At 62.5% G+C, this 57671-nt stretch carries 56 protein-coding genes and 2 tRNA genes (1 of these 58 running past the window's edge); 42 read left to right on the top strand and 16 right to left on the bottom strand.

Annotated elements, in window-relative coordinates; translation table 11 throughout:
* Positions 1 to 442, top strand: partial view of an MFS transporter gene (locus V9F06_10105; protein MEI2617968.1) — the final stretch only. Its footprint begins 1211 nt before the window's first position; only the last 442 of its 1653 coding nucleotides appear in the window; the start codon falls outside the window, past its left edge; its stop codon occupies positions 440 to 442.
* Here V9F06_10105 and V9F06_10100 read toward each other — a convergent pair.
* Together V9F06_10100 and rpe are read right to left on the bottom strand one after the other, a co-directional pair.
* Positions 421 to 966: a nitroreductase family protein gene (locus V9F06_10100; GenBank protein ID MEI2617967.1), complete on the bottom strand. Its 546-nt coding sequence runs from the start codon at positions 964 to 966 to the stop codon at positions 421 to 423. The two genes, V9F06_10105 and V9F06_10100, sit on opposite strands and share 22 nt — an antisense overlap.
* 71 nt (positions 967 to 1037) lie before the next feature.
* Positions 1038 to 1724: a ribulose-phosphate 3-epimerase gene (gene rpe, locus V9F06_10095; GenBank protein ID MEI2617966.1), complete on the bottom strand. Its 687-nt coding sequence runs from the start codon at positions 1722 to 1724 to the stop codon at positions 1038 to 1040.
* A 146-nt stretch (positions 1725 to 1870) separates the two neighbouring features.
* On the opposite strand from rpe, the gene V9F06_10090 reads away from it, so the two are divergent.
* From V9F06_10090 to V9F06_10075, 4 genes are all read left to right on the top strand, one after another.
* A complete protein-coding gene (locus V9F06_10090; GenBank protein MEI2617965.1) occupies positions 1871 to 2725 on the top strand; it encodes a hypothetical protein in 855 nt (284 codons plus the stop codon).
* A 63-nt stretch (positions 2726 to 2788) separates the two neighbouring features.
* Complete coding sequence (locus tag V9F06_10085; GenBank protein MEI2617964.1) at positions 2789 to 3556, top strand: DUF3662 and FHA domain-containing protein; 768 nt, start codon at positions 2789 to 2791, stop codon at positions 3554 to 3556.
* 29 nt (positions 3557 to 3585) lie between these two features.
* Entirely contained in the window at positions 3586 to 4041 is a 456-nt protein-coding gene (locus tag V9F06_10080; GenBank protein MEI2617963.1) for an FHA domain-containing protein, read from the top strand.
* A gap of 122 nt (positions 4042 to 4163) precedes the next feature.
* Positions 4164 to 4982: a glycosyltransferase family 2 protein gene (locus V9F06_10075; GenBank protein MEI2617962.1), complete on the top strand. Its 819-nt coding sequence runs from the start codon at positions 4164 to 4166 to the stop codon at positions 4980 to 4982.
* A gap of 6 nt (positions 4983 to 4988) precedes the next feature.
* On the opposite strand, the gene V9F06_10070 is transcribed toward V9F06_10075, so the two are convergent.
* The 8 genes from V9F06_10070 to V9F06_10035 all read right to left on the bottom strand — a co-directional run bounded on the left by V9F06_10070 (position 4989) and on the right by V9F06_10035 (position 11801).
* A complete protein-coding gene (locus tag V9F06_10070; GenBank protein ID MEI2617961.1) occupies positions 4989 to 5300 on the bottom strand; it encodes a DUF167 domain-containing protein in 312 nt (103 codons plus the stop codon).
* A gap of 26 nt (positions 5301 to 5326) precedes the next feature.
* On the bottom strand, positions 5327 to 6763 hold the full coding sequence (locus V9F06_10065) for a DUF512 domain-containing protein (protein MEI2617960.1): 1437 nt from the start codon (positions 6761 to 6763) through the stop codon (positions 5327 to 5329).
* Positions 6764 to 6768: 5 nt separating this feature from the next.
* Positions 6769 to 7515 (bottom strand): RsmE family RNA methyltransferase, encoded by a 747-nt coding sequence (locus V9F06_10060; protein ID MEI2617959.1) that lies wholly within the window; start codon positions 7513 to 7515, stop codon positions 6769 to 6771.
* A gap of 6 nt (positions 7516 to 7521) precedes the next feature.
* Positions 7522 to 8445 carry a 50S ribosomal protein L11 methyltransferase gene (gene prmA, locus V9F06_10055; protein ID MEI2617958.1) on the bottom strand — a complete coding sequence of 308 codons (924 nt, stop codon included), beginning with the start codon at positions 8443 to 8445 and terminating at the stop codon, positions 7522 to 7524.
* Positions 8438 to 9442, bottom strand: coding sequence for a sugar phosphate nucleotidyltransferase (locus tag V9F06_10050; protein ID MEI2617957.1), 1005 nt, complete (start codon positions 9440 to 9442; stop codon positions 8438 to 8440). Before V9F06_10050 ends, prmA begins: the two co-directional genes overlap by 8 nt.
* Before the next feature lie 173 nt (positions 9443 to 9615).
* Positions 9616 to 9689 (bottom strand) — tRNA-Glu (locus V9F06_10045).
* A 50-nt stretch (positions 9690 to 9739) separates the two neighbouring features.
* On the bottom strand, positions 9740 to 11200 hold the full coding sequence (locus V9F06_10040; GenBank protein ID MEI2617956.1) for a ComEC/Rec2 family competence protein: 1461 nt from the start codon (positions 11198 to 11200) through the stop codon (positions 9740 to 9742).
* A 1-nt stretch (position 11201) separates the two neighbouring features.
* Positions 11202 to 11801 carry a ComEA family DNA-binding protein gene (locus tag V9F06_10035; protein ID MEI2617955.1) on the bottom strand — a complete coding sequence of 200 codons (600 nt, stop codon included), beginning with the start codon at positions 11799 to 11801 and terminating at the stop codon, positions 11202 to 11204.
* 146 nt (positions 11802 to 11947) lie between these two features.
* Here V9F06_10035 and mfd point away from each other — a divergent pair, with 146 nt between their 5' ends.
* Positions 11948 to 15478 (top strand): transcription-repair coupling factor, encoded by a 3531-nt coding sequence (gene mfd / locus V9F06_10030; GenBank protein ID MEI2617954.1) that lies wholly within the window; start codon positions 11948 to 11950, stop codon positions 15476 to 15478.
* On the opposite strand, the gene V9F06_10025 is transcribed toward mfd, so the two are convergent.
* Together V9F06_10025 and V9F06_10020 are read right to left on the bottom strand one after the other, a co-directional pair.
* Positions 15415 to 15666: a DUF2007 domain-containing protein gene (locus tag V9F06_10025; GenBank protein ID MEI2617953.1), complete on the bottom strand. Its 252-nt coding sequence runs from the start codon at positions 15664 to 15666 to the stop codon at positions 15415 to 15417. The two genes, mfd and V9F06_10025, sit on opposite strands and share 64 nt — an antisense overlap.
* On the bottom strand, positions 15663 to 18023 hold the full coding sequence (locus tag V9F06_10020) for an endonuclease MutS2 (GenBank protein MEI2617952.1): 2361 nt from the start codon (positions 18021 to 18023) through the stop codon (positions 15663 to 15665). Before V9F06_10020 ends, V9F06_10025 begins: the two co-directional genes overlap by 4 nt.
* A 228-nt stretch (positions 18024 to 18251) precedes the next feature.
* Between V9F06_10020 and lexA the strand changes: the two genes are divergently transcribed.
* From lexA to V9F06_09980, 8 genes are all read left to right on the top strand, one after another.
* Positions 18252 to 18893 (top strand): transcriptional repressor LexA, encoded by a 642-nt coding sequence (gene lexA / locus V9F06_10015; protein MEI2617951.1) that lies wholly within the window; start codon positions 18252 to 18254, stop codon positions 18891 to 18893.
* Positions 18894 to 18941: 48 nt separating this feature from the next.
* Positions 18942 to 20087, top strand: a complete 1146-nt coding sequence (locus tag V9F06_10010) for a glycosyltransferase (protein MEI2617950.1) — start codon at positions 18942 to 18944, stop codon at positions 20085 to 20087.
* A complete protein-coding gene (locus tag V9F06_10005; GenBank protein ID MEI2617949.1) occupies positions 20084 to 20479 on the top strand; it encodes a VanZ family protein in 396 nt (131 codons plus the stop codon). Before V9F06_10010 ends, V9F06_10005 begins: the two co-directional genes overlap by 4 nt.
* Entirely contained in the window at positions 20476 to 21912 is a 1437-nt protein-coding gene (locus V9F06_10000; GenBank protein ID MEI2617948.1) for a hypothetical protein, read from the top strand. Before V9F06_10005 ends, V9F06_10000 begins: the two co-directional genes overlap by 4 nt.
* A 34-nt stretch (positions 21913 to 21946) precedes the next feature.
* Entirely contained in the window at positions 21947 to 22507 is a 561-nt protein-coding gene (locus V9F06_09995) for a DUF4126 domain-containing protein (GenBank protein ID MEI2617947.1), read from the top strand.
* 90 nt (positions 22508 to 22597) lie between these two features.
* Complete coding sequence (locus V9F06_09990) at positions 22598 to 23632, top strand: DnaJ C-terminal domain-containing protein (GenBank protein ID MEI2617946.1); 1035 nt, start codon at positions 22598 to 22600, stop codon at positions 23630 to 23632.
* A gap of 79 nt (positions 23633 to 23711) precedes the next feature.
* Positions 23712 to 24809 carry an adenylosuccinate synthase gene (locus V9F06_09985; GenBank protein MEI2617945.1) on the top strand — a complete coding sequence of 366 codons (1098 nt, stop codon included), beginning with the start codon at positions 23712 to 23714 and terminating at the stop codon, positions 24807 to 24809.
* The gene (locus V9F06_09980) at positions 24806 to 24994 is read left to right on the top strand and encodes an adenylosuccinate synthetase (GenBank protein MEI2617944.1); all 189 of its coding nucleotides are present in this window, start codon (positions 24806 to 24808) and stop codon (positions 24992 to 24994) included. Before V9F06_09985 ends, V9F06_09980 begins: the two co-directional genes overlap by 4 nt.
* A gap of 12 nt (positions 24995 to 25006) precedes the next feature.
* Here V9F06_09980 and V9F06_09975 read toward each other — a convergent pair whose 3' ends face one another.
* Entirely contained in the window at positions 25007 to 26017 is a 1011-nt protein-coding gene (locus V9F06_09975; GenBank protein ID MEI2617943.1) for an NAD(P)H-dependent glycerol-3-phosphate dehydrogenase, read from the bottom strand.
* 66 nt (positions 26018 to 26083) lie between these two features.
* Between V9F06_09975 and fabZ the strand changes: the two genes are divergently transcribed.
* From fabZ to V9F06_09920, 11 genes are all read left to right on the top strand, one after another.
* Entirely contained in the window at positions 26084 to 26524 is a 441-nt protein-coding gene (gene fabZ / locus V9F06_09970; protein MEI2617942.1) for a 3-hydroxyacyl-ACP dehydratase FabZ, read from the top strand.
* On the top strand, positions 26521 to 27531 hold the full coding sequence (locus tag V9F06_09965) for a glycosyltransferase family 9 protein (protein ID MEI2617941.1): 1011 nt from the start codon (positions 26521 to 26523) through the stop codon (positions 27529 to 27531). The genes fabZ and V9F06_09965 overlap by 4 nt, the downstream gene beginning before the upstream one ends.
* Complete coding sequence (locus V9F06_09960) at positions 27528 to 28658, top strand: glycosyltransferase family 9 protein (GenBank protein ID MEI2617940.1); 1131 nt, start codon at positions 27528 to 27530, stop codon at positions 28656 to 28658. The genes V9F06_09965 and V9F06_09960 overlap by 4 nt, the downstream gene beginning before the upstream one ends.
* Complete coding sequence (locus tag V9F06_09955; GenBank protein MEI2617939.1) at positions 28645 to 29745, top strand: glycosyltransferase family 1 protein; 1101 nt, start codon at positions 28645 to 28647, stop codon at positions 29743 to 29745. Before V9F06_09960 ends, V9F06_09955 begins: the two co-directional genes overlap by 14 nt.
* The gene (locus V9F06_09950; protein ID MEI2617938.1) at positions 29732 to 30826 is read left to right on the top strand and encodes a glycosyltransferase family 9 protein; all 1095 of its coding nucleotides are present in this window, start codon (positions 29732 to 29734) and stop codon (positions 30824 to 30826) included. The genes V9F06_09955 and V9F06_09950 overlap by 14 nt, the downstream gene beginning before the upstream one ends.
* The gene (locus tag V9F06_09945; GenBank protein MEI2617937.1) at positions 30826 to 31356 is read left to right on the top strand and encodes a hypothetical protein; all 531 of its coding nucleotides are present in this window, start codon (positions 30826 to 30828) and stop codon (positions 31354 to 31356) included. The genes V9F06_09950 and V9F06_09945 overlap by 1 nt, the downstream gene beginning before the upstream one ends.
* A 30-nt stretch (positions 31357 to 31386) precedes the next feature.
* Positions 31387 to 32379 carry a DUF4178 domain-containing protein gene (locus V9F06_09940; protein ID MEI2617936.1) on the top strand — a complete coding sequence of 331 codons (993 nt, stop codon included), beginning with the start codon at positions 31387 to 31389 and terminating at the stop codon, positions 32377 to 32379.
* A gap of 48 nt (positions 32380 to 32427) precedes the next feature.
* The gene (locus tag V9F06_09935; GenBank protein MEI2617935.1) at positions 32428 to 33141 is read left to right on the top strand and encodes a PspA/IM30 family protein; all 714 of its coding nucleotides are present in this window, start codon (positions 32428 to 32430) and stop codon (positions 33139 to 33141) included.
* Between the two features lie 42 nt (positions 33142 to 33183).
* Positions 33184 to 34245, top strand: a complete 1062-nt coding sequence (locus V9F06_09930; protein MEI2617934.1) for an SPFH domain-containing protein — start codon at positions 33184 to 33186, stop codon at positions 34243 to 34245.
* A 187-nt stretch (positions 34246 to 34432) separates the two neighbouring features.
* Positions 34433 to 35566, top strand: a complete 1134-nt coding sequence (locus V9F06_09925) for an inositol-3-phosphate synthase (GenBank protein MEI2617933.1) — start codon at positions 34433 to 34435, stop codon at positions 35564 to 35566.
* 25 nt (positions 35567 to 35591) lie between these two features.
* On the top strand, positions 35592 to 36182 hold the full coding sequence (locus V9F06_09920) for a hypothetical protein (GenBank protein ID MEI2617932.1): 591 nt from the start codon (positions 35592 to 35594) through the stop codon (positions 36180 to 36182).
* Here the strand turns inward: V9F06_09920 and V9F06_09915 are convergent.
* Positions 36159 to 37730, bottom strand: coding sequence for a DEAD/DEAH box helicase family protein (locus V9F06_09915; GenBank protein MEI2617931.1), 1572 nt, complete (start codon positions 37728 to 37730; stop codon positions 36159 to 36161). The genes V9F06_09920 and V9F06_09915 overlap by 24 nt on opposite strands.
* A 94-nt stretch (positions 37731 to 37824) precedes the next feature.
* Between V9F06_09915 and gyrA the strand changes: the two genes are divergently transcribed.
* On the top strand, positions 37825 to 40359 hold the full coding sequence (gene gyrA, locus V9F06_09910; protein MEI2617930.1) for a DNA gyrase subunit A: 2535 nt from the start codon (positions 37825 to 37827) through the stop codon (positions 40357 to 40359).
* Here the strand turns inward: gyrA and V9F06_09905 are convergent.
* Positions 40356 to 41096, bottom strand: a complete 741-nt coding sequence (locus tag V9F06_09905; protein MEI2617929.1) for a hypothetical protein — start codon at positions 41094 to 41096, stop codon at positions 40356 to 40358. The two genes, gyrA and V9F06_09905, sit on opposite strands and share 4 nt — an antisense overlap.
* A gap of 185 nt (positions 41097 to 41281) precedes the next feature.
* Between V9F06_09905 and nadD the strand changes: the two genes are divergently transcribed.
* The 15 genes from nadD to dxr all read left to right on the top strand — a co-directional run bounded on the left by nadD (position 41282) and on the right by dxr (position 54439).
* The gene (gene nadD, locus V9F06_09900) at positions 41282 to 41926 is read left to right on the top strand and encodes a nicotinate-nucleotide adenylyltransferase (protein ID MEI2617928.1); all 645 of its coding nucleotides are present in this window, start codon (positions 41282 to 41284) and stop codon (positions 41924 to 41926) included.
* A gap of 126 nt (positions 41927 to 42052) precedes the next feature.
* Positions 42053 to 43501, top strand: a complete 1449-nt coding sequence (gene secD / locus V9F06_09895) for a protein translocase subunit SecD (GenBank protein ID MEI2617927.1) — start codon at positions 42053 to 42055, stop codon at positions 43499 to 43501.
* A gap of 31 nt (positions 43502 to 43532) precedes the next feature.
* Positions 43533 to 44468 carry a protein translocase subunit SecF gene (gene secF, locus V9F06_09890; protein MEI2617926.1) on the top strand — a complete coding sequence of 312 codons (936 nt, stop codon included), beginning with the start codon at positions 43533 to 43535 and terminating at the stop codon, positions 44466 to 44468.
* A 4-nt stretch (positions 44469 to 44472) separates the two neighbouring features.
* Positions 44473 to 45840 carry an NAD(P)/FAD-dependent oxidoreductase gene (locus tag V9F06_09885; protein ID MEI2617925.1) on the top strand — a complete coding sequence of 456 codons (1368 nt, stop codon included), beginning with the start codon at positions 44473 to 44475 and terminating at the stop codon, positions 45838 to 45840.
* Between the two features lie 59 nt (positions 45841 to 45899).
* A tRNA-Arg gene (locus tag V9F06_09880) sits at positions 45900 to 45975 on the top strand.
* Positions 45976 to 46388: 413 nt separating this feature from the next.
* A complete protein-coding gene (locus V9F06_09875) occupies positions 46389 to 46919 on the top strand; it encodes a polymer-forming cytoskeletal protein (protein MEI2617924.1) in 531 nt (176 codons plus the stop codon).
* A gap of 34 nt (positions 46920 to 46953) precedes the next feature.
* Positions 46954 to 47532, top strand: a complete 579-nt coding sequence (locus V9F06_09870; protein ID MEI2617923.1) for a polymer-forming cytoskeletal protein — start codon at positions 46954 to 46956, stop codon at positions 47530 to 47532.
* Positions 47533 to 47695: 163 nt separating this feature from the next.
* Positions 47696 to 48592 carry an SH3 domain-containing protein gene (locus V9F06_09865; GenBank protein ID MEI2617922.1) on the top strand — a complete coding sequence of 299 codons (897 nt, stop codon included), beginning with the start codon at positions 47696 to 47698 and terminating at the stop codon, positions 48590 to 48592.
* Positions 48593 to 48786: 194 nt separating this feature from the next.
* Positions 48787 to 49626 carry a 30S ribosomal protein S2 gene (gene rpsB, locus V9F06_09860; GenBank protein ID MEI2617921.1) on the top strand — a complete coding sequence of 280 codons (840 nt, stop codon included), beginning with the start codon at positions 48787 to 48789 and terminating at the stop codon, positions 49624 to 49626.
* A gap of 106 nt (positions 49627 to 49732) precedes the next feature.
* Positions 49733 to 50290 (top strand): translation elongation factor Ts, encoded by a 558-nt coding sequence (gene tsf, locus V9F06_09855; GenBank protein MEI2617920.1) that lies wholly within the window; start codon positions 49733 to 49735, stop codon positions 50288 to 50290.
* Positions 50290 to 51039, top strand: coding sequence for a UMP kinase (gene pyrH, locus V9F06_09850; protein ID MEI2617919.1), 750 nt, complete (start codon positions 50290 to 50292; stop codon positions 51037 to 51039). Before tsf ends, pyrH begins: the two co-directional genes overlap by 1 nt.
* A 44-nt stretch (positions 51040 to 51083) precedes the next feature.
* A complete protein-coding gene (gene frr, locus V9F06_09845; protein ID MEI2617918.1) occupies positions 51084 to 51641 on the top strand; it encodes a ribosome recycling factor in 558 nt (185 codons plus the stop codon).
* 21 nt (positions 51642 to 51662) lie between these two features.
* Positions 51663 to 52409: a polyprenyl diphosphate synthase gene (gene uppS, locus V9F06_09840; protein MEI2617917.1), complete on the top strand. Its 747-nt coding sequence runs from the start codon at positions 51663 to 51665 to the stop codon at positions 52407 to 52409.
* Between the two features lie 6 nt (positions 52410 to 52415).
* Positions 52416 to 53285, top strand: coding sequence for a CDP-archaeol synthase (locus tag V9F06_09835; protein MEI2617916.1), 870 nt, complete (start codon positions 52416 to 52418; stop codon positions 53283 to 53285).
* The gene (dxr, locus tag V9F06_09830) at positions 53282 to 54439 is read left to right on the top strand and encodes a 1-deoxy-D-xylulose-5-phosphate reductoisomerase (GenBank protein ID MEI2617915.1); all 1158 of its coding nucleotides are present in this window, start codon (positions 53282 to 53284) and stop codon (positions 54437 to 54439) included. The genes V9F06_09835 and dxr overlap by 4 nt, the downstream gene beginning before the upstream one ends.
* Before the next feature lie 83 nt (positions 54440 to 54522).
* Here the strand turns inward: dxr and V9F06_09825 are convergent, their stop codons facing one another.
* Positions 54523 to 54897, bottom strand: coding sequence for a phosphoribosyltransferase family protein (locus V9F06_09825; protein MEI2617914.1), 375 nt, complete (start codon positions 54895 to 54897; stop codon positions 54523 to 54525).
* Between the two features lie 523 nt (positions 54898 to 55420).
* On the opposite strand from V9F06_09825, the gene V9F06_09820 reads away from it, so the two are divergent.
* Entirely contained in the window at positions 55421 to 57634 is a 2214-nt protein-coding gene (locus V9F06_09820) for a DNA polymerase domain-containing protein (protein MEI2617913.1), read from the top strand.
* The last annotated feature ends 37 nt before the right edge of the window (positions 57635 to 57671 follow it).

Below are 57671 nucleotides of genomic sequence, written 5' to 3'. Positions count from 1 at the left end.
GATGGCCATGACAATGGCGACCGCTGGTGTTGGTCTGGGTATCGTCGTCGCCCCGATCGGTGAGGTTGCGATCCGCGCCGCTCGCCTCGAAGACTATGGCGCGGCGTCTGGGCTTGTCCTGCTTGCCCGTCTGCTGGGGATGACGCTGGGCCTGTCGGCGATCACCGCCTGGGGGCTCGCTCGACTCGATCGCCGGATCGTCGCGCTACCCCCCGTCAGCCCGAATCCGGGCGAGACGACCGCTGAGTATTTCACGCGTCAACAGCAACTACTGAACGAGCGGATTGTTCCGCTGACGCTTGCTGTGATCCGCGAGACATTCATCATCGCGGCCGTGGTCTGCGTTGTTGCGGTTGGCGCAGTGGCGTTGCTCCGGAACAAGAGTGCTGATGACCATTCGATTGAGCCGCTGAGCGAGGACTACCCTTCCATCCGGTTGTAGCTGGCGACCTCGTCGAGCGGTTTCCGCCCACCCTGGGCCGGGTTGGGACGCGGGTCTACTGTTGTCGTCGCGTGTCCGACCGCCACCAACGACCTTGCGGTCCGGCCTGTCGGGATGTTCAGGAGGCGTTTGGCCTCCGCCTGTTGATCATTGTCGCCAAACCAGGCGACGCCACTATGGAGACCCAGAATATGTGCGCCAATCATCAGACGCTCGATCACCCGACCCTCGTCATACGCTTCACTCAGTTCTGCGTCCCCGTCCAGGACGATGGAAACCCCCAGTGGCGCAGCGGACACCCAGTTGATCGCCGGCCGCAGTTGGCTGATTGCACGCAGGAGATCCCGGTCCGTGATGGCGATGAAGTGCCAGGGCTGGGTGTTGCGTGAGCTGCCGGTCCAGCGCGCGATTTCCAGTAGCTCGGTAATTGTGTCGTCGGACACAGCGCCACTCGTGTACTGGCGGGTCTGGCGCACGTTCCGGATTTCCTGGGTGATCTCCGCGGGGTTTGTCAGGCGTGGCATCGTGTGTTGCTCCTCAGCTACCGACTGTTGACTCGACCATCAGGTCGCGTGTCGATCTCAACCCCTGGCGCTCAGCCGCTATTCCTCGCCGTTGCCGCGCCTCGCAGGTCGTGGAGGGCGGCGACGACGCCGGCCTCCGCCCCGAAGATAGCGGTGCCCGCCACCAGCATTGTCGCCCCAGCCTCGACAGCCTTCGGCGCGGTTCGCGTGGTGATCCCGCCGTCCACCTCGAGGATTGTCGGGTAGCCGACCGCATCGATCGCCGCGCGAGCCTCGCCGAGACGCCGCAGCGATGTCGGGATGAAGCTCTGACCACCGAAGCCGGGGTTCACGCTCATGATGAGCACGAGATCGCAGAGTGGCAGGAGCTCGATTGCGTGGCTGATCGGGGTGCCGGGGTTGAGCGCCAGGCCGGCGCGCGCGCCTTGCTCGCGGATCGACTGCAATACGCGGTGCGGGTGCGCGGTCGCCTCGACCTGGATCGTGACGATATCCGCGCCGGCCGCGACAAACTGCTCGACGTACCGCTCGGGCTCGACGATCATCAGATGCACGTCCAACGGCAAGCTGGTCGCCTCTCGAACCGACGCGACAACTGGTATGCCGATCGAGATATTCGGCACGAACCGCCCGTCCATGACGTCGAGATGGACGTAGTCGGCCCCGGCTTGCTCCAGCAGCGCGAGCGAGTCGGCCAGCCGCGCCAGGTCGCTGTTCAGGATCGACGGCGACAGCATCACGCGCTCAGTCCGTGCCATTGTCACTCCGCCCTTCCCGCTCGTGCCCGATCCCGCCGACTCGTTTCCGGCGCAATCCGCACTATACTGGCAATATGACCGGCGCTGCACTTCCGCGGACACATGAACGCCCTGCTCTCAGCCATCGGGTCCGGGCGATCGCTGGCTTGCTGCTGGTCGGTGTCTGCTGGACTGTTTCCTGGACGCACGCCCGCCCGTACTCCGACTACACCTTCTTTCCGCTCTGGCTCGGCTACATCCTCACCGTTGACTCCATCGTGGAATGGCGAACCGGAACGTCTCCGATTGTGCGATCCGGATGGCGGGTGGCATGGCTATTTGTGCTGTCAGTGCCGCTCTGGTGGGTCTTCGAGCTGCTGAACCGGTTGGTTGGCAACTGGGTCTATCACCTGCCGCGCGACTACGGGCGAATGACGCGATTCCTGCTGTCCAGTGTCGCGTTTTCCACGGTGATGCCGGCCGTGCTGACGACTGCGGAGCTCGTGCGCTCGTTTCGCCTGGACTGGCTCAGGGCGCTGCCGGGGATGCCAATGTCCCGCGGCTGGCTGGCTGGCTATCACCTTGCCGGCTGGCTGATGGTGCTGGCCACCGCGCTCTGGCCCGGCTACGCCTTCCCGCTGGTCTGGCTGGCGCTGGTCTTCATCATCGACCCGGTCGGGACTGCGCTTGGCGCGGATTCCGTCGGCCAGCATCTGGCGCGGCGCGACTGGTCGATCGTACTCAACCTGGGCCTCGGCACGCTCATCTGCGGCTTCTTCTGGGAGATGTGGAACATCCGGGCGATGCCCAAGTGGACCTACGATATCCCTCACGTCGGCTGGCTGCACATCTTCGAGATGCCGATCCTGGGCTATGGCGGCTACCTGCCGTTCGGCCTGGAGGTCTACGCGTTCTACGCGCTTGGGCGGTGGGTTCTGACGCGGGCAGGCGCCGATCGTTTCCCGCTCGCTCAAGTTGCCGCCACCCCCGGGTTTGACCAGCCTGAAACGCGGCTCCTATAATCGGGGCGCGGCTCAGCCGCAGGGTCCTGGTATTTGCCTGACAGCATTCGGAGCCTCAAGCGCATGACTGCTCTCGACAAGTTCGAGAATTTCTTCGAGCACGTGGTCGAGGGCACGGTCGGGCGAATTTTCCGCCCAGCGATTCAGCCGGCCGAAATCGGCCGTCGGCTGGAGCGGGCGATGGAGAGTCGTAAGGTCGCCTCGGTCGACGGCATGATCGTGCCGAACGACTACCGCGTCAGCATGAACCCGCTTGACATGGTCATGTTCGCCGATTTCGTCCCTGCCCTCTGTCATCAGATGGAGGAGTGGCTCATCGACCAGGCAGATCGGCGCGATTACCGGTTTATCGACCTCGTCCGGGTTCAGATCTTCGGCGAAGACGCCGTTGTCCGTCGCCAGATCCGGGTGGATGCAAGCATCGCGGAACTTCCGGGCCTCGATCGCGTCGCTCAGGATGAGATCCAGCGAACCGAGGTCTATCGCGTGATTCGCGCGGCGGGAGATGTGCCGCCGAAGCTCCTTCGCTTCACGGGCGGTAACCACTCCGGAGAGACAGTGATCCTTCGTCGACCGTTGATCCAGATCGGCCGCGCGCTCGACAATGACGTCGTCATCGATGCCGCCGAGGTATCGCGCCACCACGCGCAGATCGAGGTGCGCGATGGTGTCTACGAGCTGCGGGACCTGGAGAGCACGAACGGGACACAGGTGAATGGCCGGCCGATCGCGACAGCCCGCCTCCGTGACGGCGATATGATTACCTTCGGGACCGTCGCGATGGAGCTTCTGCCCTATTCGACGCCGTCCAGCGGCATGAGCCGCGACTGAAGTTGCCGCGCCGGTGAGGTCATCAATCGTTGGTTTCTGAGCTGCCATTTGAATGGTTCGTCCTGCTGTTGCGGGTTGTGTTCATCTTCCTCCTGTATTTCTTCGTCTACCAGGTCATTCGCGTCGTGTCCCGCGAGCTGCGTGCCCTCGCAACCCGGGGAGAACCCGTTGCGGGCGTGCCCGCGCCGATCGGCGCGCTGATGGTTGCCGAACCCGGGGAGTCGAATCTGCGCCGCGGTGAAGTGTTTGACCTCGAGCCCGTATCTGTCATTGGCCGGCATCCGAGGGCAACGATCCACGTCGAAAGCTCGTTTATTTCTTCCGAGCATGCCCAGCTCAGCTGGGAGCAGGATCGTTGGTGGGTCACCGACCTGCGCTCGACGAATGGCACATTCGTCAACGGCACGCAGATTCGCGTTCCGACTGGCATTCGAACCGGGGACTTTGTCGAGATCGGCGGCATCCGGTTCCAGCTCGTCCCGTAGCCGCCATATCTGTCGCGACCGCCGAGCGTGGCGTCGTCCCGTATACTAGGCGCGGCCATCGGTAACCCCGCGGCACGCCAGGCGTGGACGCGGGGTTCGTGTGCAAGGGTCGCGGAGGGTGGATGCTCAATCGCAAACTGTCGCTCGTGCTGCCGGCCCACAATGAAGCGGAGAATATCGAGGCGGTTGTCCGGCGCGCGCTGGAGGTCCTTCCTCAGGTCGTCTCCGATTTTGAGATCATCGTTGTTGACGACGGTAGCCGCGACGAGACCGCCGAGATCGTCGATCGGTTGGCCACGGAGGAGCCGCGCGTTCGCGCCGTTCACCACGGGGTGAACCGTGGCTATGGGGCGGCGTTGACCTCCGGCTTTACCGCTGCCACTGGTGATGCGGTCATGTTTATGGATTCTGATCGCCAGTTTGACATCGCCGATATCCGCGCGCTGTTACCTTATGTCCCACACTACAACGTCGTCGCGGGCTATCGAATCAAGCGCCGGGACCCATTCTATCGGATCATCTTCGCGAAGATCTTCGGGCTATCCGTTTGGGTTCTCTTCGGTTTCCGGATGCGCGACATTGACTGCGCGTTCAAGGTTTTCCATGCGGAGTTCCTGAAGGGCATCGAGCTTACGACACCTGGCGCTCTGATCAACACCGAGCTTCTAATTCGCATGCGTCAGCGCGGCGCGACGATCGCGCAGGTCGGCGTCCAGCACTACCCGCGGCCGGCGGGCGAATCCTCGGGTGGCAGTCCAAAGGTCGTCTTTCGTGCGATGGGCGAGACAGTTCGGCTCTGGCTGCGGCTGCGCCGGGAGCCGAGGGACGCTGCTGCCGAACAGCCTGATGCGGCAAGCCCAACGCGCTCGTTCGGCGTCCTTGCCGTTATGTTCGTAGCGGTGATCGCCCTCCTGGCGTTTCGCCGGCACAGACGGGGATAGCCGGGCTCAGTCCGGCTCGACGTGCGTTGCGAGTGCGGCGCGGACGGACGCCGGGGCCATTCCGCTGACCCTGATTCGCTTGCGGCGATTGCTGTGTCCGCCGATGATCTCAACTCGATCCTTTGACAGATCCAGAAGATCGCAGAGCAATTTCGTCACTGCTGCGTTGGCCGCGCCATCAACGGGGGGCGCATTGACACGCAGGCGCAGAGCGCCGTCGTGAACGCCGAAGACGCCCGTCCTCGCCGCCCGTGGCTGGACGATGATCTCGATAATGGTGCTGTCGCCGGACAGCGCGAGCACGAGGCGCTCGACCAACCCGCGCTCCTTTCGCGATGGGGCGATCAGGCGGCGACGCGATTGCCCTTGCGGAGATCGGCCAGGACGTTCGACAAGTGCTCTGTCGGAACGACCCGACGCCCGAGCGCCGTTTGAACTTCTTCGAGTGTCATGTCGTCGATCATCGTTCCGGTCCGGCGCGACAGCATCGTCGATGAGATGTAGACCGGGGAATCACCGGGTCGATCTCGGAGCGTGCGGATGAGGTCCTGGCCCGATAGTAAGCCGGAGACATTGATCTCCGGGCCGAAAAACTGGTTCACGACGACGGCGACGTCCAGCCGGGCGCCGGTCGCGTCGTTCACGGCTGCAACCTCTCGCTCCATCGCCGGACCGATCAGCGTGGCGCAGGCGATGATCCCCGCCGCGCCGGCAACGCTCGCCTTCTCGCCGCGACGGATGATGCGCTTCGCGTCGTCAAGAAACAGTCGGGTGATGCCGATCCCATCCTCGACCTGCGGGAAGCCATCGTAGTGGCGCGTCGATGGGACCGGGCTGTCGCTCATCAGGTAGAACTCGTCACCGAGATGGAAGAACGTCTCGCCACGTGTTTTGCGGAAATGCTTCTGCCATCGCTCTGCCTGGGCAATCACCTCACGGGCTTCGAGGGGGCTGTAGCGGCGCATCTCCAGCATCGCGCCCGGAAGGGTGCGGTTGCATGGTCGCGACACGCGAACGCGGAGCTTCTGCCGCTCGAAGCCGAACTTCGTCAATCCGACTGGCACCCCCGCGATCGACTTCAGGTGTGACCCACAGTCCGACAGATCGCGGAGCGAACGCTCCAGCTCGTCCCCGTCGTTGATGCCTGGGCAGAGGACGAACTGGACGTGATAGTCGATGCCAGCTCGTTCGAGTCGCCCCAGATGCTCCATGATCAGCGCGCCCTTCGGGTTGCCGACCAGCAGGGCGCGAAGCTCGGGGTTCGTCGCATGGACAGACACGTGCATCGGCCCAAGCCGCTGTTCTTCAATCCGCTGCCAGTCCTCTTCGGTCAGATTGGTCAGCGTCACGAAGCTCCCGTGGAGCATTGACTGGCGATAGTCATCGTCCATGACGTACAGGCTGCGTCGCATCCCCTTCGGAATCTGCTTGATGAAGCAGAACGGGCAGGAGTTTTCGCAGACATGTATGCCATCCATCGTGGGGTCAGAGAACGTGATGCCCCAGACCTCTTCGACGTCGCGCTCGACCTCGCACTGGTGAATCTGGTCATCGCGTTCGATCTCGAGGATGACTTCTTCTTCAGCGGCGTAGTACTGGAAGTCCAGAATATCGCGAAGTGGGTGCCCATTGACCTTGAGGATACGATCGCCCGGCTCGATCCCGATTTCCTCGGCTAGCGACCCGGCCGCGACATGCTGAACCTCCCCAGGTCGGTCCGGCGCGAGCGCCGTGCGTCGACGACGGGCCGGCTGGGAAATGTCCTGAACACGTACAACCACGGGCGCTAGCCTTCTTCCTGATGCGTATTACGTGCCCAGGCGCGCTGCATGAGGGCGCCGGCTGTCACAATTGCCGCGGTCTCGGCGCGGAGGATCAGCGGTCCAAGCGAGACGGTCCGAGCGCCCAGGGCGATCGTCTGGAGCTCGCGTTTGCTCCAGCCACCTTCTGGACCGACGAGCACGGCAACATCTCGGTCGAACGAAACAGTCATCAACTGTTCCGCAGCTTCGCTTCGCTCAACGAGCGCCAGCGAGATGCCGCTATGCTTGGCGAGAAAGGCCTCGACACTGACCGGCCGAGCGATCTGCGGGATCGTCGATCGCTCGGATTGCTCTGCCGCTTCCATCGCGATGCGCTGCAACCGGGTCAGACGCCGATCCCACTCGCGATCAACAGCGTAGGATACCACGCAATGTTGTGCCGCCAGCGGCACAATACTACTCGCGCCGATCTCGACGAGCTTCTGAATTGCTACTTCGAATCGGTCCCCGCGAAGAAGCGCGAGACCAACAGTCAGGTTGATCGGCAACGCCGCCGACGCGACTAACTCCTCCACGATTGCGTTGGCGCTGTCGCGTTCGACGTGTCCCAGTCTCGCGACAGCGATGAGCCCCGAGCCATCCAGCAGCTCCACGGTATCCCCAGCCCGCAGACGAAGGACGTTCCTTGCCTGGCGCGCCTGCTCCGGCGCGAGCCAGACTGCCTGGCCAGTTGCCAATGGATCCTGGACGAAGAATCGATGGGCACGCACGCCGTGTCAGCTCCGGCGAAGAAGTAGCGTCACCCAGTCGCCTGCCTGTCTCCGGCCGGCGACCGTGAACCCGAGGGGTCCAAACGCGTCTAACACGATCTGCTCTCGCTCGTCGATGATGCCGCTCGCGATGACCGCCCCCCCCGGGGCGACGTGTCGAGCGATTTTGTCGGCGTTGTCTGCGAGAATGCGCGCGATGAGATTGGCGAACACAACCGGATAGGTTCGATCGGCCAGCGGCGCATCTTCGATCGCTGCCGTGATGACCTCGATCTGGGCATCCATCTCGTTCAACGACACGTTCTGCGTCAGCGCTCGCGATGCGACCGGATCGATCTCGACGGCAGTTGCACGGCGAGCGCCGGATCGGATCGCGCCGATCGCGAGAATGCCCGAGCCGGCCCCGATGTCGAGCACATCGCGTCCATTGAGATCCAGCTCTTCGGTGAACTGCATGCACATCTCGGTCGAGGGATGCAGGCCGGTGCCGAATGCCATGCCGGGGTCGAGATGGATGACTCGATCCCCCGGTCGCTCCTCGTATTCTCGCCAGGTGGGCCGAACGACGAACGACGCGCCGATCCGGAGGATCTGGAAGTGCTCCTTCCAGGCGTTCGCCCAATCCTCTTCTTCGCGCTCGGCGAAGGTCGGATCTCCGACACCACCGATCTGCTTGAGGTGCCAGAGTGCGTGCTCGAGTTGGCGGCGGCGAGCCGGTAGCTCGTCATCGACTGCCAGCCAGGTGCGGACAAGCACGGGCCTGGTCGGGTCTATCTCAAGATTGTCGCCGTCATCGTCCTGCTTGTAGGACTCCTCAACGACGACGCCCTGGTTGTATCCGTAGCTCGAAAGCAGCTCGCTGACCGACTCTACGGACTCCGCGTTGGCCGGCACGGCAACCTCGACCCATCGTCCCGGCGTATCAACCACGGCTGGCTCCGTTCTCTCGATCCGAACGCAGGTCGATGTCGGACGAATCGCCGACGTTCACCCGCAACGGCTCGCCCCGCACGATCGCGTCCCGACCGACAATCGAACGGGTGAGCATTGCCGACTCAATCGTCGCGCCTGCGTCCACGATCGAATCGCGGACAATCGCGTTTTCAACGACCACGTTGTCGCCAATGCTGACATCCGGCCCGATGACAGACCCCGATACCCGCGCTGAATCCGCAATGAAGACGGGTGGAATCACCACCGAATCCGTAGCGGATGGACAGGTTTCTGAGCGAGCGAGCAGAAACCGATTCGTCTGGAGTAACGCATCGGGCGTCCCGCAGTCCTCCCAGACAGTCGCTGGCAGTGTGGTGAATAGCGCGCCATCGTCGATCATCAACTGCACGGCATCGGCGAGATAGTACTCACCCTTCGTCTGAATCCCCTCGGCCATCTGGCGGTCGATCGCCTGGAAGAGCCACTGGACATCGCGGACGAAGTAGACACCCATGATTGCCAGGTTGTTCTCCGGCGCCTGGGGTTTCTCGATCAATCGGGTGGCGCGCCCGTTATCGAGCATTACGATCCCGAATCGACGCGGGTCGTCGACTTCCTTGACGAAGATCGCGCCATCGGCCTCGAGCGTGGTAAGACGATCGAGCGGCGCCTCGAAGACCATATCGGGGAACACGATCAGCGACGGCCCGGAGACCTGTTCGCGAGCCTGCAGGATGGCATGAGATTGCCCTAGCGGTTGATGCTGCTTCACGAACGCTGCGTCGAAGTGGTAGTTATCGCGGACGTATTCCTCGATCTGCTCGCCAAGGAAGCCCGTGATGAAGACGGCGCGATCGATCTCGACGGCGCTCAGCGTATCAAGCACGTGTCCGAGGACCGGCTTGCCGGCCACGCTCACCAGCGGCTTCGGCCGACTCCAGGTCTGTGGACGCAGCCGGGTGCCGAGCCCCCCGACGGGGATGATGATGTTCATCCGTCCTGAACCTCCCTCATCGTGGCGTCTTCGCCATAGCTGGCTGTCGCCACGCGCCGCCGAAACCGCGATGGCTCATCCATCGCAATCGACGCTAGAGTGTAACCGAGCGCAGACTGACTTGACTGTGGCGGATGCCGCAGTTCGGGTGTTGTAGATGTCATCGTCCGAGGTACCCCCAAGGGGATTCGAACCCCTGCTCTCCTCCTTGAAAGGGAGGCGTCCTAGGCCACTAGACTATGGGGGCCTGCAAGCCATCGGAAGAGTACCACAGACACCCGTCGGTTCTTGGCTCGTTCATGGCGCAGAGACGACGACGAGCGCCGCGATTCCTACGACGAGGCCGCCAGCCACGAATGCTGCAATACGCGAGTCTCGCTGCATCCAGCGATCGATCTGCCAGGCGATGAATCGTCCCTCCGGCAGCAGCAATGCCGCCGCCACGAGCATCACGAAAATCGCGCCACGAAGTGCCAATCCATCCTCCCGGCGAAACTGCAGCACGCCACCTGGGACGCTGGCGAACGTCTCTGCGATCCAGAGAATCAGGTGGGTCAAGTACCAGGTAACAGCAGCCACGAACACCTGGATGGCCGGCAGCCACGCGGTTGCTACGATCAGCGCGCCGCCGGCCGCCGCGAGTGGGACGAGAGGCCCAGCCAGAACATTGGCCGGAATGGACACGAGCGAGATCGTGCCCATGGTAACGGCGAATGCCGGCGCGGTCGCTAACGTGATGGCTGCTGTCGCGACCATCGGCGTCAATACCACCGCGCGCAGGCCGGACCAGCGCGCCGTGTAACGCAGGCTGGCGATCAGTGCCGCCGTGGCAAGAATGCTGAGATGGAACGACAGGCTCGACAGCGCGGACGGATCTGTCGCGATCATCAGCGCGGCGGCCAGAGCGATCAGTGATGGCCCGTGGGCGGGCCGGCCAAGCTGGCGCGCGGCGATCACGAAGCCGCCCATGATCGCCGCGCGGATGACCGGTGGATCAGCGCCAACCAGCCAGATGTAGCCCGCGAGGGCTCCGACTTCGATCGTGATCCATCCTGGACCACGTAATCCGAGCGCCAACAGGAGCGCTCCCACGCTCGCGACCACGAGCGTGACGTTCCAGCCGCTGACTGCTGTGATGTGAGAAAGCCCGGCGCGTCGCACTGCGTCGTCGGTGTGGCGTGTCATTGCCGAATCGTCGCCAATTAGCAGCCCGAGCGCCAACGCGCCCTCCGATCCGCCCACCGTCCCTCGAACCGTGCCGTCGAGCCAGTTGCGGAGTCGCGACCTCTGTTCTTCGAGTGTCGCCGCGTGACGCTCGACCACGAGCGACGAGACGATGAGGCTGTCCGCGTTGATGCCCTCGGCGCGCGTGGTGGCCAGGATCGTGTCCCCGCGATGAAATCGGGGCCAGGCTCCTGCCAGCATGAATGATGTTCGTTCGATGCCCTGCGCATCGGTCCACCGAACGCGAGCGTGATATCCGCGAGGGTTCTGCGCTGGGTCGGATATGACCGTCATGGTTGTGCGCTCGTGCCCGTTGCCGGCATATGGGGGTGTTGTGGGCTCTCGCAAGATGACAGCAGCAGCGCTGCCGGCGAGAAAGCCGATTAGCAAGGTCGCGCAGAGCACACGGACGTGATCGCGAGTGAGCGCAACGAGGATGAGCAATCCACCAAGAAGCGCAACCGCCAGTACCCACAGATCAGCGTTGGCCAGACGAGCGCCGGCGATGATTCCGAGCGCAGCGACCAGTCCCATCTCACGGTCGAATCGTGATGAGCGGGCGCAGGATTTCCACCATCCGCTCGGAGATCCCGCGGATTTCGGCTAACTGGTCGATCGAGGTGAATGGACCGTTGGTCTCGCGGAATTCGACGATCCGTGCCGCGAGCGTCGGCCCGATGCCCGGAAGCGCATCCAGCTCGGTGGCAACTGCGTGATTGAGGTCGATCGGGCCGGCCTCACGTGTCGTGCCCGGGGCGGGCGTGCCGCGGGATTCCGCCGCTTTTGGCGTCGGCCTGATCTCCGGCACGACAACCTGGTCGCCATCCTGGACGACTGCGGCCATCGGCAGCGACGATGTGTCTCCGCCCTTCGCTTCACCGCCTGCCGCCTGAATAGCCTCGGCGATTCGGCTGCCGCGATCGAGCGTGTAGATCCCGGGCGCGACGACCTTGCCTCCGACATAAACGCGGATCGTTGATGGGTCCGGCGCTTCGACGACATTCAGCACGACCGTCGGGGTAGATCGCGCGCGCAACACCGTGGTCATCAATGCGACGACCACTGCCCCGAGCGCGACGCCGATCATCATCGCGCGGACCCAGGTCCACGATGATGAGTGCTGTGGTTGTTCCACGGCCTCGGTCTCCGAACTGCTCAATCTGATCAAGGGGGATGATAGCGCAGGTCGCATATACTGTCCTGTGCGGGAAGGCCACGCGGAAACGCGTTTGGCCCGCGCTTGTTGTCTGGAAATATGCAATCGGGCGAAATGAGGGCGCGGTGACGCTATCCCACCTGCTGCCGCTGTTTCATGACATACCACTCCCAGCAGTCGGGCTAGCCAGAGTCGCCGAACCGTGGAGGACGCCGCCGCTAGCCGCTGCTGCTCGCGCAGTGGCGCTCGCAGCCATGGCAGGTCGGACATCCGGCCCGATCGTCGTGGTCGTTGGCCGGCAAGAGACCGCCGACACGGTGATTAACAACCTGAGCCAACTCCTGCCGGTCGGGAACCCGCCGATGGCATGGAAGGCTGCCGATCCACTCCCATACGAACAGATGCCACACGATCCGGATCTGGCCGCCCAGCGTTCGACCATCCTGGGACGACTCGTTGCCGCGAACGAATCCGAGATGCCCCCGGTTATCGTTGCAACGGCGCGCGCCCTGATGACCGCCGTCCGCCAGCCCGGTTCGTATGTTCGTGATGTTGTCGATCTCGCCGTCGGGCAGCGGATTGATGATGCTGCGCTCGTTCGACATCTCACCGCGGCCGGATACGATCATCAGCCTCAGGTGGACGGCCCAGGGACGATGTCCCGCCGGGGCGGAATCCTCGACGTCTATTCGCCGGGGGCAGCCGATGCAATCCGGATTGAGCTGTTCGGTGATGAGATCGATAGCATCCGACGCTTCGATCCGCTGACCCAGCGCTCCACCGAGCGGGTCGCCTCCGCGCGCCTTCTACCCCCGATCGAATATGACCTCACGAATCGAGCCGTCGCGTTGGAGCGGATCGGCAGGCTGAAGCTGGCTGCGCTGCGTGACGAGGTGCGCGAGGAGTGGGAACGACTGGTGGCGTTCCTGCAAGCGGGCGCCGTGCCGTCTTCGATCGACCTCCTTGCCTCCCTCTTCCCGGGCAACGACGCGTCCCTGCTCGATTACCTCCCAGCGTCGGCGCTTCTCGTTGTCGTTGATCCGCAATCGGTCGATCTGCAGATGGACCAGGTTGCGCTACAGGCAGAAGACGTGCGCCAGACACTGGAACAAGCAGGCGAGGTCCCCTCCGGATTTCCGATCCCCTATCGCCATCGGCGCGACCTCTTCTCCGATATCGAACGACTGGCGGTCTGGCGAATCGGGGATAGCGGTGACGAAGGTGTCGAAGTCGCGACCGGCGCGCCATTCGGGGACACTCCCGTTTTCGGTGGCCGCATCGATGACCTCGTCGCTGATCTGAAAGACGAGCTCACCGACGGGTGGCGAGTCGTGTTGGCTACTGAACAGAGTGAGCGACTCCGCGATCTACTCGAGGAACACGATATCTACCCCCGCGCCTTCAAGCGTGGCGCTGCTGAAGCCGCAACCCCGCCGGCGCCCGGAACGGTCGACGTTGTCCACGCGCCACTCACCGTCGGATTTCGGTACGGCCCGGCGCGACTTCTCGTTCTGAGTGATCTCGAACTGTTCGGTATCCGGAAGCTTGTCCGAACGCAAGGGACCCAAACTCAGGCACGACCGCGCAAGGCGAGGCAATTCAAGCCCGGCTCCTACGTCGTTCACGTCGAGCACGGCGTTGGGCAGTTCGGCGGACTGGTGCGACTGGACCTCTCTGGCGTCGATCGCGAATATCTCCAGGTTGACTACGCTGGCGGAGATCGCCTCTATGTGCCCGTCGATCAGTCTGACCGGCTTGTCCCGTACGAAAGTCCGGCCGGCGAACCGAAGATCACCCGTTTGTCATCTCCCGATTGGGCGAAGACGAAAGCCCGGGTCCGTCGCGCGATCCGTGAGATGGCCTGGGAGTTACTTCAGCTGTACGCCGCGCGGGAGACGGCACAGGGGCGCGCATTCCCGAGCGACTCAACCTGGGATGCCGAACTCGCGGAGTCGTTTCCGTTCCGTGAGACGGTTGAGCAGGACAAAGCCATTCGGGACGTCAAGGCGGATATGGAATCTGCGCGCCCAATGGATCGCCTTGTCTGCGGTGATGTGGGCTATGGCAAGACAGAGGTCGGGCTGCGGGCCGCCTTCAAGGCGGTCAACGATGGAACCCAGGTCGCCGTGCTGGTGCCGACGACGATTCTCGCGCTGCAGCACTACAACACATTCCGCGAACGCCTCGCCCCGTTCCCGGTTCGCGTCGAGATGCTTTCGCGTCTTCGAAGCAAGACCGACCAGTCTGCAGTAGTTCGCGGTCTCGCCGACGGCGCAGTAGATATCGTCATCGGGACGCATCGACTACTTCAGAAGGATGTCGACTTCAAGAACCTGGGGCTGCTGATCGTGGATGAGGAGCAGCGATTCGGCGTCCGCCACAAGGAGCACATCAAGCGGATGCGTTCGGCGATCGATGTCCTCACGATGACCGCGACGCCGATCCCTCGGACGCTCCACTTCGCGCTGACCGGCCTGCGGGATCTCTCACTGATTACCACGCCGCCGCAAGATCGGGTGCCAATCCGCACATTTGTTACGCCGGCCGACGACGCAATTATTCGGGAGGCGATACTGCGGGAGCTTGCTCGTGGTGGCCAGGTCTACGTTGTCCACAACCGCGTCCAGAGCATCTACCGCACCTGCGAGCGGCTTCGGGAACTCGTGCCCGAGGCGCAGCTCGCTGTTGCTCACGGTCAGATGAACGAACACGATCTCGAGCAGGTTGTGTTGGCGTTCATGCGCCAGGAGTTCGACGTGCTGATTTGCACGACGATTATCGAGTCCGGGGTCGACATACCGAATGCGAATACGATCGTTCTGGAAAACGCACAGATGCTCGGGCTCACTCAGATGTATCAGCTCCGAGGGAGAGTTGGCCGTTCGACCAATCGCGCGTACGCCTATGTCCTGTACCCACCGAACACGCCACTCTCCGTCGAGGCATTGGAGCGGCTTGAAGCAATACAGGAGGCAACCGAGCTTGGCGCCGGGTTTCAGGTCGCGATGCGCGACATGGAAATCCGCGGCGCGGGGAACATTCTCGGCGGTGAGCAGTCAGGCCACATCGCGGCGGTGGGATTTGATCTGTACACCAGGATGCTCGCGCACGCTGTCGAGGAGATTCGTGCCGGCCACCCGATTGCCGAACCAGAGGAGATCAACCTCGATATCGCGGTCGAGGCCGGCATCCCCGAAGAGTTCGTTTCCGACGAGCAGTCCCGGCTGGAGCTCTACCAGAGGATTGCTGCTGCGCCCAACGAGCGAGCGCTGGTCGACCTCGATGCCGAGCTTCGCGATCGGTTCGGTGCGGTTCCCGCTTCAACCGAGCGGCTGTTCGATCTGGTCCGGCTACGCCAGCGCGCGAGCCGACTGGGGATAACGACCATCGTCGAACGCGACGGCGATATCGTCGTGCGTCCGGTCATCGGGGGCAAGCTGAGCCAGCAGCAGTTGCGACGTGAGCTGGGCAACGGAATACGTGTCACGCCCAACCAGGTTCGTATTCGTGTCGAAGACCTGCGAGTAACTCGTGACGTCGCGCTCAACCGGCTCTTTGATGTGATCGCCAGCGCGGGCGCCAGCATGGCGGTTCAGGGAGATGAATCTTCCTCAACTTCGAGTTCCGCAATGATGGCGCGGGCTCGATCTGCCTGATCCTCGCGGACGAGGATGTAATGCTCGTTGAGTGCGTTTGTGGTGAAGCTGTGCCCCATGCCGCCGGCCTTCAGCGCACTGATGATCCCCTCGTCCTCGAGCACCTGCTGCCAGATCTCGGCGATGATCTCGTTTGGCGCGACTGCGGCGGTGACGACGCGCACGTCGTCGTGTTCTTCGTGGCTCATGAATCCCTCAGATAAACAACCGTCACGCCATCCCCGCCTTCGTAGTGCGGCGGGGTTTCAAACTTCTCCACCAGCGGGTGTCCGCGCAACACATCGCGAACAACGTCGCGCAAGGCGCCCGTCCCCTTGCCATGCACGATCCGGACAAACGGCAGCCGCGAGAGGTACGCGTCGTGTAGATACTCGTCGACCAGTTGGTCCACGCCTGCCGCGCGTTGGCCGCGGAGATGCAACTCCATGTCCACTTCGCGGCGGGGTGGCGGCATGCTTGGCGCTGGCCGGCGGTCGACTTTCGGCTTGCTGCCCAGCTTGCGTACCCCCGACAGCGGCTGGCGAATCTTGAATGCCCCCATCTGGACATCCACCCCGGTCATGTCGTCGGAGAACCCGGTGACTTCACCCTCGCCGCCCAAAGCGACGAGCTCGACATGATCGCCCAGTTTCAGCGGGACCCGGACAATGGCCCGCGCCGGCCGGCGACGTTGAGACTCCTTGACGGCACGAGCCGCTGCTTCGACATCCTGCCGGGCGATGTCTTTGACTGGCTTGATCTCGGCCCGTTCGACGCGAACCGGGACTTCGCGGATACGGCGGATCGCTTGGCGAGCCTCTGCGAGCTCGCGCTCGACCTCGGCCAATGCGTCTCGCCGTGCGCTTTCGCGCTCGATCTCTGCTTCCGCGCGAGCGTGCTCCGCTTCACGGCGAAGATTCCCGGCGACAGCGCGTTCTCGTGTTGCCTCTCGCTGTGCGACCTCAGCTTCCTCGCGCCGTTGACGGATCTCGCCGAGTAACGTATCCGCTCGTTCGACCGACGGATCTACGAACGTCCGGGCTCGTTCGATGACTCGATCGGGCATGCCCAGGCGTCGCGCGATCGCGAGCGCGTTTGACTGGCCAGGGATGCCGACCACCAGACGGTACGTCGGGGAGAGTGTCTGCAGGTTGAACTCGACGCTGCCGTTCTCTGTGCCTTCGGTGGAATAGGCGAACGCCTTCAGCTCGGAGTAGTGGGTCGTCGTTACTCCCAGGCATCCTACGTCGAGGATCTCGGTGATGATCGACCGGGCGAGCGCGGCGCCCTCCTCCGGGTCGGTGCCAGCGCCGAGCTCGTCGAGAAGGACGAGGCTTTCCCGCGAGACGCCATCCAGCATCGCGATCACCCGAACCATGTGCGAGGAGAACGTCGAGAGATTTTGCTCGATGCTCTGTTCGTCGCCGATATCGGCGAAAATGCCGTCGAAGACCGGCAGCTCACTGCCCTCGTCAGCAGGTATGAACAGTCCCGACTGGGCCATGACCGCCATCAGGCCGATCGTCTTCAATGCGACTGTCTTGCCACCGGTGTTTGGCCCCGTGATGACCAGCACCCGGAAGGTCGTGCCCAGCTCGATGTCGATCGGGACGACGGTCGATGGATCAAGCAGCGGGTGGCGAGCGCGGTTCAGCACAACCCGACGACCATTGTGGGATTGACCGTCGACGATGGCTGGCATCGTCGCGCGACTCGCGGATGCGTAACGTGCCTTTGCCAGCGCCATGTCGATCGCCGCCAGCGCTTCCAGCGTGCGACGTAGCTCCGGTGCTGCCTCGCCGACCTCCCGTGAGAGCACCGTGAGGATCCGCTCGATCTCATGTCGCTCTGCAGATTGCAGCTCCCGCCAGCGATTGTTCAGATCGACGATATCCATTGGCTCGACGAAGAGCGTCTGCCCGCTCGCGGAGGTGTCGTGGACGACACCCGGCATCTGTCCACGTCGATCGGCGCGGACCGGCACAACGTAGCGTCCGTCTCGCTGGGTGACGATCGGGTCCTGGATCGCAGAGTGCTGCAGATACCGATTGATCCGCTCCAGAAGCCGGCCGTGGGCCGACCTGAGCTGCTGGCGTATTGTGCGCAATGCGTCGCTCGCCGAATCCAGCACCTCACCACGCTCGCCAATGCAGCGGCGGATGTTCGCCTCGATACCTGGCAGCTCGACGATGAATCCGACAAACTCATCGATTTCCGGGTATCGCTCGCTGGCCTCCTCAATTCGCCGAAATGAGCGCTTGAGCGCGCGAGCAGCCGCGATCGTCGAAAGGACATCCAGCAGCTCTTCGGGCTGAAGCACTCCCCCGATCTCTGCGCGCTCGACCTCGGAGAGGATGTTGCGACAGCCTCCGACACCGAAGCCGGCATGGTCTTCGAGGAGGCGATAGGCCTCGTCGGTAACCCGCAACAAGTAGCGGACAGTTGAGGCATCGGCCGACGGTCCGAGCTCGGTGGCTCGTACCGCAGCCAGCGAGAATTGACAATGTCGCGCCACGCTCGCCCGGACGCGGTCGAACTCGAGTGTCGTCAGAATGTCGGTTGCCACGTGCTCTTCCGTTTGCTTCGCTCAGGGTTGGTTGTTCAGTCGCCAGGGTGGTCCGAATGTCGCAGCGCTCATTGTATCGTCCCGCCTTGCGAACCACCCTCAAGCGCGGATCGAACCTGAACATGAAAGGTCTGGTTGACACGAACATCTGTTCGCCATTATACTGACGTCGTCGAGTGGCTGCTGCGATCGATAGCGTACCGCTGGATCATGTGGGAGAGAAGAGATATGAAGGAATTGTCGGCGCGTCAACGAGATATTCTCGGGTTCATCGAGACGTTCACCGATGCGCGCTCCTATCCCCCAACGATTCGCGAGATCCAGGATGGATTGTCGATCTCATCCACCAGTGTTGTGGATTACAACCTCAAGGTTCTCGAGCAGCGCAACTTGTTGCGCAGGAACAGACATATTTCCCGGGGCATTGAGGTGGTCGGCAGAGCGACATCGCGTCGGGGCGTTATCTCGATTCCCGTCGTCGGCCGGATCGCCGCTGGCGAGCCAATTCCGGTGCCGGATGACCTTGTAACTCAGGAGTTCATCGACACAATCGAGTTGGGCGTCGACGTGCTAGGTTCACGGACGGAGGGCTTGTTCGCCCTTCGCGTCAAGGGGCATTCAATGGTCGATGCCTTGATAAACGATGGTGATGTTGTCGTTCTCCGACACCAGAATGTCTGCGAGAATGGCGAGACGGTGGCGGTCTGGCTCAAGAGCGAGCGCGAGACGACGCTGAAGCGGCTGTATCGCGAGGGTTCCCAGATTCGCCTTCAGCCGGCCAACGTGACGATGGGGCCGATCTACACCGACGCGAAGAACGTCGAGATCCAGGGCAAGCTTGTGACCGTCGTCCGGCCAGTGATCCAGTAGCCTCGCGTCTTCAATCGGATCAGCTTCGCTCTGGCGGTCGACGCATCCATGTTGTTACCATCTGCCGTCATGCGCGAAGACACCTTCGACATTGTCATGCTGGGCACATTCGGCCTGTGGCGACTGGGAACGCTCCAGTCGCGCGCGCTTCCGTTCGCCAGCGAGCTCGCCGCGCGAGGCTATCGCTGTGCGATCGTCACCAGCCCATGGGATATGCCGTTCGAGCGCGGAGTCGTCGAGACGCGGGATGGTGTCTTGATCGTCAACACTGCGGCTGCCGGCGCCACGACGCTTCCCGCCGTGTTCCAGCAGCTCGAAGTCATCCGACACCTGCGCCCGCGTCTGATCCACCTGTTCAAGCCGCGCGGATTCGGCGGCATTGCGGCCCGCTGTCTCCTTGGCCGCGTGCCTGTCATCGTCGACAGCGACGACTGGGAGGGCGACGGTGGCTGGAATCGCCAGGGTCACTACCCGCTGGCCCAGCGTCGACTCTTTGATTGGCAGGAGCGCACCCTGCTTCGTGACGCGGATGGTGTCACGGCCGCCAGCACCCTGCTTACTGAGCGCGCGTGCGTATTGCGACGCTCGTCACGGAACGTCCATCGGCTGCCGAACGGTCTTGCGTCGTCATGGATCGCGGAGCTCGAGGCCGCGCGCTCACCCGCGTCGGACCGCGCGATTCCCACTGTGCTGCTCTACTCCCGCTTCGAGGAATTCGCGCCGGGCTGGCCAGACCAGTTTGCACGGTCGCTACGAGGGCACTACCCGCAAGCGCGGATTGTTTCTGTTGGGGGTGGTTCAGCTACTGAAGTAGAGCAAATGGGATATGTAGCGCGAGAAGTGATTCCGTCGGTGCTCGGTTCAGCTGCCGTCGCCGTGTTCCCGTACCAGGACACTCTCATCACCCGCAGCAAACAGTCGGTGAAGTTGCTCGAGCTGATGGCGGCCGGCTGTGCGATCGTCGCATCAGACGTCGGCGATGTGCCGGCCGTCCTCGGGCCGGCCGGCCGCCTTGTTGCCACCGACAATCCCGAGCGATTTGCCGAATCAACCGCTGTGCTGCTCGCCGATATGTCAGGAAGAATGACGCTGGGCGCCGCAGCGCAGGAACGTGTGCGATCGCACTTCTCAATCCCCTCCATCGTTGATCGGCTTGCCGAAGCCTATGCCGAACATGGAGTAACAGGCCGATGAACACGCCCGGTTCTCTACGCCGGCTTGCTGCGATAGGCGTTCTTACGTGGATGATCCTGATTTTCGCGCTGTCATCGAGAAGCACATTCCCGACGACCGGAGGGCTGCCGGCCAACGTCGCCGCTATCATTGGCCATCTTGTTGCCTATGCGGTGCTGGCCGCGCTGATCCGCCTCGCAATACGCGGATTCGAGCCCGACTTCCGCGCTGATTTGATCTCGGTTACTCTCGCGGCGCTGTATGGGCTGAGCGACGAGTTCCACCAGTCCTTCGTCCCGGGCCGCGACGCCAGCGTCTTCGACGTCCTCGTCGACATCGCGGGGGCATCGCTCGGCGTAACAATCACAAATCTGATGGGAAGCTTCTGGCGTCGACCAGGCAGGGAATCATGATGGCGCAGGACCGGAGAGCACTGATCCTCGTCACAGCGATGGCCGCCATCTTTTTCGCTGCGTTCGTCCCACGCTTCGTGGCACGACTCGATCCGCTGACCGGTGATGAGCCGTTCTATGTGATGACCGCAATCAGCATCGTTCGCGATCGTGACCTCGACGAGTCGAACAACTACGCTCAACGTGATTTCGATGAGTTCTATCCCGCCGACCCGCTTCCGAGTGACTGGCAGGGTTGGGGCGGATTTCCGCGCACGCTACCGCCGCACCCAGCGCAGTCGGTGCTTCCCGGGCTTCACACGAAGCACGGGCTTGGGCTTTCATTTCTGATCGCTCTGCCATACGCGTTCGCCGGGCGTATTGGCGCGATGGCCGTCATTATCATCGCCGCAGCGTTGCTAACGGGGCAGATGTATCTCCTCGCTCGGGAGGCTGGCAGCGGCATTCGCCTGGCGGGGGCGATCGCGTTAGCGCTCGCGGTTAGCCTGCCGATTGCGCCATACGCGTTGCTGATCTTCCCAGAGATTCCGGCCGCGCTCATCCTCGTCTATGCCGTCCGACGCCTGAGTCGAGATGAGAATCGAGTCTGGCAGTGGTTGCTAACGGGGGTTGCGGTTGGATTCCTGCCCTGGCTCCATCAACGCTTCGCCCCGACTGCCGCGGTTCTCGGCATCGTGTTGTTCTGGCGATGGTGGCGGTCGCGCAAGCTCGCGGCGGGCATCGCCTGTCTGCTTGTCGGTATCGGGGCGGCAACCCTGATCTATTACAATTGGTGGCTGTACCACTCACCGGTGCAGAATGTGGCCGACCATGCCGGGTTTTCCTCAGCAACGGGGACCGTCAACGGGCTGTTCGGACTGCTGCTCGACGCGCAGTGGGGGCTGATCATCAATGCGCCGATATACATCGTTGCGATCGCCGGGCTTCCGCGCTGGCTGAAGATCGATCGGAATCGCGGGCTGTTGGCGATAGCGGCGATCACGCCGTATCTGCTGGAGGTCGGCGCATATCGGGTCTGGTGGGGAGAGTGGGGCCCGGCGGCCCGCTACCTCGTCCCAGTCGCGCCACTTGCCGCGGCGACGCTAGGCGCGGTGCTTGCGACCAGCGGATGGTCGGTGCGCGCCATTGTTGGCGGAACATGGCTCATTGGGGCGCTATTGACGCTCGTTGGCTTCGCCGATCCCCAGCGCTTCTATCACCAACCGGACGGTGCGAACAATCTGGTGACTCGGGTTGGAGAGATCGTCGGACTCGACGTTGCCGGCCATCTTGTGTCGTTTCAGCCGCACGCAATCTCGCCTGTCCTGGACAGGGTCATGGCGGGGCTCGTTCTTCTTCTGGCCTTCTGGATCACGACAGCGATCATCTATATTCCACCGAAGATCGGCCAGCCGAGTGATCCAGCCCACGATGCCGCTACACTAGAGTCGTGACGAGGAGCGTGAACGACGAGAAGGTAGATGGTCGATGTTTGAGCTACTAACCGGGCTCGGGCTAGCGATGCCGGCCGGCTTGAATGCATACATTCCGATTCTCGCGATCGCGCTGGCCGACCGATATACCGGACTGATTCAACTCGCCGCGCCCTATAATGTCATCGCATCCCCATGGGCAATTGCGATCATTTCGGTGCTCCTTGGGATCGAGATCATTGCCGACAAAATCCCGATCGTCGACCACATCAATGATCTGTTTCAGTCGTTCATCAGGCCGGCTGCCGGAGCGTTGCTCGTCATGGCCAGCACCGACGCCGTCCACAGGATCAACCCGATCCTGGCGATGATCCTCGGCCTCTTCGTTGCGGGCGGCGTGCACATCACCAAGTCAACATTCCGGCCGATCGTGACCGCCACTACCGGAGGAGTCGGGAACCCGATAGTCAGCGCAGCCGAGGATGGCACGGCAATCTGCCTGAGCGTGCTCGCGCTGGTTGCGCCGATTCTCATCGTTCTCGTGATCGTCGCCGTCGCCGGCTTCGCGTTCGTGATGATTCGACGCCGATATGGACGACGTGCTTCGCTTATTTGAAGCAGACAGACTTGCGTCGTACCGACTCATGGTTTATTATAACCATGACGTAGGTGCGAGTAAGTGTTCAGCCGAATCGGGGCGTCTCAAATGCAATTTCAGGACTACTATTCTCTCCTCGGTATCGGGCGCAAGGCAAGCGACGCCGAGATCAAGAAGGCATACCGGGAGAAGGCGCGCCGACTTCATCCGGACGTAAACAAGGCCCCAGACGCTGAAGAGAAGTTCAAGGCGGTCAATGAGGCCTATCAGGTGCTATCCGACGCCGACAAGCGCGCGCGCTACGATCAGTTCGGCGCCGACTGGGAACGCTACCAGGCAACAAGCGACTCGAACGCCGGCCCGGGTGATTTCAGTCAGTGGGTCTCGCAGCAGTCCGGCGGCCCCAGCGGCGCCCGCGTTGAATACCGAACCAATGGCGGTGAGGGGTTTTCCGACTTCTTCGAGACGCTATTCGGCAGTCAGAAGGGCCGGCAGCGCCGACGCGCCCGGACGCCTCGGCGCGGAGAAGACCATGAATACACTGTCGAGGTGCCGCTCCGAGACGCGTTCACCGGCACATCCCGCACCTTCGAGATCCAGATACCCGAGCCATGTCTGGAATGCAACGGCACTGGCGCCACCCACGGCCAGATCTGCCTCATCTGCGAAGGAACTGGAACTGTCGCACGCCGGTCACGCATCGAGGTCACGATTCCGGCCGGTATTCGTGAAGGTCAGCGTGTCCGCGTGGCCGGCAAGGGTTCGCCAGGGGGCGACGGTGGACCCGCAGGTGATGTGTACTTGCGCGTCAAGGTCGTTTCGGACGAGCAGTTCTCGCTCGATGGGAACGATCTTCGAGCCGATGTCGATATCCCGTTGTATACCGCGGTTCTCGGCGGCGAGGCCATCGTCAGGACGTTGACCGGCAAGGTTGCGCTAACGATTCCTTCCCAGTCGAAGAATGGGAAGATGTTCCGTCTACGCGGACAAGGCTGGCCGACGGCGATCGGGTCCAGTGAGCGAGGCGATCTCTTCGCCCGCATACGCGTCGTTCTTCCAGCAAACCTCGGCGAGGAGGAGCTATCGTTGTTCGAAAAGCTCCGTGACATGCGCGAGCCGGAGAAGACTGCGCCAGTCGCGTGATATGATACGCGGTTGGCGGGCGAACGGAATCAGCCCGCGTCTTAGCGCGCCTGCGTCGATTCTCTGAGGGGCGGGATATATGCCGGTAGCAATCGTGCTCGGTGGCCAATGGGGTGACGAAGGCAAGGGCAAGATCATCGATGCGCTGGCGTCCAGCGTAGATGTTGTGGTTCGCGCCAACGGCAGCGCGAACGCCGGACATACCGTCGTCACCGACCGGGGAGTATTCAAGTTCCACCTGATTCCCTCAGGCATCCTTCATCCCGATTGCACCTGTGTCATCGGCGCCGGAGTTGCGCTCGACCCGGCGATCTTGCTGCAGGAACTGGACGACATGCACGCCCGTGGAGTTGACACCTCGCACCTTCGCGTCTCATCCCGCTGCCACCTGATCATGCCCTATCACCCGATTCAGGACCGGCTCGAAGAATCCAGCCGCGGCGCAAATACCATCGGAACCACTCAGCGGGGCAACGGACCGTGTTATGCGGATAAGGCCGCGCGGCGCGGGATCCGTGCCGCCGATATTCTCGATCCCGAGTATCTTGTTCGCCGGCTTGAGCCTGTATTGGCCGAGAAGAATGCGCTCCTTGGCGCGCTCTATGGACACCCGCCGTTCGACCTGGATGAGATGGCCGAACAATTCGCCGCGTACGGCGAGCGGTTGGCGCCATATATCGGTGATGTCGAGGTCGAGATCCAGGATGCGATCGACGCTGGCCGCAACGTCATGATCGAGGGCGCTCAGGCGGCGATGCTAGACATCGACTACGGCACCTATCCATACGTTACGTCATCGTCCCCGACAGCGGCGGGGGTCTGCCAGGGGGCGGGAGTCGCGCCCACTCAGATCGACCGCGTGATCGGCGTCTACAAGGCGTACTCCACGCGGGTCGGCGCTGGCGCGTTTCCGACCGAGCTCTTCGACGACACCGGCGATATGCTGCGCTCGCGCGGCGTCGAGTTCGGCACAACCACCGGGCGACCACGCCGGACGGGTTGGTTCGACGCGGTCCAGGCGCGCTATACGGCACGTCTGAACGGCATCACCGAGATCGCGCTCACGAAGCTCGATGTCCTCGACGGCGTCGACGCGGTTCATGTCTGCGTCGGGTACGAACTCAACGGGGAGCGTCATGATTCCCCCCTGCCCGGATCGAAGACTACGAGCAGGTGAAGCCGATCTATGAGGAGTTGGCCGGCTGGGAAGACGGGGGCAGCGACACAGCGGCGTCTGCCGGCCTGCCCGAGGCGGCCCAGATATATCTGCGGCGGATCGCGGCGCTCGTTGGCGTCCCGATTACCTTCGTCGGCACCGGCCCACATCGCGACCAGCTCATTCACGCGACGGCGGCGGACTAGGCCCGGTCGGTATCAGTCCAGCTCGGCCCGTTGGTTACGCGTCAGCAGCACATGGATCGCGTCATCGACCGAGACCTGACCGTCCAGCACCGCGACGATCGCGTCGGCAATTGGTGTCTCTACTCCATATCGCCGGCCTAGCTCCGCCATCGCATACGCGGTCGTCGCCCCCTCGACGACATGGCCGATCCGCTGGCGCGCGTCCTCCATGCTCAGCCCCTCGCTGAGCAGCTGACCGAACGTTCGGTTGCGGCTGAGCGGGCTCTCGCAGGTCGCAATCAGATCGCCAAGTCCGCTCAATCCGCCGAATGTGAGGGGATTCGCGCCCGCTGCGATGCCCAGCCGCGTTAGCTCCGCGAGGCCGCGGGTAATGAACGCAGCCTTTGCGTTTTGCCCCATCCGGAGGCCGTCCGACACGCCCGCGCCGAGCGCGATGACGTTCTTCAGCGCGCCGCCGATCTCGACGCCGATGACGTCCCGGCTCGTGTACACACGAAACCGCGCGGACGAAAGGAGCGATTGCACAGTCTCGGCGGTGGACAATGCCGCCGACGCAACAACCGCCGAGGCCGGCAGACCTCGCACGATCTCGCCAGAGAGATTCGGCCCGGATAAGATGGCGATTCTCTCAACGGGGATGCCGCCCACGTCGGCCAACACTTCGCTGGATCGCGCGAGCGTGTCTCTCTCGAGCCCTTTGCTGCACGACACGACCAGTGTGTTGCCTGCGAACACAGTCCGAAGCCGCTGGCTGATTTCACGGACGGCCTGTGTTGGGACGACCACGAACACCACATCCGCATCCTGCGCCGCCATGCGGATATCTGATGTCACGCCAATCGCGGGCGCGAGTGGCACTCCGGTGAGATACCGCACATTTTCGCCGGCGGCGCGAATGGCGTCAGCTTGTTCCTCGTCGCGCGTCACGAGCCGCACGTTCGCCCCGACTGAGTCAAGATGGAGGGCGAGCGTCGTGCCCCACGCGCCAGCTCCGACTACCGCCACTGATGAGGGGTTTGACATTTCCTTCCAGCGCTTCCTAGACTCAACCGCGACCACGGTGCAGATCGAACGAAAGGACACAGACAGGTGCTGGACACACGCGAGATTCAGGCGATTATCCCCCACCGCTACCCCTTTCTTCTTGTCGACCGTATTCTCGAGGTCGAATATGGCATCCGCGCAGTGGGTTTGAAGAATGTCACCGCGAACGAGCCCTTCTTTCAGGGGCATTTTCCCCACTATCCGGTGATGCCAGGGGTCTTGATCATCGAAGCCCTTGCGCAGGTCGGAGCGGTGGCACTACTCGGCATGGACGAGCATCGCGGCAAGATGGCGTTCTTCGCGGGTATCGACGGCGTCCGGTTCAAGCGACAGGTGAAGCCCGGCGACGCTCTCCGGCTGGAGGTGGTGATGGGCCGAATGCGTCGTGGGATCGGAACTGGTTCGGCCGTCGCGACGGTCGATGGTGAGCTCGCGGTCAAAGCGGAGTTGATGTTCGCCGTCGCGGATCTCGATCAGCCCGCATGACCCAGGGGGCAGCCTCGCCGGCCCGCATCGGTGTTGTGAAGCCGTGCTGTATCGGCGACTGCGTGATGGCGTTGCCAACGCTCGACTCACTCGCCGCCGCATTCCCGAACGCGGATCTGCAGGTGTTCGTCGGTCCGCACTCGCAGCCGATATTCGAAGGGCGCGAACCGTGGACAGTCCGAAGCATCGGCGACCGCATAACCGCGAAGGCCGCTGGGCGGCAGGCGCTATCGATCCGGGCCGAAGACTTCGATCTGGTTGTCCTGTTGGAACGTTCGCGAATATTGACGTCTGCCTTCGTCGCCCTGGCGGGATGTCCTGTGGCGGCCGTCACTCGCGTCATGCCCGAAGTTCGTCATGAAAGCGTGGCCTATCTCGACGCATTGCGCGGATTGGCGATCGAGCCGCTTGTCACGCAACCTGTTCTTCGGCCGTCTCGACAGGAGGCGGAGATCGCCGATCAGCTGTGTTCTTGCTGGCCTCGCACGGTATTGTTCCATCCAGGTGGCGCAGAGAATCCCGGAGCGACCATGCCCGACAAACGGTGGCCGGCGAGCCACTACGTCGCGTTGGCCCGCCTGATCGAGTCCCATGGCTATACCGTGATCTTCTCTGGCGGCGCGAGCGATCGCGAGCTCGTCAGCCGGATCGTCCAAGATGCCGGACTGCCGAGCGACCGCTCTCTCGCCGGCCAGGTCAGCCTCGGGGGCGCCATTGCCGTCGCAGCCAGATCGAGCCTGTACGTCGGCGGTGACACTGGCATGAGCCATATCGCCGCGGCGACTGGGACGCCCGTCGTCGCGATCTTCGGCCCGACCAATCCCCGCCGGTACCGACCGATCGGCGATCGAGTGACCGTCGTGGCGCCCGCGGCTTCGTGGACACTCCCCGATGTTGATCTTCGGCGGGCAAGCAGCGCGACAGTGCCATGCACGAGCGACGTCACGGTTGAACAGGTCTCCGCAGCCTGCCTGGCCATCCTTCCGCCGGGAGGCTCGTCGGAATGACGACTTTGGCACACATGATTCGCGACGCGGGGCTTGTCGTTGCAGCCGGAGTATCGCCACGCGCGACGAGCGCTGGCGACACCGTGCTTGTCATGCAGCCGGATCATCTTGGAGACATCCTCCTGTCGCAGCCGGCGGTCCGCTTGCTCCGGCAGCAATTGCCGGATGTTCGCCTTGTCGCCGTCGTCGGCAGCTGGTCGAGCGACATTGCACGTATGGCGTGGCCAGTCGACGATATCGTGACAGTCGAATTTCCCGGGTTTACGCGCGCCGCCACCCGTGATCCGAGCGCGCCGTACCGGAAGCTGAAGTCGGCGGCCAGATCACTGGCTCGCCTGAATGCGGGAATCGCGATCGTCCTGCGCCCGGACGCATGGTGGGCGGCCTGGTTGGGGTCGCTCGTGGCCTCCGAGGTCATTACGTCGGATGATCCTCGCGCGAGCCGGTTTGCAACTCGTCAGGCACTCCTTGTCGACGACGAGCACGCAGCTCTGCGGGCGGCCAGGATCGTCGCTGAATGGGTCGGAGGTGAACTGCCTTCGCCGGTGACAGCCCCGCTCTCGATACCACCATGCAAGTCGGCTCGTGACGGCACGACGTCCCTCTTGCGCGCGGCCGGCATCGACAGCAGTTATGTCGTCATCCATCCGGGTTCCGGCGCCGCTGTCAAGCTCTGGCCGGAGTCTCGCTGGCGGCAGGTGATCGATGCCTCGCGGAATCAGGGGGTCTCGGTCGTCGTGACCGGCAGCGACGGGGAACGTGATCTCTGCGATCGCATCACCTCGGGCGTCGATGCGGTAAGCCTCGCCGGCCAGACGAACATCGCGGGACTCCTGGAAATCATGCGCGGAGCAACCCTCGCCATCGGCGCCGACAGCGGGCCGATGCACCTGGCCGTTGCGGCCGGGACGCCAACGATCCACCTCTTTGGCCCAAGCGACCCGTGCCGCTACGGCCCATGGGGTGACCCTGTACGTCACAGAATCATCTCGGCTGGCTGGCGATGCCCGCGGTGCGGCGATCTCAGCCCCGGTCGGCCAGCCGGCTGCGGTTGCATGTTGGCAATCACACCCGAGGCTGTTATCGCCACGATCGACTCGCTGTTGAGCACCCATGCGACGGGTTGACCTCGCGGTTGATGCCAGCCGTTCTGACTCGGCCGAGCGGACCGGAACCGAGTGGTACTCGTTTGAGCTTCTGCGCGCGATGGCCGCCATCGACGAGGGGCCGGCAATGACGTACTACCATCGCGAGTTCCGGCCGGACTGGCCCTCCGGCTCGCATGTGGATCACGAGCTCATCCGGATGCCGCGGCTCTGGACTCATGCCGGCCTCTCGCTGCGGATGCTTCGCGACCGGCCGGCGGCGCTCTTTGTTCCATCCCACGTCATCCCGGTCATTCACCCGCGAGCCTCGATCGCGACGATCCACGACCTCGGTTACCTGCATGAGCCTGAGGCGCACGACCAGGCATCCCGGCTGATGCTCGACCGCACGACTCGCTGGAACGGTCGTGTTGCCAGCCGTCTCATCGCAGTCTCCGCCACGACACGTGACGATCTGATTCGTCACTATGGGGTGCGGCCCGGCAAGATTGCGGTCGTCCACTCCGGCATCGACCACCAGCGATTTCGCCGCCACGATCCATCGGCCACGCTTTCGCACGCCGGAATCACGCGTCCATATCTACTGTTCCTCAGCACAGTTCAGCCGCGGAAGAACGTCGTTCGTCTTGTCGAAGCATTCGAGCAGCTCGACAATCATGACCTGCATCTCGTTATCGGCGGACGATCGGGCTGGATGAGTGACCCGATCGAGCGTCGTCTGAAACAGAGCCCCAGGAGCGACCGCATCATCCGGCTCGGCTATGTTCCCGACGAACTCGTGCCGGCCCTGTATGCGGGCGCGGCGGCGTTCGTCCATCCGGCGCTCTACGAGGGGTTCGGGCTTGGGATCCTCGAGGCGATGGCCTCCGGCGCGCCAGTCGTAACCAGCAACGTCGGCAGCATGCCGGAGGTATCGGGCGACGCTGCGATTCTCGTCGACCCGCATGATGTTCGCTCCATCCGCGACGGCATCCTCGCAGCGCTTGATCCCGCGAACCGAGTCGACCTGGTCGAGCGGGGCGCGCGTCGTGCCGCCGGCTTCACCTGGGAACGAACAGCCCAGCTGACGCTCGACGTGATCGCGGAGGCGCGACGTGGGCGCAACTGAGCGGCGCATCCTCGTTGTCAAGCTCGCTGACCTCGGGGACCTCCTCATGTGCGAGCCGGCCTTGCGCTCGTTACGCGCCGCCTACCCCGACGCGTCGATCGACGTCGTTGTGCCGCCGTCGTCCGCCGCGCTCCTGCCGTTACTTGGCCACGGTCTTCGGGCAGTCACGTTCCCAAAACATCTGTTCGATCGGCCGCGATCGTTGGCCCGTCCGGATCGGCTGATGATGGGCGCTCGATTTGGCTTGTCGCTTCGCCGCGCTGGCTATGACACCGTCGCGCTGCTCCATCATCTGACCACCAACGCAGGGGCGATCAAATTCCGATGGCTCACACGGGCTACCGGCGCACCCGAAATAGTTGGTCTCGATAATGGGCGAGGGACATTCCTCACCACGCGGGTCCAGGATCTCGGTTTCGGCGCGCGCCATGAGGTGGAGTACATGCTGGCCATCGCGAAGGCCGCCGGTGGAGTTGACATCGATCCCGCCCCTCGGATTGATCAGTCGCTCCTGCCTCACGTTCCCGGCCTGCCGCGTGACTACGCAGTGATCTACCCAGCCACTGGTCCATACTCGCCCGCGCGCACCTGGGCAGCCGAGCGTTATGGCGCAATCGCGGCTGCGGTCGCGGCCCGTGGGATCACCCCGGTAATCGTCGGCGCGAAGGACGCGCTGGAGCCGTCAGCAATCATCCGACGCATTGCGCCAGACGCGCTGGATCTCGTCGCATCGACGAATCTCCCTGGGCTCGCGGCAGTGCTCAAGGGGTCACGAGTGGTCATTGGCGCAGACTCCTTTGCGGGCCACCTGGCGGCTGCTCTCGATTGTCCCCGGGTAACGGTTTTCGGGCCATCGAACCGGGATGCGTGGAGGCCATGGGGTTCTCAGGACGTCGTCGAGGCAAGCCAGGTTGCGGCAACACGTGGGCTGGTCGTGTACCATGATCTTCCCTGTCAGCCATGCCTGTACACGGGCTTCCGGCTCGGCCGGCCCGCTGGCTGTCCAACACGGACCTGCATGGCACTGGTTACTGTGGAGGACGTCGTGCGCGCCATCGATCTCGTCATCGGGGGTTCCTGATGTTCCGGGGAGGCCGGACGATCGGGCTGCTATTGATCCTCGGCGGCCTCGGTATCATGGCAATCTCCGCCGCGTGGCTGGCTTCCGGCGTTGCCGACAAGAATTCCGGACTTCGGACATCGGGCGCGATTCTGGGCGGCGGGCTGCTCTTCGTTGCAATCATCTTGCCGATGCTGGCCGGCGGCACGTATGTATTCCTGAAAGGACGAAGCGAAGAGGCGCAGTTCGCAACCGGACAACGCCAGCGAAAGTTACTCGCGATCGTCGAGACTGCCGGACAGATCAGCATCGCCGATCTCGCGCTGCAAATCGGTGGAACACGAGACTCCGTCCGTGATGATCTGTACGACCTCGTGTCCAAGGGCCTCTTCTCTGGGTACGCAGACTGGAACCGAGGCATTTTGTACACTCGCGCCGCGTCGGATCTACGCGGTTCGGAGACGTGTCCCAACTGCGGAGGGCAGCTGGAGATCGCAGGCAAGGGCTTGATCCGCTGCCCGTATTGTGGAGCCGAGATCTTCCTGCCATGATGCGCAGTGTGAAGCGTAAGGAGGCCAGCGATGTCCACGCGTGACAGGCTCGACCGGGCGCTCAACCGCGTCCCCGGTTATGCCGGCTATCGCGATAAGGAACGTCGTCGTGACAGTGACCGGGCGATTCGCGCCAAGTTGGCAACCGATTACGGACAGCTCGCCGACCGGCTCGGCCGCCTGGGTAACCGCCTGGCAGAGAACCGCAAAATCGACGCTGTCGGGATCGTCGATAAGCCACTGACACTGCTTCGATCGTTCATCGACCGCGTCCGGGTCGCAACCTACGGCTATGCGCCGGCGTTCGCCAATGATGTTGTCGATGCGACTGTCCTCGACCAGATCGCCGCATTTGACTCGGCGCTTGCAGACCAAATACCGACACTGGAGGAGCAGATCGCCTCGCTGGAGAGTGCCGAACCGTCCGCTGGCGAGTTCCGCGCCGCCGCCGACCAGATCGGCGCGACAGTGCAACAACTGTCCGATCGGTTCGATCGACGCGCCGAGGTCATCCATGCTGGCCGGCCATTGCCCGAAAAGGACATGCTCGCACTGCTGGGGCCGGCCGCGCCGGATCAGCCGTCAGAGCTTTGGACGCTCCGGATCGGCGGCGCGGTCTCGTACAACGGGCAGGACTACTCGGTAATCGGACACGTCACCGCCAGTATGTCGAGCGGCTCCCGTCGCGCCTATCAGTTGCGCGGCGGTGATGGCCGGCAGTGGCTTGAGGTCGGTGACCGGCACGACGACCCACTCGCATGGCTGACGGAGGCGGAGCTGCAGTTGGTTGGTCGACCACCGTCGGTCAAGCTCGGAGAGACAGACTACGCATTCATGCACGAAACGCAGGCGCACGGCGAAGTTGAAGGGCGCCAGGGGTCGGACGAGCAATCTCTCCGTTACCTGGAATACGGCGCAGGGCCTCGCGTCTTGCATATCTACCAGTGGGGCACCCAATATCTGGCGCTCGAAGGTGTCGCGATCGACCTTCGCGACATCGAGCTATACCCGAGCCACCGATAGCTCGGCAAACCGGGACGAACGTCCCATCAGTGGAGGAGAATCTCACAGATGGCCATCCTCGATCGCATGTCCCGCCTTATTCGCGCGAACATCAACGACCTGCTCGACCGCTCGGAGGATCCGGAGAAGATGCTCAACGAGCTTCTGCGCGAGATGGACAGCAGCATTGTCGAAGCCCGCAGCCAGGTCGCGAACACCATCGCGCAGGAGAAGGAGCTCGAAGCCGACCTTCAACAATCGCAACACGACGCCCGCGAATGGGAGAGGCGCGCGGAGCTCGCCGTCGGCGCCGCGAAGGATGATCTCGCTCGGGAAGCGCTACGGCGCAAGCGGGACGCCGAGAGCATCGCAACCGTCTATGCTCAGCAACTGACTTCGCAGCAGGAGATGGTCGAGAAGCTGAAGTCGCAACTCACCATGTTGCAGGCAAAGCGCGACGAGGCTGTGTCGAAGCGCGACGTCCTTGTTGCTCGTCACCGCGCAACCGTGGCTCAGCGCCAGATCACCGAGAGTCTCTCAACCCTTCCTGGGCTCGACTCGTCGAGCGAGCTCGACCGGATGGAGAAACGGATCCGGATGGAAGAGTCGAAGACCGCCGCGCTGGGAGAGCTCCAGGGTGATGATGTCGAGTACCAGTTCCAACAGCTCGACCGGGACGACGATATCGAAAGCGAGCTCGCTGCTCTCAAGTCGCGCAAAGCGGGCAACGACACGAAAAGCCTGAATCCAGGAGCGCCAACCGAGTCTGGATCGTCGAGCTAGCCGGCAGTTTCGCCCGGTCCGCTGGTGGCAGGAGGAAGTCAATTGGCCATCCTGGATCTTATCGAGTATATCGACTCACGCCCCGACGAGATCGTCCATCGTATCCCGGAATACGGATCGGGCGAGTTTCGGCTTGGCTCACAATGCGTCGTCCGGGAGTCGCAGCAGACTGTGTTCGTCCGGGACGGAAAGGCGCTGGATATTCTGCCCCCGGGGCGGCATACCCTCACGACAGCGAACATCCCACTGCTGACCGGCATCATCGGGCTGCCATTCGGATCAAAGAGCCCGTTCCGCGCCGAGGTCTATTACGTGATGATGCGGGAGTTCACCGGCCTGAAGTGGGGCACGACGCAGCCAGTCGTGTTCCGCGACAGTGAGTTCGGGATGATCCGCATCCGCGCGTTCGGCACCTACTCAATGCAGGTCAAGGATCCGCAGGTCTTCGTGAATCAGATCGTCGGCACGCAGTCGACGTATTCGACGAGCGACATCGAGAACTACCTGCGCACGATCATCATCAACGAGTTCAACGACATGATGGGCGAGACGCTGACGACCCTGCTCGATGTTCAGGCGAAGACAGTCGATCTCGCGACTGCCGCACTCCACAGCCTGACGGATAACTTCGAGAGGATCGGGCTTGAGATACGCTCGTTTCAGATCGGCGCGATCACGCCACCCGATGAGGTACAGACCGCAATCGATCAGCGCAGCGCAATGGGCGCGATCGGCAACATGCAGACCTACACCCAGTACCAGGCCGCGCAGGCGATCGGTGGTCTCGGTCAGGGAGGCGAGGGAGGACAGGGGAGCAACCTCGCGGAGGGAGCCGGCCTTGGCGCCGGGATCGGGATCGGAGCGGCTATGGCTGATGCGCTTCGTCAGTCGATGGCCGGAGGGCAGCAACCTGCCCAGCAAGCGCAGGCGGGCGGGCAACGCTTCTGTCCGAATTGCGGCAATCCCGTCCCCGCTGGCGCGAAATTCTGCCCAAGCTGCGGCCATAACGTTTCGGCAACAGCCGCCTGCCCGAAGTGCGCGACCGAAAACCCCACGGGCTCGAAGTTCTGCCAGAACTGCGGGACCGCGCTGGGCACGACGTAACCACAACCAGAAATCGTGATTAGTCAAACGGGTCGCCACTCATGTGCAACCCGTTTGACCGTGGCCGCGTGTTCGGCCTAGAATCTGTTGGTTTGCCCGGCCGCATCGCGGCCAGGCCGAATTGGCGTCGCGCCGTGATGACCACGCGCTGACCTACACAACAACGCGAGCAAAGGAAGAGCAAAACGTGGCAGACAGGAAGATCCGGGTAGCGATCATCGGCGTCGGCAACTGCGCCTCGTCGCTGGTGCAGGGCGTTCAGTACTATGAGAATGCGAACCCGAATGAGTTCGTGCCAGGGCTGATGCATGTCGAACTCGGGGGATATCACATCCGCGATATCGAGTTCTCTGCTGCGTTCGATGTCGACGCGACCAAGGTCGGCAAGGACCTGAGCGAGGCGATCTTCTCAGGACCGAACAACACCTACAAGTTCGCGGATGTGCCTCACCTGGGTGTCACTGTTCACCGTGGGATGACTCACGATGGCCTGGGCAAGTATCTCTCGCAGATCATTACCAAAGCGCCCGGCCCGACGGCAGACATCGTTCGCATCCTCAAGGAGACCGAGACCGACGTCGTCATCAACTACCTGCCTGTTGGCTCCGAGATGGCGACGAAGTGGTATGTCGAGCAGTCACTGGACGCCGGTTGCGCGTTCATCAACTGCATCCCGGTATTCATTGCGCGAGAAGAGTACTGGCAAAAGCGCTTTGAGGAGCGTGGACTGCCGATCATCGGCGACGACATCAAGTCCCAGGTTGGCGCGACGATCACCCACCGTGTCCTCACCCGGTTGTTTGCCGACCGAGGCGTGCGCATCGATCGAACCTACCAGCTCAACTTCGGCGGCAATACCGACTTCATGAACATGCTCGAGCGTGAACGGCTGGAGTCAAAGAAGATCTCGAAGACGAACGCCGTCACATCACAGATGGATTACGAGCTGCCGGCCGAGAATGTCCACGTCGGCCCGAGCGACTATGTGCCATGGCTCGAGGATCGCAAGTGGTGCCACATCCGGATGGAAGGCACAACGTTCGGCGATGTGCCACTGAATCTTGAGCTGAAGCTGGAAGTCTGGGATTCGCCAAACTCGGCCGGCGTCGTCATCGACGCGGTGCGCTGCGCGAAGTTGGCGCTCGATAACAACATCTCAGGCTCACTGCTGGCGCCATCGTCGTACTTCATGAAGTCGCCGCCTGTCCAGTACCACGATGATATTGCCCACCAGAAGGTCGAGGAATTCATCGCGCAAACCGCCATCGGGGCTGGCGCACGCCGTGCGACCTCCGTGAGCGAGACAGATACGGAATCCTGAGGAATCACGGAGGCGTTGGAGCACAATGTCGACGCTGCGTAAGGTGGCGCGTCGCTGGTTCAACGCCTCCGTCGATGATTCACTCCTGCTCAACCTGTCCTATGTCCTGCATGAGCGTTCGGACTCCGCAGCCGTTCGTGCGCTCGCCGCGGGCTGCCGGTCACACGCTGCGTGGTTGAACCAGAGCCCGACGCTGCCGATTGCTACCGTCGAGGGCGCGATCGACACCGCGATCGACATCTGGCTCACTGCAACGATTGGGCTCCACCGCGACCTACCGGACGCGCTGCAGGGCGCCTACGCGCAGAACGCTGAAATCCTCCTGATCGACGAGCCGTCGGCCTCAATGACCACCACGTCATTCTTCCGTGCGGATGCAGCGATTTCACTGCCCCCCGTCGCCGGCGCGACGATTGGCGTCGCCGGCCTGGTTGCTCGACCGGGCCGCACCGACGCGCACCTCGTCATTGCCGGCCCGTTTCAATGGCCGAACCAGCAGCGGGCAGCAATCCGGGCGCTGGAACGATTGATCCAGCAACACGTCGACCAGTGGATCCCACCTCATGCGCTATGGCAGGCGCCAGTGGAGAAGCTACTTTCGGGCGAGGTCGCCTGAGGCCACATCCGACCGGGGCACCGACGCAGCATCCAACAGCTCGTATTGATAGCCCTGGCTGACCAGAAAGCGCTGCCGCCGAACCGCATAACCTTCCTCGGACGTCCCGCATGCGACGAGCGTGTAGAAGCAAGCGGACTTCCCCGGCGCCGGCCGGAGGACGCGTCCGAGTCGCTGTGCCTCCTCCTGACGTGAACCGAATGTCCCGGAGATCTGGATCAACACCGACGCATTCGGCAGGTCGATGCCAACCGTCCCGATTCGAGAGATGCCGAGAACCGGGATGTCTCCCTCTCGAAACCGGGCGAGCACCGCCTCGCGTTCCCCACGATCCGACTGGCCGGTCAGCACAGGGAATCCAAGCACCTCTCCTGCGCGGCGGAGCCCGGCAACGTGAGTTCCCGCAACGATCACCGGGTCGTCGCGATGGATCGCCAGAAGCCGTTTCAATACCGCCAGGCGATACCGCAGACGCTCGCGAGCAGTCGGGGCCTCCGGGATCCGCACCTCGACACAGCGGGCCGGCGCGATCCAGCCTTGCCGCTCAAGCTCAAGCCACGACACATCGTAGAGCGCGGGGCCAACGAGCGCGCTAATCTCGTCTTCCCGCCCATCCTCACGAACCAGTGTCGCCGTCAGGCCTAATCGACGCGACGATTGGAATGCTGCCGCAAGCCGGAAGACATCGGCCGGCAGTGACTGGACTTCATCGTAGATGACGAGATCCCAGTGTCGCTCGCGCAGCCCGTCTCGGACGCGGCCGGTGGTGGCCGCGTGGTAGGTGACGATCATCACTCGCTCGGCGCCGATCGAACGCGCATGGGCGCTAACGCGCTCCGGTGACAGGTTCGATAATCCGACAAACGCCGACAGCCACTGCTCGGACACGGTTCGCGATGGCGACAGAACGAGCGTGGATCCGCCGATTGCGGCGGCCGCCGCCACACCAACAATCGTCTTCCCCGCGCCACATGGCAGCAGCACGAGCCCTGAACCGCCAACCAGGAACGCGCTGACCGCCTCCCGCTGATACGGTCTCAGCGTCGCTGTTACGCGGTAGGGGTCTGCTCGCGCATGGATAGCTCGGCCATCCGCCACGGGCCAGCCCGCGGTCATCGCGGCGATCTTCAGCTCCCCGATCTCGGACTCATCTACCGGAGCGACCCAGCGCGAGTCGCGTTGCTGTGGTGATAGACCGAGGCGACGTAACAGACCCGCGTCTGAAGCCGTTATGACAGCGGATCCGTCACATTGTTCAAGCCGCAGGCGACCCCAGCGAGCCATGACCTCGGTAACGCGAGCGGCGACCGGCTGAGGGATTGGCCCGGCCGCGGCAGCGGCGAGGTCGCGAAGAACGTCCACACCCGTGAAGCCACGCGCAGCAGCACTCCACAACGCCATATTCGAGAGCTCGAATACATAGTCATCGGCGACAACGGACCGCAAGACGGAGGAGCGCCGGGCGACGTCCACCAGCCGGTCGCGGCCGGCGCCACTGGTGATATGGATCAACCCATCGCGCCGAAAGATAAGTTGACTCGCGGCCATTGAGGTTACCCGTTTCTGCGTCCAGACGCCAAAACTGATATGATTCTAAGGTTATTGGAGCGCGTACGTGCACGTCGGCTGGGAGACCCTCCTCGTGGAAATCGGGAACATTCGACCAATCAGCATCGACACCGAAATGAGGCGCTCCTACCTCGACTATGCGATGAGTGTCATCGTGCAGCGCGCCCTGCCGGATGTCCGCGATGGGATGAAGCCGGTCCAGCGACGGATTCTGTACGGCATGTCGGAGATGGGCCTCCGGGCCAACACTCGGTTCCGGAAGAGCGCAGGCATCGTCGGCGAAGTTCTCAAGAGCTATCACCCGCACAGTGACACAGCCGTCTACGACGCGCTCGTCCGCATGGTACAGGAGTTCTCGCTCCGCTACCCGCTAGTCGATGGCCAGGGCAACTTCGGCTCTGTCGATGGGGATGGCGCGGCGGCGATGCGCTACACCGAGGCGAAGCTCAGCGCGATCGCCGAGGAGCTGCTCGCTGACATTGACAAGAACACGGTCGATTTCCAACCAAACTACGATGGCACGACAACCCAGCCAGTCGTGCTGCCGGCGAAGCTCCCCAACTTGCTGATCAACGGCGCGGCCGGCATCGCTGTCGGGATGGCCACGAATATCCCGCCGCACAACCTGAGCGAGATCTGCGACGCCATTGTTCACCTGGTTGACAACCCGGAAGCAACTATCGAAGATCTGATGAATTTCGTCCACGGGCCGGATTTCCCGACTGGCGCGACGATCCTCGGCCGCGAGGGCATCAAGGCCGCGTTCGCAACCGGACGAGGACGGGTGGTTATCCGAGCCAACGCCTTCATCGAGGAGACGAATCGGGGCCGGTACGCCATCATCGTGACTGAGTTGCCGTACCAGGTCAACAAGGCGGCGTTGATCGAGAAGATTGCCGAGCTCGTGAAGGTCGGCCGGCTGGATGGCATTCACGACCTGCGTGATGAATCCGACCGGGACGGCATGCGCATCATGATCGAGCTGAAGCGGGACGCGCAGCCAAAGAAGGTGCTCAACAACCTCTACAAGTTCACTGCCCTCCAGTCGTCGTTTGGCGTCAACATGCTGGCGTTGGTCGACGGTGTGCAGCCACGAGTCCTCGGTCTGCGACGCATCCTCGAGCTGCACATCATCCACCGGCAGGAAATCCTCACTCGCAGGACCCAGTTCGAGCTGGAGCGAGCCAGACGTCGCGCCCATATCCTCGAGGGGCTCAAGATCGCGCTCGATAACCTCGATGCGATCATCAAGACCATTCGCGAGTCACGAACCAGCGAGAGCGCCCGGAACAACCTCATGAAGGGGTTCAGCCTCAGCGAGGTCCAGGCAACCGCGATCCTCGATATGCAGCTCCGCCGGCTCGCGGCGCTGGAGCGCAAGAAGATCGAGGACGAGTACCGTGAATTGCTGAAGGAGATTGCCCGGCTGGAGGACCTGCTTGCCAGCCCGCACAAGATCCTCCAGTTGATCAAGGACGACGTGGCATACCTGAAGGAAACCTACGGTGACGCGCGTCGGACACGGATCGTCGATGCCGACGGTGAGATCAGTGACGAAGACCTCATCCCGGAGCTGAATGTGCTGGTCACGATGACCAATCGAGGTTACGTCAAGCGCATCCCCGACGGCGTCTATCGCACCCAGCGGCGCGGCGGTCGCGGCGTCACTGGGGTGACAATGCGCGAGGCCGACGGTGTCCAGCACCTTGTTGCCGCCAACACCCACGATTCACTACTGTTCTTCACCAACCGTGGCCGTGTTTTCCAGCTCAAGGTCTATGATCTGCCAGATGTCGGGCGAATGGCCAAGGGGATGGCGGTTGTCAATCTTCTCAGCCTGCAGCCGAACGAGTCGATCACAACGCTACTTCCAGTTCGCGATTTCAAAGAGGCAGAGTATCTCTTCTTCTGCACTCGCAACGGTCGCATCAAGCGCACGGCGCTCGATCAATTTTCAGCCGTCCGATCGACGGGTCTGATCGCGATCACGCTCGACGATGACGACGAGTTGGCGTGGGTGCGCATGACCAGCGGCAACGACGACATCATCCTTGTCACCGAACAGGCCAAGGCAATTCGATTCGACGAGGGGGATGCGCGCGCGATGGGTCGGCCGGCGGCCGGCGTCATCGGCATTCGCCTGGGGGTCTCCGATCGCGTGATGGCAGCGATCGTCATCGACGACATCGCCGCCGGGAATGACCTGCTGCTCGTCTCGGAGAATGGCTTCGGCAAGCGAACAGCCGTGTCGGAGTTCAACGTGCAGCATCGGGGCGGCCAGGGCGTCACTGCAATGAGGTTAACGACCCGCAACGGCAAGCTCGCCAGCGCCGAGCTCGTTACCCCTGACCAGGAAGTGATGCTGATGTCGAACGACGGCATCGTGATCCGAACGCGGGTCGAGCAGATCTCACGCTACGGCCGGCAAACTCAGGGCGTAGCCGTCATGCGACTTGGCAACGGTGATCGAGTGGTTTCGATGACGGTGCTCTCCGAGCAAAGCGAGGAGGCCGACGCGCTCGTCGACACGCTGGCCGAGATCGACAAAGAGGAGCGCGCTCCGAAGTCGAACGGCCGAACGCCAAAGACGCCCAAGGCAAGTCGCTAACCCGCGTCCGGACGAATCCGTTTACGGCGCTGGCGATCGATTCGCATCGTCAGCGCCGGTGTCGCTACGAGCAAGCCTCCCGCGACTATCGTCGTCAAGAGTGCGATCATGTTCGCGGACGCCATCACTGTAGTCGATCCCGCCCCACGCGCAATCACCGCAATCCCCCCGACAAACACGACGAACCATGCAATCGGATTCAGTGGTCTCAACGCATCGTCGAGCATGCCATCCGACAGGGTTGCCAGCGCGGAGATCATGAGCGCCAGCGACAGTCCGATTGAGGCCTGCTGCGCTCCGAATCGCCCGGCCCCCAGTACAACCGCGGTCACAGCGAGTGGACCTGGCAGGAACGCGAGCGCAGCCGACACGGCAGGCGCTTCGGCCATCGAAGTTAGCAGCGCCGCAAACAGGAGCGCAACGACCATTGCGCAGATGGTGGCGGTTGCCGCAGCGAGGGCCGGCCCCCAGCCCCCGCCGATACGCGGATCTGCGATCACAAGACTCGCCGCGACGAGCGCCGTTGGGACGACGGTCAGCATCGAAATCGTGTCGATCGCCGTGATCGGCCAACTCACTTGCGCTTCCGAGCGGTGAACTGCATAGGCGCCAACAGCAAAGAGCGCGGCTAACGCCACCAGCGTCAACGCGAGCGCAATATCTCCGAGTCGTTCGTTGAGCGCGGGCACCGCGAGCAGCAGCGTCGCGCCGAGTGCGCGAAAGATCGTCGGCGGCACTCGTGAGCGCCAGTCGGCCGGAAACCACGGTCGTGAAGGCCGGCTCTGGCGGGCGCGTGGTGGCTGAAAATGCCGTCGTGGCGCCGGGGGCGGGCCCGCCGCTTGTTGCTGTCTCACGCGAGCATTCTACCGTGCCGCTGCGATGACCGATGCTATACTGCCTCGCCCGAGAGGATGAGTCCCATGTGCGACGGGAGCGCGACCTGAACGGCAATATCCGTGTTGGTGTCTTTGGTGGAACCTTCGACCCGATCCATATCGGGCACCTCATCGTCGCCGAGATCATGCGGTTTCGGTTACAGCTCGCCCAGGTGATTTTTATGCCGGCCGGCGTTCCTCCTCATAAGCCCGGACGGATCGTCTCGGCCAGCGAACACCGAGTCGCCATGCTCCGGATCTCGATCGGCGAGTCGTCGAGCTTCGCGATAAGCACCATCGATCTCGACCGCGAAGGCTGGTCGTACACTGCTGACTCGCTCAGAATCCTGCGTAACAGAATCAGCGAAACCTCGGAACTCTATTTCCTGATGGGCCAGGATTCGCTACGCGACTTCCCGACCTGGAATCGACCGAATCTGATCGCCGCACAGGCCCGGCTCGGAGTCGCGCTCCGGCCAGGTGTCGAAGTCTCGGTCGCCGAAATCGAGCACACGGTGCCAGAGACGCGTAACCGTATCGACCTTGTGTCGATTCCCTTGATTGGAGTCTCGTCTACCGAGATCCGCGCGAATGTCCGCAGCGGCGGACCCTATCGGTACCAGGTGCTTCCCGGAGTCGCCGACTATATCCGGGATCACGGCCTGTATCTCGATGTGGACGAACGGAATTGAGATCTTCGGTTGACATCGTTCCAAGACGACGCGTACACTCAGCGGTCGGCATGATGAGGGACGCTACGCCAGGCGCTTTCAGCGCCACTAGTGCCCGGCGACTAAGCCGGCAAGGGGTGGGTTTCATTGCGTGCGCATTCCAGGATAACGATAACGGTCATACTCCTCATCACATTTGTCTCTGCCTGGCTAGCAATCCCGTCTGACTGGCTGAATATTGCCGGGGCCAAAGACAACATCTACGTGCACCAGGGGCTCGACCTTCAGGGTGGTCTCCAGGTGGTGCTTGAGGCTCGGCCACCCGAGGGTCAGTCCGTCAGCCGCGACGAGCTCGTCGGGACACGCGACACGATTCAGCGTCGTGTCGGTGGACTCGGAGTCTCCGAGCCGCTGATCCAGACGCGCGGCAGCAACCAGATTGTCGTCGAGCTGCCCGGCGTCAGCGATCCTCAGCAGGCTGTTGACTTGCTGAAGCAGACTGCGCTCCTCGAAATCATCGATCCTCAGGGTCAATATCTCCCCGTCGGCACGAAGGTCAACACAACGCTCGGCTCGGCGCGACAACCCGGCGCGGATGGCACGCCAGCGACCGGCGAGGCGACGCCCGGCTCGACACCCGACGGAACGCCGGCGGCAACTCCCGGCGCAGGAGCCAGCACCGATCAGAATGCAGGCGGCCCAACGTTCACCACGATTGTCTCCGGGGCCGACCTTGCCGACGCATTTCCGACTCAGGACAGTGTCGGATCAATCGTCGTCGGTTTCCGGCTCAAGCCGGAGGCAGCCGACAAGTTCTACGAGTACACAAGCACCCATATCGGCCAGCCGATGTCGATCGTCGTCGACAACACCGTCATCAACTCCGCGACGATCCGTGACGCAATCTCCAACGAGGGTGTTATCAACGGGCTCACCCCTCAGGAGGTCACCAATCTCGTCCTGCAACTGAAATCCGGCGCGCTGTCGGTGCCACTGGAGGTCGTTCAGAGTCGGACTATCGGCCCGTCGCTCGGGCAGGACTCGATCGACCAGTCCATCCTTGCCGGCCTCGTCGGGCTCGGGCTCGTCGCGCTGATGATGATCCTCTATTACCGACTGCCGGGTCTCCTGTCGGTCTTCGCATTGCTGATCTATACATCGATCGTCTTTGCGTTATTCAAGCTGATCCCCGTGACACTGACGCTGGCCGGCATCGCTGGCTTCATTCTCTCGATCGGCATGGCAGTCGACGCGAACGTCCTGATTTTCGCCCGGTTGAAAGATGAGCTCCGGCTTGGACGGCCTATTCCGGAAGCAATCGAGGCGGGATTCGACCACGCCTGGCCATCGATTCGCGACTCCAACATCTCAACGATGATCACCTGCGCGATCCTGTTCTGGTTCGGCCGCTACACCGGCGCCAGCATCATCCAGGGTTTCGCGCTAACATTATTCGTTGGTGTCGTCGTGTCGATGTTCACCGCCATTGTCGTGACTCGAAATATGCTGCGCATTCTGCTTACGATCCGTCCGATCAACGATCGCTGGTGGCTGGGAGTCGATCACGGGCAGGGTGTCCCCGCCCGAGCCGAGTAGGAGAAACCGACGTGACAGGGGTTGTAGTTCCATGATCGATATCGTCGGCAAACGACGCATCTGGTACTCCATCTCGGCGCTGCTGATCATTCCGGGGGTCATTGCCTTGCTGGTTCATGGTCTCAGCCTGGGCATCGACTTCACTGGTGGCACCTCGTGGGAGCTGCAATTCCAGAAGCCGGTCGACTCACTGGAGGTTCGATCCATCCTGGCCACGCATGGCTACTCGGATTCGATCGTTCAAACCTCCCAGGACAACACGATCCTGATCCGGATGAAGGAGCTCAAAGAGGGTTCGCCCGAGAAGACCGCGATCGAGGACGAATTCCGAGCGCGATTCGGCGAATTCAAGGAACTGCAGATCGAGACAGTCGGCCCAACCGTCGGCAATGCGATCCGCAACCGGGCGATCCTTGCGGTGATTCTCGCATCGATCGGCGTGCTCTCCTACATCGCCTGGGCATTCCGGAACACCGATAGTCCTGTGCTCTATGGGACGGTCGCGATCGTCGCGATGCTCCACGATGTCCTGTTCGTCCTCGGCGTCTTTTCGATTCTGGGCTGGGTGGCAGACATCGAGGTCGATGCCCTGTTCGTCACCGCCGTGCTCACTGTCATGGGCTTCTCCGTTCACGATACGATCGTGGTCTTTGACCGAATCCGCGAGAATCTCGGAAAACGAATCGCCCCGACGTTCGAGGAAACGGTCAACTACTCGGTCGCCCAGACGATGGTGCGCTCGTTGAACACGTCGCTCACCGTCATTCTGACGCTGGCGGCGCTGTATCTCTTCGGCGGCGAGTCGACGCGGTGGTTCGTGTTCGCCCTGTTGATCGGAGTTGCGGCCGGCACCTACTCCTCGATCTTCAACGCGAGCCAGTTGCTTGTCTCCTGGCGAAACGGGGAAGTCCAGCGCTTCTTCCTGTTCTGGCGCAAGCCATCTGGCTCGCGCGCGCGCGCAACCTGACCTGATGGGTCAGTCTCCGAACGACGAAGCGCGACGCACCGCGGTTATCGGCGGCGGTATCGCGGGTCTGACCGCGGCATACCGTCTCGCTCGCCAGGGGCACCGGGTGACACTCTGGGAGCAGGATGAACAGCTCGGAGGGTTGGCTGCCGCGTTCGAGCTACCGTCGGGCGCTGAGATCGAGAAGTTCTACCACCATCTGTTCATGAGCGATCGCGCGATCATCGAGCTGATGGAGGAACTCGGCATCGGCAGCCGCCTGCGTTGGATTGACTCCAATGTCGGGTTCTTCTATGACGGACGGATCTACCCGCTCACAACTGCGACCGATCTGATCAGGCTACCGTTCATTCCAGTGGTGGATCGTGTCCGGCTGGGTCTGATCACCCTCTATCTCCAGCGCATCAGCACGTCATCCGGCGGCTGGAAGCGGTTCGAACGGGTTACAGCCTGGGAATGGCTGCGACGGACTGCGGGCCAACGGGCCTTCAATCGCGTCTGGGGAGCCCAGCTCCGGGCGAAATTCGGCCCACGCGCGCCCGAGATTGCGATGGCGTGGTTCTGGAACAAGATCTTTCTCCGAACCCAGTCACGACCGGGCCTCCTGGCTCGCGAGCAGTTGGGCTACATAGATGGTAGCTTCAATGTTCTGATCGATCGTCTCGCCGATGCTTGTCGGGAACTTGGCGTCGATATTCGCACAGGCACTGGCGTCGAGGCACTCGAACGGCACGACGAAAGCGCCAGCCAGTTCACGCTGGTCGGCGCCGACGGCCGGCGTGACGATGCCGATATCGTCGTGGCAACTATCCCATCGCCACTCATCATGCGTCTGATCCCTGATATGCCTGCAGCATATGCTCAGCAGCTTACGTCAATGATTTATCAGGGCGCGATCGTGATCCTCCTGCAGCTCGACCGCAAGCTGTCAGATATCTACTGGCTCAACATCGGCGACGACCGGCTCCCATTCACCGGGATTATCGAGCACACCAACCTGCTCGACCCCGCTGACTACGGAGGAGCTCATCTGGTCTATGTTGGAAAGTATCTCGACTGGGACCACCCGTTCGTCACAATGACCGACGACGAGCTTCGCCACGAGGTCGTGCCAAAGCTTCGTCTTGTGAACCCGGGATTCGATGATAGCTGGATCGAGCGAATGTGGGTCTTCCGCGCTCGAGCGGCTCAGCCGATCGTCACACTCGAGTATTCGGAGAAGGTCCCGTCACATCGATCCCCGATTGCCGGCCTCTACGTCGCCAACATGTCCCAGATCTATCCGGAGGATCGGGGCACCAACTACGCGGTCGATCTCGGGAACCGCATCGCCGAAATCATCGACGAGGATCTCGCCGCCGGGAGTGCCTGACACGGCCCTCCTCTCGGTTCCGAAGTCCGGTATACTTGGCCCCGTGTCACAGCGCACATGCGCCCGTAGCTCAGCGGATAGAGCGCTTGCCTCCGGAGCAAGAGGCCACAGGTTCGAGTCCTGTCGGGCGTACCATTACCCTTGGCTTGCACAAGCTGAAAATACCGACTCTTGGGATGATCCTCACGCGTCGCGAGTAGTCGCGACGCCCACGCCGCCGCAACCCTGGTTATCCATCATTCCACTGGCGAAGTTGGAGTAGAATCTCTGAATCGCATCGTTTGATCGTGCCGATGTCCCGGAGCTTCGACATCCGCCGCCTCACGATATCAGCCGCTGGCTATCGAGACTCCAGCACCGGCAGAATCGCTCGGCCTTCCTCTGGACATAGGGTGTACGTACACTCTATACTCGTGAGTGTAATCAACGAGCGAAGACCTGAGATCAGTTGTTAAGCTCAGATGGCGTCCACGTGGTGGTCTCCGTGTTGGCCAGGTCAGGGTCGTGTGCGTGCCGCCATCGCGGCCGGAACATGAGGGAGGCAGGCAATGGTATTCCGTAAAGAAAGTCGCACGGATTCATTTCAGCGTCAGATCTCGACACTGAGACAACAGCTTGGTTCCGATGAGGACGAAGTCGACGACGCTGAGGAGTTGCCGACCTATTCGGCGCCCGCAGAGGCCGCTGCACGATCACCATTGCCCTCGCTCGAGAGTCAACGTCGCCATCAACCACCACGCATGTCCGACGCTTCGACCGGAGTAGTGTCCGCGAACTCCAGCTGGAGCGGGACGCTGCGATCCGAAGGGTCGATCCAGATCTTCGGGACAATCGAGGGTGACCTGACCGCGAGCGATGAGATCTATGTCGCTGAGGGCGCGACAGTCGATGCGCACATTCGTGCGCGCACCATCATTGTGGCCGGCGCGGTGACTGGCACGATCGAGTGTCTCGGCCGCCTGGAGGTGATGCCGTCAGGCTCGATTTCCGGCGATGTGACATCGCCGACGCTCATCGTTCACGAAGGCGCCACCGTCGAGGGTGACGTGAAGATGCAGTCGCCCACGCCGGTCGAGTAGCGCCAGCGCGCCACGATAAGAGGAGCCAGCCACCATGAGTATGCGCACAGCAACCGTACCGCCAGACACGCTAGCCGCTCAGTCACTCGAGGGCAGCCGGTCACTCATCGACCGGCACACCACGGTCGAGGGAACGCTGGCGACACCGCACGATCTGCGAATTGAGGGGCGCGTCACCGGAGTTCTGCAATGTGACGGTGTACTGTATGTCGCGGCCGGGGCCGAGGTCGATGCTGATATCGCCGCAACCGACGCGATTGTCGAAGGGACGATTGCAGGGTCAATCACATGCTCCGGCCGGCTCGAGGTTCGTTCGACCGGCGTTGTGCAGGCCGTTGTCAAAACGCATCGTCTGGTCATCCACGAGGGCGCAGTCCTCGAAGGTCGCCTCGACATGGAGTCTGTATCCGACGCCGCGGAAACTGATGCTGCTGAAGGCTCGGTGGAGACTCCCGCTGAAGTGGCCGATTCCAGCGGTGAATCTGCCTCATCATATTCGTATCTCCGGAATTTCTCGTCACCAGCAGCCTCATCCTCCCGGGGTGACACGGACTTGCCCGGGCAAGAGGCTCGTGATGACTCGGACGATGACACAGGTAACAATCCGACATAGCTCGATCTGCCATCGTCAGGCCCTCGTGCTATACTCGTCACCGGTCGATGATTTCGATACGCCCTGCGCGATCCTCGCGGACGCTGGTGCGTGTCATTGTGCTCAGCCATTCGACTGCGACGATTGAGAAGTGGCGCGAAGCCAGCCGGTGATGGGGGGCGGAATGTCCGGGCGCAAGTGCAGCACCTGCAAGCACTACGAGCCGGCGCCGATCTGGCGCAGGGGATGGTGTCGCAACCCGGCCCTGTATGCACCCCAGCAGAACCATCTCGTGTATGAAGACGATCTCGATTGCGAGCGCGGCATGGGAAACTACTGGGAACCCGCCGACGCCACGGGCCAGATCCGCCCCTACATCCCGCTTCACCCGGTTTCCGATGATTCCGCGAACCCCAGCAGAGTTATCTCGACGCACGCAGGCCAGCCGATCTATTCGGTCTCTGGTTCTTCCGGCTATGGCAGCGATCCCGATGACGACTATCCCTCGGCCGGCGAGGAGCTCTCTCGACCAGGCGGGGCTAGCGGACGGGATCCCGGACACTATGCCGAAGGGCGTTATTGGACAGACTACCTTCGCATCGGCGCGCCGATCCTTGGTGTGATCCTGATCCTCGCGCTGTTCTGGTTCTGGGCGAACGCGTTCTGGGGTGGCAACAAGAATACCCCCGCGATTGGCGGGACGCCACAAGCCACGCTGTCATCCATCACCGCATCGCCAGTAGCAACTAACGGAGTTGGCACGGGCGGGTCGCCGATCATCCTCACAACCCCGCCGGCCGGTGCTGCTACCCAGCCTCCGGGCGTAGCGACGAAGCCGCCAACCGGCAGTGGCACGATTGCGATAGGCTCAACCGTCACAGTCGCTAACTCCGGTGGAACCGGTGTGAACTTCCGGAGCGAGCCATCCACCGATGCTGAAATCGTCGATATCTTGCTCGATGGCACCGAGCTCACGGTCGTCGATGGTCCGCTGGATGCCGAGGGCTACACATGGTGGCAGGTCGAAGGCGCCGCGGGGACCGGCTGGCTCGTCCAGGACTACCTGAAGGCCAAACCCTAGCATCACTCCAGATCTCTCACGTTTCGGCATTCGACCGCAGGCGTCGGCAACGTGTTCCTGTGCTACAATGCCGGATTGTCCGGCATGCGCCGGATAAATACGCACGCGCATCGGCGGGCATCGGGTGTGACCGGCAAGGCTGCCGGGACGATGTCCGGTTCACGGCGCGCGGAGGAAAAACACCGGGAGGTATGATGGTCGCGAAGGTCGCACGCGAAGACACCCAGGTCACAATGAAACAACTGCTGGAGGCCGGGGTTCACTTTGGCCACCAGACGAAGCGCTGGAATCCGAAGATGCGCCCGTACATCTTCGGCGAGCGCAACGGCATTCATGTCATCGACCTCCATCAGACAGCCAAGCTGCTCGAAGAAGCGCAGGACTTCCTGGCAGATCTCGCCGTGCGCGGTGGGAAGATCGTCTTCGTCGGCACCAAGAAGCAGGCTCAGGCGACTGTCGAGGAGCAGGCAAGCCGTTGTGGCATGTTCTATGTGAACCGCCGGTGGCTCGGCGGCACGTTGACGAACTTCGTCACGATTCGATCCCGTCTCCAATATCTGCGGAATCTCGAGCGTCAATCGCTCTCCGGCGAGCTCGCCTATCTTCCCAAGCAGGAGGCGCAGGCCAAGGAGCAAGAGCTCGAGAAGCTCCAGCGAACACTCGGCGGACTCAAGGAGCTCGCCCAGCGGCCGGCGGCGATCGTGATCGTGGATCCGCGGCGGGAGGAGCTCGCAATCAAGGAGGCCAGCCGGCTTGGCATCCCGATTGTGGCAATGGTTGACACGAATTGCGACCCTGACCCGATCAATTTCGTGATTCCATCGAACGACGACGCTATCCGGTCGGTTCGACTCGTGTTGTCGAAGTTGGCCGATGCCATCATCGAGGGAAGCACGCGCCTCGAAATCGCGATTGCCGACGAGCAAATGGACTCGCGGGGCCCTGCTGAGGACTACGGCTATCCGGGCGATGAGGCCGAGGAGAGCGACGAGGCCGGCAGCGACGGGGCTGCAGGGCGGTCACGCCGCCGCTAACGACCGAGATGTCCTTCGCGGCCCGTGTCCGGTGTGGTCGACACCGGCACGGGCCGTACCGTGACGAAGCGAAGCGCGAACAACCAGTATTAGTAGGAGAGTAGTCATGTCCACAGCACTCGTAAAGGAGCTCAGAGAGCGCACTGGCGCTGGCATCATGGAGTGCAAGCGTGCGCTCGAAGATGCGGGGGGCGATCTGGCCAAGGCGGCTGGAATCCTTCGGGAGCAAGGCGCCGCAAAGGCCAGCAAGAAGGCCGGCCGTTCAGCCCGGCAGGGCATCATCGAGACCTACATCCACGGTGGCCGCATCGGCGCGATGGTTGAGGTCAATTGCGAGACCGACTTCGTCGCTCGCACCGACGACTTCAAGCACCTTGTCAAGGAAATTGCGATGCAGATCGCAGCTACGAACCCCACCTGGATCAACAATGAGGACGTGCCGGCAGACGCGCGCTTCGCTGGAGTCGAGGAATTTGGCGACGAGAAGCACTTCCTCGAAGCGAAGGTGCTGTTGACTCAACCCTCGATTCGGGATCCCAAGCGCAACGTCGGCAACCTGGTGCAGGATGCGATCGCGACGATCGGTGAGAACATCATCGTCCGTCGCTTCGCGCGCTTCGAGCTCGGCGAAATGTCGGGCGATGCCGATACGGCCGACGAATAATGACTGAGCGGTCTTGCCAACGACAGCGTTACAACCGTGTTGTCCTGAAACTGTCCGGCGAGGCGCTCGAGGGCGAGCGGGGGTATGGGATAGACCCAAAGGTCGTCTCCACCCTCGCAAACCACATTCGCGAGGTTCACAAAGCCGGCACCCAGATCGCCATCGTGATCGGTGGCGGCAACATCTGGCGCGGTCTTGAGGCTAGCACGACAGGTATGGATCGCGCGACGGCGGACTACATGGGCATGCTGGCTACCGTCCAGAATGCTCTTGCGTTGCAGGATGCACTGGAACACCTCGGAACACCCACTCGGGTTCAGACAGCGCTCGAGATGCACCAGATCGCCGAGCCGTTCATCCGTCGTCGCGCAATCCGCCACATGGAAAAAGGCCGGGTCGTCATACTTGCGGGGGGAACCGGCAACCCGTACTTCACCACCGACACTGCATCGGCGCTCCGTGCAGCGGAGCTTGGCGCCGAAGCCATTCTCATGGCCAAGAACGGAACCGACGGCGTTTATAGCGCCGACCCGCGCATCGATCCAACTGCAGTCCGCTACGATGTTCTCACGTACCAGGATGTTCTCGAGCGGAACCTGCGGATCATGGATGCGGCGGCGGTGGCGCTCTGTCGAGACAACAACCTTCCGATCATCGTCTTCGATGTCCAGGAGGGTGGTAATATCCAGCGAGCAGCCCAAGGTGAGCCAGTTGGAACTCTCATCTGCTCGAGCCCTGACCCCGTGTGACGCTGGAGTCTCCGCGGCGGAGTCCAGCAGTGATGGGAGGCGAGATGGTCCCCGAAATCAAGCATGACGCCGAGCACCGAATGGCTGGCGCGATCGACGCGTTGCATCGCGAACTCGCGGGTATCCGCACCGGTCGTGCTGCTCCTGGCCTCGTCGAACGGTTATCGGTCGATTACTACGGCACAGCGACTCCGCTGAATCAGATCGCGGGTGTATCGGCGCCCGAAGCACGCCTGCTCGTGATCCAGCCCTGGGATCGCAGTTCACTCGGTGCGATCGAACGGGCGATTCAGAAATCAGATCTGGGCCTGACGCCAAATAACGATGGCGTCGTCATCCGGCTCGCGATCCCCTCTCTCACCGAAGAGCGCCGCAAAGCGCTGGTCAAGGTCGTCCGAGGCAAGGTTGAGGAAAGCAAGGTCGCGATCCGTAATGTTCGTCGCGATGCCGTCGATCATCTCAAGGGACTTCTCAAGGACAAAGAGATCGGCGAGGACGACGAACGACGCGCGCAGACTGATATCGATAGCCTCACCAAGCGTTTCACCGACGATGCAGATCACATTGGCCAGGCCAAGGAAGCCGAGATTCTCGAGGTCTAGTCACCGACAGGGGCATTCACGATGCATGATGGATCGCAGCCGATTGCGACCGCCATCCCGGAACACGTCGGTATCATCATGGACGGCAACGGTCGCTGGGCGAGACAACGCGGACTCCCGCGGATTGCGGGCCACGAGGCCGGAACCGAGAACATCCGTCGAATTACGACGCGTGCCGCGGAGCTCGGCATCGGCTACCTGACGTTGTGGGCGTTCTCAACCGAAAATTGGCGAAGGCCGCCGGATGAAGTGGCAGGCATTCTGAGCATCCTGGCTCGCGCGATCGAAAGTGAGACCGCCGAGCTCCACCGGCAGGGCGCCCGCCTGCAACATATCGGCAGCCTCGAGGGCCTTTCATCTGATCTCTGTCGTTCGATCCGCGACGCTATCGAGCTTACGCACAACAACGACCGCATCACGCTCACACTGGCGTTCAATTACGGTGGCCGGGCAGAGATCGTCAGCGCAGTCCGCGCGATCGTCGCGGCCGGGATTCCGGCCGATCAGATCACCGAAGAGACGATCTCCGCGCATCTCTTCACCACGGCCATGCCCGACCCGGATCTGATCGTCCGGACATCAGGTGAGTTCCGCACGAGCAACTTCCTGATCTGGCAAGCGGCCTACGCTGAATATGTCTTCAGTCCGGTGTTGTGGCCAGATTTCGGCCCCGACGAGCTCGACGATGCCGTCAGCGAATTCGGCAGGCGCGAACGGCGATTCGGCGGCCTCATGGGGATGGCGCCGGCTCAGCCGGCCCAGGTCTGATCGCCAATGAAACAACGAGCGATCTCCTCAATCGGCGTCGTTCTGATCGGTGTCGTGCCGGCCATCCTTGGAAGCCCGGTCTTCTCGGTGGTTGTCGGACTCATCGCGATCGGCGCGCTCTATGAGCTCTATCGTGCATATCAGCGCGTCGGTGCGCGTCCATCGACGTGGACAGGAACCGTCGCGATCATCGCGCTTGTTGTCATCGCCGGCACCGACGCGCCGTTCCGCGCGCTTACCGGCGCCATGTGCGCGTACACGCTGCTCGCCCTCGCCCAGCATCTGGTCAAGAAAGACATCAACGGCGCTCTCATCGATTGGTCGTTCAGCCTCAGCGGGGTGATGTACATCGGTTTCACCCTTATGCATTTCATCCTGATTCGTCGGATCCACGGCGCCGTCAATGTGGACTGGATCCGCGACGCAGATGCCTTGATCGGTGATGGCGCTGCCGCGCTCGGCCTGGCGTGGTTGCTATTCGTGCTCGTTACAACCTGGATGACCGACGTCTTCGCCTATCTGATCGGTCGGCAATGGGGGCGGGTCAAGCTCATCCCGCATATCAGCCCCGGCAAGACACGCGAGGGCGCAGTTGCCGGCCTCCTTGGTGGCGCGATCACTGGCATCATCTCCGGGCTGGCTTTTGGTCTTCCTGTTTCACCGATTCTGCTCGTCGTGCTCGGTGGGCTGGTCGCGCTTGGCGCGATGATTGGCGACCTTTGCGAGTCACTGATCAAGCGCCAGATCGGCATCAAGGATATGGGTTCAGTCATCCCCGGGCATGGCGGCGTCCTCGACCGCATCGACGCGTTACTCGTGACGGTGCCGTTCATGTTCTACGCCGCGTTGTTCGTGGGTTGGCTGGGGTGGACGTGAGTGACCGACGCCAACGGATTGCAATCCTTGGCTCTACAGGATCGATCGGACGAAACACACTCGACGTGATCTCGACCCACAGAGATCGCTTCGAGGCGGTGGCGTTGGCGGCCTCACGCAATGCGGGCGAGCTTGAGCGTCAGGCGATTGAGCACAATGTTCGTTATGTCTCGCTCGAGCATGGCCATGTCGCTCTCGACGGTGTGACGACGATCGATATTGATCCGCTCACCGCGATGGCGACGCTGGATGAGGTGGACATCGTCGTCATTGCCACCACGGGCCACGCCGCAATTGAGCCGACCATCGCCGCGCTGAACGCTGGCAAGGTCGTCGCGCTGGCGAACAAGGAAACGATCGTCGCTGCTGGCGCGCTCGTGATGCCGATCGCGCGCCAGCGGCCAGGATCCCTCCGACCGGTAGATAGCGAGCATTCGGCGCTCTGGCAATGCCTGGGGGGCCGCGCCGAGAACATCGGCAACGTCCAGAAGCTGATTCTGACTGCGTCCGGAGGCCCCTTTCGCGGGTTCTCGATCGATCAGCTCAAGGGCGTCACTCCCGAGGATGCGTTGCGCCACCCTACGTGGGACATGGGCGCGAAAGTCACTATCGATTCTGCAACGCTGATGAACAAAGGTCTCGAAGTGATCGAGGCGCATTGGCTGTTCGACATGCCATTTGCCCAGGTCGAGGTCGTCGTTCACCCGCAGTCGCTCGTTCACTCGCTCGTCGAGTTCGTCGATGGTTCGGTCCTTGCCCAGATCGGCTCACATGACATGCGGCTGCCGATCCAGTATGCGCTCAGTTGGCCGGATCGATTGGGGCCGCCGGCGCCACCCATTGACATTCTCGCGGTGTCGCGGCTCGATTTTGAGGCGCCAGATACCGACTCGTTCCCTTTGCTCCGTTTGGCCTACGCCGCTGGCGAGGCCGGCTCGACCTACCCAACTGTGCTGTCTGCCGCCGATTCGGTTGCAGTCTCCGCGTTTCTCGATCGCCGTATTGGCTTTGCGGACATCGCGTCGATCGTGTCAACTATCCTCGACGCGCACAACCCTGATCATGGGACCATCGCAATTGAGACGATTCTCGAAGCAGATCGTTGGGCAACCGCCGGCGCTCTGGAATTGGTCGATCGCACCGGACGTCGGTAGAGCGCGCGACTCTCCCCACTGCCGTTGGCCTGGTGATCAGGGCCACCGGATTTGGTCCTCAACGCACCCCAGCTGAATGCTGACTACGCCGTCGCGACGGTCACCGCACACACTGACTCGGCCCCCGCCTTCCGACAGGCAATCGCGCACTCGACGAGAGTCGATCCCGTAGTGAGAACATCATCAACGAGCAACACGCGCATTCCACGAAGTTGACGGCGAGCGACGAAAGCACCCCTGACGTTCTCCCGGCGTTGGCCTGCGTCGAGCTGAACTTGCGACCGCGTCTCACGAATCCTCACCAGTGCGTCCACTGCCTCGATCTCCACATGAGTGGCCAGATGCCGAGCGATGAGCCACGACTGGTTGAAGCCGCGGGCTCGTTCCTTCGCGCGATGCAGCGGCACCGGAACGAGGACGTCGATCGGCGAGTCGTGCAAACACACGATGGTCGCCAATGCGCCCCCACACCACTCCGTCCTGGCCCGCTGTCCGTCATATTTCATGAGATGGATCATCGTCCGTATGGCGCCTTCGTACTGAAACGCGCTGCGCGCGTGATCGATCGCATCGCCCCACGCGTCGCAACGTTCGCATGTCTGCGGACCGATGCCGAGCGGCCGGCCACAGCGCTGACATGCACAGTCGCCATCGATACCCTGCACAGTCTCAGCGCAACGTGGGCATAGCCACGCGCCACCGAGCCCACACCCGGAGCAGACGGGCGGCAGGACCGTGTCGAGGAGCAACGTTAGCAGTCGCCGGTGTACTGTCATATTGTGCGCTCGCTAATTATCACATCGTCGGGGATCAACTGATTCCTCGAAGTGTGCAGACACATCGCGCTATGCCCCTCGTGCTCAGAGACCGTGCCATCGCAAATGAGCCGCTCGACGACGCGTTCTCCAGATCCACTGGCTCCCAGAGTATCATCGGAGCGAGACCGATGGCGTGCCAATGCATGGAGATGCTCCCAGGAAGATGACAGAGCAAGAAGCAGAATACGCTGGTGATCTTTTCGGTGTCGACCCGGCACCAGGCATCGTCGCTGTCGAACGCGCTGGAGACCGCGGTATCCGTATCTATCACCGGACGCACGACGGTGTCCGCGAGCAGTTGGTGGAGTTCACGCCGTGGCTGGTTGTCGACGCCGAGACCGTGCCGAACCTTCCTCGCCAGATGTCCACGACTCTGCTCGATGGTGATGGTCGCCTACGCGTTCGTTGCGACGCCCCAAACTGGGCGGCGTGGCTCGATGTCTATCGATGGTTGCGCGAGGCCGGCCGGCCATTCGCCACGTTTACGAGCGCAGCCGATCAGTATCTTGTCGATTCAGGTCGCGGCCTCTTTCGCGGTATTTCGTTTGATACCGTGGTTCGAGCTCAGATCGACATCGAGACGCTCGGGCTCGACCCGACTGTTGAAGGCGCCCGCATTCTCCTCGTGACGGCCGCGATCAACGGCGAGTCAGCAATCGTATTCCGCGGGGACGAGCTGAGTGAGCCGGATATGATCCGGGCGTTGACGGCGTGGCTTCAATCGAACGATCCCGACGTTATCGAAGGTCACAACATCTTCAACTTCGACCTGCCGTATCTGATCGAACGCGCACGCCGGTACCACCTGGAGCTCGAGTGGGGTCGAGATGGCTCACCCGTTCGAGTTGGCGGAGAGCAACGCTTCAAGGCGGGGGCTCGATCCATCCCGTATAACGCCGCGCGGATCTACGGGCGCCATCTTGTCGACACCTATCAACAAATCCAACGCTACGACACGGCCGGACAACTCTCCTCATACGCCCTCAAGCCGGCGATCCGGGCACTCGGCCTTGCCCGTCACGACAGAACCTACGTTGCTGGGGTCGATATCACCGCGGCCTGGGATCATGATCGCGAACGCCTGATCCACTACGCGATCGATGATGTCCTCGATGTGAACGTACTGAGCGAGCTCGCGCTGCCGACTGAGTTCTATCAGACACGCATCCTGCCGCGGGGACTGCAATCAGTCGCGACAGGCGGGCCGGGTGAGAAGATCAACGATCTGATGCTCCGAGCATATCTGTCGAGAGGCTACAGCATCCCAACGCCGGGCCCCCCACGGGGGTACCCGGGCGGATACACCGAGTTGCGCCGGACTGGTCGCTTTTCCCCGGTGGTCAAGTGCGACATTGAGAGTCTGTACCCTTCAATCATGCTGGTGGATGACATCCGCCCGGCATCTGACGAGCTTGGTATGTTTGTTCCAATGCTCGGGGTTCTCACTAAGCGCAGACTCCAGGCCAAGCGACGCGAGCAGCAAAGCACCGGGCACGATCGCGCGCAGTGGCGCGGCATTCAGACCAGCTTCAAAGTACTGATCAACTCGTTCTATGGGTATCTCGGCTATTCGCGAGGCTATTTCAACGACTACGATGCCGCCGAACGGGTCACGCTCCGTGGGCAGGACCTCATCCAGAACATTGTCGTGCAACTCGAATCGAACGGCTCACGAGCAATCGAGGTTGACACCGACGGTGTCTTCTTCGAGCCTCCTGCGGATGTCAGAACGTTCGCGTCGGAGGAGGCGCTCGTGGCGCGCGTCAGCGAGACGCTTCCAACCGGAATCAATCTCGCTCACGATGGTCGCTTCTTGGGGATGCTATCCCTGCGGCTCAAGAACTACGCGCTCCTCGGATACGATGGCACGGTAACACTGAAGGGAAGCGGGCTACGAAGTCGACGCGAAGAACGCTTTTTGGGCCAGTTCCTCCACGATGAGGTTGCGCGGCATCTCGCACCCGATCAGTTTGGTGATCCGCGCCAGGCCTATCTCGATCTCGCAGAGCGCATCATCGACGGCCGGCTCGGTGTCGACGACGTATCACGCATCGAAACCATAACGGACCAGACGTTCATCAGTCCGGCCACCAGGCGTCTGGCCGAGGCCGTCCACGGTGAAAGGATTGGAGAACGGGTGGCAGTGTATGAGCGCGCGGACGGATCTCTCGCAAGAGCATCCGGGTTCGACGACGACGCCAATTCCAGCTATCTCCTCCGAAGGCTTCGAGATTTCGCCGAGCGCTTTCGTCCCTTGTACGCCACAGACCAGGAGTTCCACTACACGTTTCCGATCGTCACCCAACGCACCGATCTGGCTACTCTGCGCGCCGCGCGACCAACGAGTCAGCTTACGCTATTCGATCTGATGGATTGAGGGCACAAAAACGCCCCCAGCGTTCATCGCTGGGGGC

This window comes from Thermomicrobiales bacterium, assembly GCA_037045155.1.
GTDB lineage: Bacteria > Chloroflexota > Chloroflexia > Thermomicrobiales > CFX8 > JAMLIA01.
Note: the sequence above shows the minus strand (reverse complement) of the source record. Positions and strands in the feature narration are given on the sequence as shown.

Excerpts from the sequence above, each read along its gene's own strand:
- V9F06_09875 (MEI2617924.1), top strand. The coding sequence starts at position 46,389 with ATGGTATTCCGTAAAGAAAGTCGCACGGATTCATTTCAGCGTCAGATC.
- V9F06_09920 (MEI2617932.1), top strand. The coding sequence starts at position 35,592 with ATGTCGACGCTGCGTAAGGTGGCGCGTCGCTGGTTCAACGCCTCCGTC.
- V9F06_10040 (MEI2617956.1), bottom strand. The coding sequence starts at position 11,200 with ATGGGACTGGTCGCTGCGCTCGGAATCATCGCCGGCGCTCGTCTGGCC.
- uppS (MEI2617917.1), top strand. The coding sequence starts at position 51,663 with ATGCATGATGGATCGCAGCCGATTGCGACCGCCATCCCGGAACACGTC.
- V9F06_10050 (MEI2617957.1), bottom strand. The coding sequence starts at position 9,442 with ATGAACATCATCATCCCCGTCGGGGGGCTCGGCACCCGGCTGCGTCCA.
- V9F06_09945 (MEI2617937.1), top strand. The coding sequence starts at position 30,826 with ATGTTCCGGGGAGGCCGGACGATCGGGCTGCTATTGATCCTCGGCGGC.
- V9F06_10005 (MEI2617949.1), top strand. The coding sequence starts at position 20,084 with ATGAACACGCCCGGTTCTCTACGCCGGCTTGCTGCGATAGGCGTTCTT.
- V9F06_09975 (MEI2617943.1), bottom strand. The coding sequence starts at position 26,017 with ATGTCAAACCCCTCATCAGTGGCGGTAGTCGGAGCTGGCGCGTGGGGC.
- V9F06_09960 (MEI2617940.1), top strand. The coding sequence starts at position 27,528 with ATGACGACTTTGGCACACATGATTCGCGACGCGGGGCTTGTCGTTGCA.
- secF (MEI2617926.1), top strand. The coding sequence starts at position 43,533 with ATGATCGATATCGTCGGCAAACGACGCATCTGGTACTCCATCTCGGCG.
- V9F06_09965 (MEI2617941.1), top strand. The coding sequence starts at position 26,521 with ATGACCCAGGGGGCAGCCTCGCCGGCCCGCATCGGTGTTGTGAAGCCG.
- V9F06_09995 (MEI2617947.1), top strand. The coding sequence starts at position 21,947 with ATGTTTGAGCTACTAACCGGGCTCGGGCTAGCGATGCCGGCCGGCTTG.
- V9F06_09915 (MEI2617931.1), bottom strand. The coding sequence starts at position 37,730 with ATGGCCGCGAGTCAACTTATCTTTCGGCGCGATGGGTTGATCCATATC.
- pyrH (MEI2617919.1), top strand. The coding sequence starts at position 50,290 with ATGACTGAGCGGTCTTGCCAACGACAGCGTTACAACCGTGTTGTCCTG.
- tsf (MEI2617920.1), top strand. The coding sequence starts at position 49,733 with ATGTCCACAGCACTCGTAAAGGAGCTCAGAGAGCGCACTGGCGCTGGC.
- V9F06_09955 (MEI2617939.1), top strand. The coding sequence starts at position 28,645 with ATGCGACGGGTTGACCTCGCGGTTGATGCCAGCCGTTCTGACTCGGCC.
- V9F06_09885 (MEI2617925.1), top strand. The coding sequence starts at position 44,473 with ATGGGTCAGTCTCCGAACGACGAAGCGCGACGCACCGCGGTTATCGGC.
- rpsB (MEI2617921.1), top strand. The coding sequence starts at position 48,787 with ATGGTCGCGAAGGTCGCACGCGAAGACACCCAGGTCACAATGAAACAA.
- frr (MEI2617918.1), top strand. The coding sequence starts at position 51,084 with ATGGTCCCCGAAATCAAGCATGACGCCGAGCACCGAATGGCTGGCGCG.
- V9F06_10025 (MEI2617953.1), bottom strand. The coding sequence starts at position 15,666 with ATGAGCCACGAAGAACACGACGACGTGCGCGTCGTCACCGCCGCAGTC.
- V9F06_09940 (MEI2617936.1), top strand. The coding sequence starts at position 31,387 with ATGTCCACGCGTGACAGGCTCGACCGGGCGCTCAACCGCGTCCCCGGT.
- V9F06_09985 (MEI2617945.1), top strand. The coding sequence starts at position 23,712 with ATGCCGGTAGCAATCGTGCTCGGTGGCCAATGGGGTGACGAAGGCAAG.
- V9F06_09990 (MEI2617946.1), top strand. The coding sequence starts at position 22,598 with ATGCAATTTCAGGACTACTATTCTCTCCTCGGTATCGGGCGCAAGGCA.
- V9F06_10010 (MEI2617950.1), top strand. The coding sequence starts at position 18,942 with ATGTTGTTACCATCTGCCGTCATGCGCGAAGACACCTTCGACATTGTC.
- V9F06_09835 (MEI2617916.1), top strand. The coding sequence starts at position 52,416 with ATGAAACAACGAGCGATCTCCTCAATCGGCGTCGTTCTGATCGGTGTC.
- V9F06_09820 (MEI2617913.1), top strand. The coding sequence starts at position 55,421 with ATGACAGAGCAAGAAGCAGAATACGCTGGTGATCTTTTCGGTGTCGAC.
- V9F06_09865 (MEI2617922.1), top strand. The coding sequence starts at position 47,696 with ATGTCCGGGCGCAAGTGCAGCACCTGCAAGCACTACGAGCCGGCGCCG.
- rpe (MEI2617966.1), bottom strand. The coding sequence starts at position 1,724 with ATGGCACGGACTGAGCGCGTGATGCTGTCGCCGTCGATCCTGAACAGC.
- lexA (MEI2617951.1), top strand. The coding sequence starts at position 18,252 with ATGAAGGAATTGTCGGCGCGTCAACGAGATATTCTCGGGTTCATCGAG.
- V9F06_10085 (MEI2617964.1), top strand. The coding sequence starts at position 2,789 with ATGACTGCTCTCGACAAGTTCGAGAATTTCTTCGAGCACGTGGTCGAG.
- V9F06_10100 (MEI2617967.1), bottom strand. The coding sequence starts at position 966 with ATGCCACGCCTGACAAACCCCGCGGAGATCACCCAGGAAATCCGGAAC.
- V9F06_09870 (MEI2617923.1), top strand. The coding sequence starts at position 46,954 with ATGAGTATGCGCACAGCAACCGTACCGCCAGACACGCTAGCCGCTCAG.
- V9F06_10000 (MEI2617948.1), top strand. The coding sequence starts at position 20,476 with ATGATGGCGCAGGACCGGAGAGCACTGATCCTCGTCACAGCGATGGCC.
- V9F06_09935 (MEI2617935.1), top strand. The coding sequence starts at position 32,428 with ATGGCCATCCTCGATCGCATGTCCCGCCTTATTCGCGCGAACATCAAC.
- V9F06_10075 (MEI2617962.1), top strand. The coding sequence starts at position 4,164 with ATGCTCAATCGCAAACTGTCGCTCGTGCTGCCGGCCCACAATGAAGCG.